This is a genomic window from Acetobacter sp. DsW_059 (assembly GCF_002153695.1).
GTDB lineage: Bacteria > Pseudomonadota > Alphaproteobacteria > Acetobacterales > Acetobacteraceae > Acetobacter > Acetobacter thailandicus.
The window spans coordinates 1-57,671 of record NZ_JOPI01000006.1; the positions used below are offsets into that span (position 1 = coordinate 1).

Annotated in this window: 48 protein-coding genes and 1 pseudogene (1 of these 49 running past the window's edge); 15 read left to right on the forward strand and 34 right to left on the reverse strand. The window is 52.3% G+C overall.

The genetic code is table 11. The features are described 5' to 3' along the window. The 4 genes and pseudogenes from HK25_RS12920 to HK25_RS01415 all read left to right on the forward strand — a co-directional run. Positions 1–233, forward strand: a pseudogene (locus tag HK25_RS12920) (endoglucanase); the annotation flags it as partial. A 192-nt stretch (positions 234–425) separates the two neighbouring features. Beyond that, entirely contained in the window at positions 426–815 is a 390-nt protein-coding gene (locus HK25_RS01405; RefSeq protein ID WP_086635065.1) for a hypothetical protein, read from the forward strand. 65 nt (positions 816–880) lie between these two features. Beyond that, positions 881–2,839: a copper resistance system multicopper oxidase gene (locus tag HK25_RS01410; protein WP_086635066.1), complete on the forward strand. Its 1,959-nt coding sequence runs from the start codon at positions 881–883 to the stop codon at positions 2,837–2,839. Beyond that, a complete protein-coding gene (locus HK25_RS01415; protein ID WP_086635067.1) occupies positions 2,839–3,654 on the forward strand; it encodes a copper resistance protein B in 816 nt (271 codons plus the stop codon). Before HK25_RS01410 ends, HK25_RS01415 begins: the two co-directional genes overlap by 1 nt. A 22-nt stretch (positions 3,655–3,676) precedes the next feature. Here the strand turns inward: HK25_RS01415 and HK25_RS01420 are convergent, their stop codons facing one another. Next, on the reverse strand, positions 3,677–4,024 hold the full coding sequence (locus tag HK25_RS01420; RefSeq protein ID WP_086635106.1) for a metal-sensitive transcriptional regulator: 348 nt from the start codon (positions 4,022–4,024) through the stop codon (positions 3,677–3,679). A gap of 144 nt (positions 4,025–4,168) precedes the next feature. Between HK25_RS01420 and HK25_RS01425 the strand changes: the two genes are divergently transcribed. Continuing rightward, positions 4,169–6,556, forward strand: coding sequence for a heavy metal translocating P-type ATPase (locus tag HK25_RS01425; protein WP_086635068.1), 2,388 nt, complete (start codon positions 4,169–4,171; stop codon positions 6,554–6,556). Here the strand turns inward: HK25_RS01425 and HK25_RS01430 are convergent. After that, complete coding sequence (locus HK25_RS01430; protein ID WP_086635069.1) at positions 6,544–8,034, reverse strand: glycosyltransferase family 39 protein; 1,491 nt, start codon at positions 8,032–8,034, stop codon at positions 6,544–6,546. The two genes, HK25_RS01425 and HK25_RS01430, sit on opposite strands and share 13 nt — an antisense overlap. A 38-nt stretch (positions 8,035–8,072) precedes the next feature. Then, the gene (locus HK25_RS01435) at positions 8,073–8,861 is read right to left on the reverse strand and encodes a polyprenol monophosphomannose synthase (RefSeq protein WP_086554526.1); all 789 of its coding nucleotides are present in this window, start codon (positions 8,859–8,861) and stop codon (positions 8,073–8,075) included. 171 nt (positions 8,862–9,032) lie between these two features. On the opposite strand from HK25_RS01435, the gene HK25_RS01440 reads away from it, so the two are divergent. Further along, positions 9,033–9,974, forward strand: coding sequence for a DMT family transporter (locus tag HK25_RS01440; protein ID WP_086635070.1), 942 nt, complete (start codon positions 9,033–9,035; stop codon positions 9,972–9,974). Between the two features lie 38 nt (positions 9,975–10,012). Here HK25_RS01440 and HK25_RS01445 read toward each other — a convergent pair whose 3' ends face one another. From HK25_RS01445 to HK25_RS01460, 4 genes are all read right to left on the reverse strand, one after another. Continuing rightward, positions 10,013–12,457: a DUF3772 domain-containing protein gene (locus HK25_RS01445; RefSeq protein WP_086635071.1), complete on the reverse strand. Its 2,445-nt coding sequence runs from the start codon at positions 12,455–12,457 to the stop codon at positions 10,013–10,015. A 26-nt stretch (positions 12,458–12,483) separates the two neighbouring features. Beyond that, positions 12,484–13,227, reverse strand: coding sequence for an arginyltransferase (locus HK25_RS01450; RefSeq protein ID WP_086635072.1), 744 nt, complete (start codon positions 13,225–13,227; stop codon positions 12,484–12,486). Between the two features lie 141 nt (positions 13,228–13,368). Further along, positions 13,369–14,373 (reverse strand): porphobilinogen synthase, encoded by a 1,005-nt coding sequence (hemB, locus tag HK25_RS01455; RefSeq protein WP_086635073.1) that lies wholly within the window; start codon positions 14,371–14,373, stop codon positions 13,369–13,371. An 80-nt stretch (positions 14,374–14,453) separates the two neighbouring features. After that, on the reverse strand, positions 14,454–15,914 hold the full coding sequence (locus HK25_RS01460) for an amino acid permease (RefSeq protein WP_086554636.1): 1,461 nt from the start codon (positions 15,912–15,914) through the stop codon (positions 14,454–14,456). 187 nt (positions 15,915–16,101) lie between these two features. Between HK25_RS01460 and glyA the strand changes: the two genes are divergently transcribed. Continuing rightward, on the forward strand, positions 16,102–17,388 hold the full coding sequence (gene glyA / locus HK25_RS01465; RefSeq protein WP_086554531.1) for a serine hydroxymethyltransferase: 1,287 nt from the start codon (positions 16,102–16,104) through the stop codon (positions 17,386–17,388). A gap of 80 nt (positions 17,389–17,468) precedes the next feature. Here the strand turns inward: glyA and HK25_RS01470 are convergent, their stop codons facing one another. Then, complete coding sequence (locus tag HK25_RS01470; protein WP_086635074.1) at positions 17,469–18,509, reverse strand: succinylglutamate desuccinylase/aspartoacylase family protein; 1,041 nt, start codon at positions 18,507–18,509, stop codon at positions 17,469–17,471. 178 nt (positions 18,510–18,687) lie between these two features. Then, positions 18,688–19,854 (reverse strand): DEAD/DEAH box helicase, encoded by a 1,167-nt coding sequence (locus tag HK25_RS01475; RefSeq protein ID WP_086635075.1) that lies wholly within the window; start codon positions 19,852–19,854, stop codon positions 18,688–18,690. 147 nt (positions 19,855–20,001) lie between these two features. Between HK25_RS01475 and HK25_RS01480 the strand changes: the two genes are divergently transcribed. Continuing rightward, the gene (locus HK25_RS01480; RefSeq protein WP_086635107.1) at positions 20,002–20,928 is read left to right on the forward strand and encodes a mitochondrial fission ELM1 family protein; all 927 of its coding nucleotides are present in this window, start codon (positions 20,002–20,004) and stop codon (positions 20,926–20,928) included. Positions 20,929–20,936: 8 nt separating this feature from the next. On the opposite strand, the gene HK25_RS01485 is transcribed toward HK25_RS01480, so the two are convergent. Both HK25_RS01485 and serB read right to left on the reverse strand, forming a co-directional pair. Beyond that, complete coding sequence (locus tag HK25_RS01485) at positions 20,937–21,131, reverse strand: hypothetical protein (RefSeq protein ID WP_086635076.1); 195 nt, start codon at positions 21,129–21,131, stop codon at positions 20,937–20,939. 13 nt (positions 21,132–21,144) lie between these two features. Then, positions 21,145–22,032 (reverse strand): phosphoserine phosphatase SerB, encoded by an 888-nt coding sequence (gene serB / locus HK25_RS01490; protein ID WP_086635077.1) that lies wholly within the window; start codon positions 22,030–22,032, stop codon positions 21,145–21,147. Between the two features lie 28 nt (positions 22,033–22,060). On the opposite strand from serB, the gene miaA reads away from it, so the two are divergent. The 5 genes from miaA (at position 22,061) to sodC (ending at position 27,259) form a co-directional block, all read left to right on the forward strand. Next, positions 22,061–23,080: a tRNA (adenosine(37)-N6)-dimethylallyltransferase MiaA gene (gene miaA, locus HK25_RS01495; protein ID WP_086635078.1), complete on the forward strand. Its 1,020-nt coding sequence runs from the start codon at positions 22,061–22,063 to the stop codon at positions 23,078–23,080. Between the two features lie 39 nt (positions 23,081–23,119). Further along, positions 23,120–24,931 carry a biosynthetic-type acetolactate synthase large subunit gene (gene ilvB / locus HK25_RS01500; RefSeq protein ID WP_086635079.1) on the forward strand — a complete coding sequence of 604 codons (1,812 nt, stop codon included), beginning with the start codon at positions 23,120–23,122 and terminating at the stop codon, positions 24,929–24,931. 70 nt (positions 24,932–25,001) lie between these two features. Further along, entirely contained in the window at positions 25,002–25,511 is a 510-nt protein-coding gene (ilvN, locus tag HK25_RS01505; RefSeq protein WP_086635080.1) for an acetolactate synthase small subunit, read from the forward strand. 70 nt (positions 25,512–25,581) lie between these two features. Next, positions 25,582–26,601 (forward strand): ketol-acid reductoisomerase, encoded by a 1,020-nt coding sequence (gene ilvC / locus HK25_RS01510; RefSeq protein ID WP_086554638.1) that lies wholly within the window; start codon positions 25,582–25,584, stop codon positions 26,599–26,601. 121 nt (positions 26,602–26,722) lie between these two features. Next, complete coding sequence (sodC, locus tag HK25_RS01515) at positions 26,723–27,259, forward strand: superoxide dismutase[Cu-Zn] (protein WP_086635081.1); 537 nt, start codon at positions 26,723–26,725, stop codon at positions 27,257–27,259. Between the two features lie 6 nt (positions 27,260–27,265). On the opposite strand, the gene HK25_RS01520 is transcribed toward sodC, so the two are convergent. From HK25_RS01520 to HK25_RS01540, 5 genes are all read right to left on the reverse strand, one after another. Next, entirely contained in the window at positions 27,266–28,549 is a 1,284-nt protein-coding gene (locus HK25_RS01520) for a lipoprotein pyruvate-formate lyase (RefSeq protein ID WP_086635082.1), read from the reverse strand. Positions 28,550–28,669: 120 nt separating this feature from the next. After that, entirely contained in the window at positions 28,670–30,007 is a 1,338-nt protein-coding gene (gene gltX, locus HK25_RS01525; RefSeq protein ID WP_086635083.1) for a glutamate--tRNA ligase, read from the reverse strand. A gap of 57 nt (positions 30,008–30,064) precedes the next feature. Continuing rightward, on the reverse strand, positions 30,065–30,484 hold the full coding sequence (locus HK25_RS01530; protein WP_086554542.1) for a hypothetical protein: 420 nt from the start codon (positions 30,482–30,484) through the stop codon (positions 30,065–30,067). Continuing rightward, positions 30,481–31,659 (reverse strand): nicotinate phosphoribosyltransferase, encoded by a 1,179-nt coding sequence (locus tag HK25_RS01535; RefSeq protein ID WP_086554639.1) that lies wholly within the window; start codon positions 31,657–31,659, stop codon positions 30,481–30,483. Before HK25_RS01535 ends, HK25_RS01530 begins: the two co-directional genes overlap by 4 nt. 127 nt (positions 31,660–31,786) lie before the next feature. Then, positions 31,787–33,172 (reverse strand): class II 3-deoxy-7-phosphoheptulonate synthase, encoded by a 1,386-nt coding sequence (locus HK25_RS01540; protein WP_086554543.1) that lies wholly within the window; start codon positions 33,170–33,172, stop codon positions 31,787–31,789. 308 nt (positions 33,173–33,480) lie between these two features. Here HK25_RS01540 and HK25_RS01545 point away from each other — a divergent pair, with 308 nt between their 5' ends. Continuing rightward, complete coding sequence (locus tag HK25_RS01545; RefSeq protein WP_086554544.1) at positions 33,481–33,879, forward strand: hypothetical protein; 399 nt, start codon at positions 33,481–33,483, stop codon at positions 33,877–33,879. 8 nt (positions 33,880–33,887) lie between these two features. Here the strand turns inward: HK25_RS01545 and HK25_RS01550 are convergent, their stop codons facing one another. Then, on the reverse strand, positions 33,888–34,511 hold the full coding sequence (locus HK25_RS01550; RefSeq protein ID WP_086635084.1) for a YigZ family protein: 624 nt from the start codon (positions 34,509–34,511) through the stop codon (positions 33,888–33,890). Positions 34,512–34,642: 131 nt separating this feature from the next. Here HK25_RS01550 and HK25_RS01555 point away from each other — a divergent pair, with 131 nt between their 5' ends. Beyond that, positions 34,643–35,020, forward strand: a complete 378-nt coding sequence (locus HK25_RS01555) for a hypothetical protein (protein ID WP_143295950.1) — start codon at positions 34,643–34,645, stop codon at positions 35,018–35,020. A 27-nt stretch (positions 35,021–35,047) separates the two neighbouring features. On the opposite strand, the gene ligA is transcribed toward HK25_RS01555, so the two are convergent. The 17 genes from ligA to HK25_RS01640 form a co-directional block, all read right to left on the reverse strand. Beyond that, positions 35,048–37,162 carry an NAD-dependent DNA ligase LigA gene (ligA, locus tag HK25_RS01560; RefSeq protein WP_233127576.1) on the reverse strand — a complete coding sequence of 705 codons (2,115 nt, stop codon included), beginning with the start codon at positions 37,160–37,162 and terminating at the stop codon, positions 35,048–35,050. After that, positions 37,146–38,879 carry a DNA repair protein RecN gene (gene recN / locus HK25_RS01565; protein WP_086635086.1) on the reverse strand — a complete coding sequence of 578 codons (1,734 nt, stop codon included), beginning with the start codon at positions 38,877–38,879 and terminating at the stop codon, positions 37,146–37,148. Before recN ends, ligA begins: the two co-directional genes overlap by 17 nt. Before the next feature lie 153 nt (positions 38,880–39,032). Then, entirely contained in the window at positions 39,033–39,983 is a 951-nt protein-coding gene (locus HK25_RS01570) for an outer membrane protein assembly factor BamD (RefSeq protein ID WP_086554549.1), read from the reverse strand. Positions 39,984–40,080: 97 nt separating this feature from the next. Beyond that, positions 40,081–41,052, reverse strand: a complete 972-nt coding sequence (gene lpxC / locus HK25_RS01575) for a UDP-3-O-acyl-N-acetylglucosamine deacetylase (protein ID WP_086635087.1) — start codon at positions 41,050–41,052, stop codon at positions 40,081–40,083. A gap of 154 nt (positions 41,053–41,206) precedes the next feature. Further along, entirely contained in the window at positions 41,207–42,844 is a 1,638-nt protein-coding gene (gene ftsZ / locus HK25_RS01580; RefSeq protein ID WP_086635088.1) for a cell division protein FtsZ, read from the reverse strand. Positions 42,845–42,948: 104 nt separating this feature from the next. Further along, positions 42,949–44,355, reverse strand: coding sequence for a cell division protein FtsA (ftsA, locus tag HK25_RS01585; RefSeq protein WP_086554552.1), 1,407 nt, complete (start codon positions 44,353–44,355; stop codon positions 42,949–42,951). Further along, positions 44,352–45,215 carry a cell division protein FtsQ/DivIB gene (locus HK25_RS01590; RefSeq protein ID WP_086554553.1) on the reverse strand — a complete coding sequence of 288 codons (864 nt, stop codon included), beginning with the start codon at positions 45,213–45,215 and terminating at the stop codon, positions 44,352–44,354. Before HK25_RS01590 ends, ftsA begins: the two co-directional genes overlap by 4 nt. Next, a complete protein-coding gene (locus tag HK25_RS01595) occupies positions 45,215–46,153 on the reverse strand; it encodes a D-alanine--D-alanine ligase (protein ID WP_086635089.1) in 939 nt (312 codons plus the stop codon). Before HK25_RS01595 ends, HK25_RS01590 begins: the two co-directional genes overlap by 1 nt. Beyond that, positions 46,150–47,088, reverse strand: a complete 939-nt coding sequence (gene murB / locus HK25_RS01600; RefSeq protein WP_086635090.1) for a UDP-N-acetylmuramate dehydrogenase — start codon at positions 47,086–47,088, stop codon at positions 46,150–46,152. Before murB ends, HK25_RS01595 begins: the two co-directional genes overlap by 4 nt. Further along, positions 47,085–48,512, reverse strand: a complete 1,428-nt coding sequence (gene murC / locus HK25_RS01605; protein WP_086554556.1) for a UDP-N-acetylmuramate--L-alanine ligase — start codon at positions 48,510–48,512, stop codon at positions 47,085–47,087. The genes murB and murC overlap by 4 nt, the downstream gene beginning before the upstream one ends. Before the next feature lie 2 nt (positions 48,513–48,514). After that, complete coding sequence (murG, locus tag HK25_RS01610) at positions 48,515–49,663, reverse strand: undecaprenyldiphospho-muramoylpentapeptide beta-N-acetylglucosaminyltransferase (protein WP_086635091.1); 1,149 nt, start codon at positions 49,661–49,663, stop codon at positions 48,515–48,517. Next, the gene (locus tag HK25_RS01615) at positions 49,660–50,826 is read right to left on the reverse strand and encodes an FtsW/RodA/SpoVE family cell cycle protein (protein WP_086635092.1); all 1,167 of its coding nucleotides are present in this window, start codon (positions 50,824–50,826) and stop codon (positions 49,660–49,662) included. Before HK25_RS01615 ends, murG begins: the two co-directional genes overlap by 4 nt. Continuing rightward, on the reverse strand, positions 50,826–52,256 hold the full coding sequence (gene murD / locus HK25_RS01620) for a UDP-N-acetylmuramoyl-L-alanine--D-glutamate ligase (RefSeq protein WP_086635093.1): 1,431 nt from the start codon (positions 52,254–52,256) through the stop codon (positions 50,826–50,828). The genes HK25_RS01615 and murD overlap by 1 nt, the downstream gene beginning before the upstream one ends. Then, complete coding sequence (mraY, locus tag HK25_RS01625) at positions 52,253–53,347, reverse strand: phospho-N-acetylmuramoyl-pentapeptide-transferase (protein WP_086635094.1); 1,095 nt, start codon at positions 53,345–53,347, stop codon at positions 52,253–52,255. The genes murD and mraY overlap by 4 nt, the downstream gene beginning before the upstream one ends. Next, positions 53,347–54,735, reverse strand: a complete 1,389-nt coding sequence (gene murF, locus HK25_RS01630) for a UDP-N-acetylmuramoyl-tripeptide--D-alanyl-D-alanine ligase (protein ID WP_086635095.1) — start codon at positions 54,733–54,735, stop codon at positions 53,347–53,349. Before murF ends, mraY begins: the two co-directional genes overlap by 1 nt. Continuing rightward, on the reverse strand, positions 54,732–56,222 hold the full coding sequence (locus HK25_RS01635) for a UDP-N-acetylmuramoyl-L-alanyl-D-glutamate--2,6-diaminopimelate ligase (RefSeq protein WP_086635096.1): 1,491 nt from the start codon (positions 56,220–56,222) through the stop codon (positions 54,732–54,734). Before HK25_RS01635 ends, murF begins: the two co-directional genes overlap by 4 nt. Beyond that, positions 56,219–57,671, reverse strand: the 3' portion of a protein-coding gene (locus HK25_RS01640) for a penicillin-binding protein 2 (RefSeq protein WP_086635097.1). 614 nt of this gene lie beyond the right edge of the window; the window shows 1,453 of its 2,067 coding nt (coding positions 615–2,067); its start codon lies off the right edge, out of view; it ends in the stop codon at positions 56,219–56,221. The genes HK25_RS01635 and HK25_RS01640 overlap by 4 nt, the downstream gene beginning before the upstream one ends.

Below are 57,671 nucleotides of genomic sequence, written 5' to 3' on the forward strand. Positions count from 1 at the left end.
AGCACGGCACTGAGAAAGGCTGGGATGCCACCAGCAAAGGGGCCGATAAAGCGTGGGATAAGACAAAGTCTGTTTCTGAGAAGGGCTGGGACGCGACGAAACACGGCACCGAGAAAGGCTGGAACGCTACCAAAAATGGTACAGTTGATGCCGCTCACAAAGTTGGAGAGTGGGGTGATGATGCCGGTAAAGGTATTAAAAACACCTTTTCAGGTGGCAGCACTAAACAGTAAAATCTGAGAGGTATTGTTCTGCTCAGCGGGTTAGCTCTGAATAATATGATCCGCTGAGAGAGCTGAGTTTTTTTGTACCTATTCGTATTTTTTGCCTGAAAGAGATTTCAGAAAAATCTGGATTTATATGCCCCCATGGGGTATATAAAGGGCATGATATTGCGTAACCATACCCGGCAGAGGCATTCGGTCATGATCAGGCATTGCGCCAGATTTCTGACTGGTTTGTTCATTTGTCTGTTTGTGCAGGCAGGGCTGTGGTTCTCTGTTGTGCCTGCACAGGCTAAGATGCCGGTTATGGTGCAGCATCACTGTTCATCACATATGGTTATGCCTCAGACAGTGCCTGTCGATGCTCCCCGGCATAAGGGTGGTGAGCAGCCGACGTTGCCCGGGCAGGATAAATGCTGCTCGGTTGCCACAGGGGTTTGTGCCGTGCCTTTACCTGCTGTGGCGGGTCTGCACGACGATACAAAGCCATTAACCCGAATGGTTTTTGTCCATTTTTCTCAGACCATATTTACAGGCACCAGGTGTGCCCCCTTACTCAGACCACCAAGAGCACAGAGTTTTCTGATCTGAAAACACGCCTGCTTTCCTGAAAAGGAGGCAGGAACTCTGAGCTCTATTGTGGATAATGAGTAAAAATGAAGTTCTCATCTCGTATGCGGGATGGCCTGACGCGTCGCAGCTTTGTGACAGGTCTTGGGGCCGGTGGGTTTGCTGCGGCATTCCCCCGGTCTGCCTGGGCCATTTCTCCGGTGGCCGGCATAATTCCGGCTCAGTCTTCTGCGCAGTGGCATCTTAATATCAGCCAGAAACACATTGAAATTGACCGTAAGGCTCTGAAGGCCCCTTGTGTCGATGGGAGCCTGCCCGGGCCAACCTTGCGCTGGCGGCAGGGGGATACGGTTGAAATTAAGGTAACGAATCATCTTAAGCATGAGCATACTTCAATCCACTGGCATGGTCTGCGCCTGCCTTATACTATGGATGGTGTGCCCGGACTGAGCTTTATGGGTATTAAACCAGGTGAGAGTTTTACCTATCGCTTTCCTCTCATGCAAAGCGGCACATACTGGTACCATAGTCACTCAGGCATGCAGGAGGCTCAGGGGCTTTACGGTGCAATTGTTATTGACCCGGCAGAACCTGACCCGAATGCCTGTGAACGGGATTATGTGATTTTTCTGTCTGAGTGGACGGATGTGTCCCCCGACGACATGATCAGTAATCTCAAAATGCAGGATGATTATTATACCTTCCGGCAGCGCACAGCGGCGTCTTTCCCTCAGCAGGCGCGTGAGGCTGGCAGTGCTGTGGCAGCCCTGAAGAACCGCCTGATGTGGTCGCGTATGCGTATGGCTGCGACAGATATCTCAGATGTCTCGGGCATTATTTATACATATCTGCTTAATGGCCACTCCCCGGATATGAACTGGAATGGTGTGTTTCGTCCTGGTGAACGCGTCAGGCTGCGCTTTATTAATGGCTCATCAATGACGTTTTTTGATGTGCGTATACCAGGGCTTGAAATGCTGGTTGTGCAGGCTGACGGGAATGATATTGAACCTGTTCCGGTCGATGAATTTCGCATTGGTGTGGCTGAGACTTATGACGTGATTGTTCAGCCCGGGGATGAGAAAGCCTACAGCATTTTTGTACAAAGCGAGGACCGCACAGGTTATGCCCGGGGCACGCTGGCCCCTCATGCTGGCATGGAGGCTCCGGTTCCCCCTATGGACCCGCGCCCGGTCAGAACTATGGTTGATATGGGTATGGGCGATATGAAGCCAGGGATGAGCATGAAGGACATGAAGATGCCTGCTCAGTCCGGTACAACAGCAGGTGAGAAATCTGCCGCCCCGGTGTCGATGCCTCACCATACAGATGTGGCGCCTGCTAACACGGCAGCCCCAAAAAAAGCGGCATCCATGGATATGAAAAATATGGACATGTCAGATGATGATATGGCCGGCATGGATATGTCTGATGACGATATGCCCGGGATGGATATGGGGGCGAAGACCCCGGTAAAGAGCGTGCCGCCAGCGCATATGCCGGCTGCGCCGCCACCGCCGCTGGAAATTGATGACCCAGGCCCGCCGCCGCTGAATGTTGAAAACCAGAATGTGGCACAGATGCCCATTGACCGGCTTGGCAGCCCGGGTGACGGGCTTGAGCATAACGGGCGCAGGGTGCTGAACTACAAACAGCTCAGAGCAACACGGCCGGGCACTGATCTGCGCCCTCCTTCACGTGAGATTATTCTGCATTTAACCGGTAATATGGAGCGCTATATCTGGGGGTTTAATGGCCGTAAATACTCAGAATCGGGGCCCATCCGCCTGAAAAGAAATGAGCGTGTGCGGTTTACCCTGATTAACGACACGATGATGGAGCACCCCATTCACCTGCACGGTATGTGGAGTGAGCTTGAAAATGGGCAGGGAGACTACCGGCCTTATAAGCATACTATTATTTCACAGCCAGGCTCGCGGCTCAGCTACCTTGTGACGGCCGATGCGCCAGGTGCATGGGCGTATCATTGCCATCTGATGCTGCATATGGAGCTGGGGATGTTTCGTGTGGTGGTGGTTGAGTGATGAAAGGGATTATTTTTCCGGTTTTGTCAGTCGTGCTGGCGTGTAGCGCAGCAGGGCAGGCACGGGCTGATAACTCACAGTCGCAGGATGCCACTTCTCCTGTTGTGACCATACAGCATCTGGCAGCTGATGCACCTTCTGCCACACCTTTTGTTCCTGTAGGGCATATGAACCCGGTTATGGACCAGGGTACGTATTTTCACGGTATACTGAATGAAATGGAGGGGCGTTATAGTGCGTCAGGCACAGATTTTCGCTGGGATGGTGAGTCCTGGTATGGGTCTGACTATAATAAGCTGTGGCTGAAAAGCGAAGGCACACTTGAACGCGGTCGTCTGCAGGATGGTCAGCAGGAGCTTTTATATAGTCGTTCTGTCTCGACCTATTTTGATGTTCAGGCGGGTGTCCGGCTTGATCTTGATGACGGGCCAATGCGTACCTGGGGGGCTTTTGGTGTCCAGGGGCTGGCACTGTACCAGTTTGAAGTACAGGCAACGGCTTATGTGAGTGATGAAGGGCGTTTTGCAGCTAAGGTTGAAGGCTCTTACGATTTTTTGCTGACAAACCGCCTTATTCTTCAGCCTCAGGCAGAGTTTAATTTTTATACAAAGTCAGACGCTGCGCGTCAGTCCGGAGCGGGTTTGTCAGATGTAGATGCAGGTTTACGCCTGCGTTATGAAATCTGGCGTAAGTTTGCGCCCTATATTGCAGTAACCTATTCTGGTTATCTGACACAGGCGCGTCGTATTGTGCATGACCAGGGTGGCAAAACGGGTACAACGCGTTTTACCCTGGGTATACGGAGCTGGTTTTAAAGGCAGTGAAGAAAACGGGCTTTTAGCGAATCATTTTGCGCATGAGCCCCAGAAGTTCATTAATTTCAGCTTCACCGCCGTTATTTTGTATCGCATTTCTGACACAGCCAGAGGCATGGTTGCTTAAAATTTCGATCGCAACACCATCAAGTGCAGATTTGATGGCTGAAATCTGTGTCAGAATATCTACACAATAGCGGTTAGTTTCGACCATTGTGCGTACGCCGCCTGTTTGTCCTTCTATGCGGCGCAGACGATTTATAAGAGCTTTTTTTTCAGGTTGTTCCACGCGTTTGCCGTCGGTTTCCGGCTCGCTATGGCAGGGTTTTCTGGCTGTGTTGTGAGGAGAGTTTACAGCGGATAAGCTCACGATTGCTCCATTGTTTTTCTGAGTATTTTTATCAGAGAGTATAAAGAGAGAGTAAGCTGATGAAAACAGAAAGAGTATTTTCTTGAAAATATACCCTAAGGGGGTATATGATCTCAAGTTAGAAAATGTCTGTCAGAGGTGAAAATGTCCGAAAATATCAGCTTCCCCGTTGATGGCATGACCTGTGCATCCTGCGCAGCACGTCTGGAAAAAGTGCTTAACAGGCAGCCTGGCGTGCAGGCTACAGTGAATTTTGCCACTGAACAGGCGCAGGTTCAGCTTGATAACCCGGCAGAAGACCTTGAGCATGTTTTTGCTGCTGTCAGACAGGCAGGCTTTCAGGTTGAGCAAAGCGCGCTTGACCTTGATATCAGTGGCATGACCTGTGCTTCATGTGCGACGCGACTTGAAAAAGTGCTTAACAGGCAGCCCGGCGTGCAGGCGGCGGTTAATCTCGCCACTGAGCAGGCACATATTTTGTATGTGCCAGGTGTTTCTGACCCTCAGTCACTGATTGCTCAGGTCGAAAAAGCTGGTTTTGGCGGGCAGGTGCATTCTGCTGAAATGATGCAGGACCAGAGCACAAAGCGCAGGCAGCACTGGCTGGCTGAGCGCAACAGTTTTTTACTGACTCTGGTTTTATCTTTGCCATTTTTTATTGAAATGGTCTGGATGTTTTTTGAGCACAGAGACTTCATGCCTGCATGGGTACAGCTTTTGCTGGCAACACCTGTGCAGTTTTACTGTGCCCGCCATATGTATCAGGGAGCATGGAAGTCCCTGCGCAGTGGCTCTGCCAATATGGATGTCCTGGTTGTTATGGGCACAGGAATCGCATATTTTTTCAGTGTAGTGGTGATGGTAACAGGGGCACATCAGCCAGTATATTTTGAAGCCAGTGTTGCAATTATTACGCTTATTTCTCTTGGTAAACTGCTTGAGACACGCGCTAAGAACAAAACAACCTCAGGCATTGAAAGTCTTTTAAAACTTCAGCCGCAGACTGCACATGTGGAAACAGCTGACGGCGTGACAGATCAGCCTGTTGCCAGTGTAAAAAAAGACGATGTTTTTGTTGTCCGCCCGGGTGAGTCTGTGCCTGTTGATGGCCTTGTGCTTGAGGGGCAGTCGGATGTGAATGAGGCGATGCTGACAGGCGAGAGTGTGCCGGTTTTTAAGCAGCCCGACAGCCAGGTTTTTGGCGGCACAATGAACGCTAACGGTGCGCTGCGTGTCAGGGCAACGGGCGTGGGGAATGAGACAGTCCTGTCCCAGATTGTGAAAATGGTTGAGCAGGCACAGGGGTCAAAAGCACATGTGCAGCGACTGGCCGATAAAGTGGCCGGTGTGTTTGTGCCTGTTGTTATTGGCCTTGCCTGTCTGACTTTTTTTGCCGGATGGGCCATTATGGGCCATTTTACCTGGAGCGTTGTCTCCGCCGTGTCTGTTCTGGTTATTGCCTGCCCCTGTTCCCTGGGGCTTGCGACCCCTACGGCGATTATGGTCGGCACAGGGCTGGGCGCGCGGGCGGGTATTTTGTTTCGTAATGCAGATGCTCTTGAGCTTTCACAAAAACTGACAACGCTTGTTGTTGATAAAACCGGGACGCTGACCGAAGGTAAGCCTGTTGTAAGTGATGTGCTGCCTGCCGCAGGGTATGAGACTGAGAGCCTGCTTGCAGTGGCCTGTGCGCTTGAGCAGAATTCTGAACATCCCCTCGCACGGGCGGTAATGACATACGGGCAGCAGGTGCAGAGCAAGCCTGTCGAAATGACAGGGTTTGAGGCAGTTCCTGGCATGGGTGTCCAGGCTGTGAGCGGAGGCGATAAGATATCGCTGGGTGCGCCGCGCTTTATGTCGCAGCAGGCTATAGCCTGTGATGATGCTTTGATTGAGCAGCTTGAGCAGGAAGGTAAGACAGTGATTGTCGTGGCCAGGTCTGGCGCAGTGATGGGGTATATCGCGCTGTCAGATCGTGTACGTGCTGAGGCGCGTGCGGTCGTGCAGACACTCAGAAAAGCAGGCATTAAAATTGTTATGCTGACCGGTGATAACCAGCGGGCGGCGGCGGCAGTGGCTTCAGCACTGGGGATTGAAAGTTATGAGGCCGGCGTGCTGCCGGCAGATAAAGCACGTCATGTTGAGCAATATCGCGGAGAGGGCCAGGTCGTCGGCATGGTAGGTGATGGTGTGAATGATGCACCGGCACTGGCAGCAGCTGATGTGGGTTTTGCTATTGGTGCCGGTTCAGGCATCGCACTTGAAACAGCTGATGTTGTGCTGATGAACAGTGACCTGAACAGCGTGCCCGATGCTATTTCTTTGTCACGGGCAACATTACGTAAAATCAGACAAAATCTCTTTTTTGCATTTTTCTATAATATTCTTGGCTTGCCACTTGCGGCCTTTGGTTTGCTTAACCCTGTTCTGGCAGGTGCAGCGATGGCAATGAGCTCGGTCTCGGTTGTATCAAACTCATTGCTGCTTAACCGCTGGCGCCCACGTCCTCACTCTTCAGGTCAGGGGGAGTGAGCCGGGTTGAGTAGTGTATTACGGGTGTAAATAACGGTGGTATGATGACGAAAGTGATGCTGATAGGTCGGGGTATAGTCTTTGCTGAGTGTCTCATACAGGCGCGCACGAACACTCTGATTTTCTTCAGCGTCAGCAGGTTCTGTTGAGACAATATGCGCAGGTCTTTGTGCCAGGACAGAAGATATTTCTTTAAGGGGGTTCATGCCGGTTGCGTTTTTTTCGATCTCAGAACTGAAATGAGAGGGGAAAGGGTGCGTTGTTAGTTTGCAATAAGCCGGTGTGTCATACAGTATTGCCGGGCCATCATAGATAAAGATACAGCCTGGCGGAGAAGAAAGAGCAGCCTGCATTTCTTCAAAAGCAATAATATTAGCGTGTTGTTGAAAATGTCGGAAAAGGGCTCTTTGCCCAATAACAGTGCCACAGCATGCGACAGCAATTATCAGAAACTGTCCCGTTTTTTTACGCCATAAAGGAGCCGCCTGGATAGAGAGAGGTAAAAGAGCAGGCAGCGTGTAGTGATTATACCAGGACCCAAGACTAAACAGGCTGAGAAGGGCAAAAACTGACCATATATTAAAGAAAATAATATGTTCTTTTTGCTCACCCTGAAAATGTATGGAAAGAGGTTTTCTGATGAGCCAGCATAGCATCAGAGGTATGAGTATTGCGATAATGACAATAGTAATGCTTTCGATCTGACTATGGCTCATATGACCACGTAAAAAAATCGATTTAATGTTAGCAAACCACCAGGCATGCCCGTATCCTTTTGCACGATAAAAAAGGAATGAGAGGCAGGTTGGCAGAAGGGCACAGCTGATCCAGACAGAGGCATCGGCCAGCAGGTGCCTTGGAGAATTTTTTGCACGCAAGCCTGTCCATAACAGATACAGGCCGGCAAATATGCCTTCGACAATAACAGTATATTTTATTTGTATGGCCAGCCCCAGAAAGAGCATAACCACTATGCCCATGTTGCGGCGAAACTGGTCATTTTTCTTAATGGCGGGCAGAAAACATATAATGCAGCTCATGGCTGCAGCTGTTAAAAGATTATAAAAAACAGGAGACTGTCCACCTTCTCCTCCGGCGAGAATAAGCCAGATTTCATAAAGTAGTGCAGCAAGAACGGCTCCTCCTGCCGGCGCGATAGTTCGGGCCATACGCCATACAAGTATGGCCGTTCCCCACACGCTGAGCAGTGCGCCGATCTGATATGCCAGAATGCGCCATGTTCCAAAAAGATGAAAAAAAGCATAGAGCAGGAACAGACCAACAGGTTTTCTGTCCCATATATCCACAAATGGCAGATCCCCCTGAAGAATACGGCCCCCTGTAAAGAGGTAAAACTCCTCGTCAATATTAATCATGGGGGCGCCAAGTGCCTGCCAGCGCAGACAAACAGCAGTTATCAGAAGAAAACTATATATTATAAGGCGTAAGCGTTTTTCAGATACGTCACTTATGTGCATTGCTTTCTTCCGGTATCATAAAGAGGACATTGCCTGTGTTATGCTTTTTTTCGCCAGAACAGGAAAAGAGCGCTGCTTATCAGTATGGTGAGCAAGGGGAACTTCAGGCATTTTATGCGTGGTTTTTTGAGAAGGTTCTCTGCCAGCATAACAAGAAACAGGATCATGACCTTAGGTGAAAGCTTGCTTTCGCCGTGCAGGCGGTCACGGAAAACCATAGGCACTTCTTTTAATTTTACCGGCTCAGATGATACGAGCAAAAGCTCAAGTAAAATTTTAAAGCCCTTACCTGAAAGCTCTGGTGCCCGTGCCTCAAACCATTCACGCTTCATAGCAAAGAAACCGCTCATAGGGTCAGTGACCGGCGCTGAGGTAAGGCACTGAGCAAGCTTTATACCTGACTGAGACAGAAGATGGCGCCATGCGCTGGAGAGCCCGTCGCAGCTTCCACCCTCGATATGTCTGCTGGCAACTGCCATATCGTGCTGGTCATCAAGTATGGCTCTGATCATGGCGGGCAGGCATGTTTCATCATGCTGCATATCGCCATCCATCACAGCAATAACGGAGGCTGATGAGGATAAAGCTCCCTCTATGACAGCTGATGAGAGGCCCTTACGTCCGATACGCAGAATACCTCTGACATGCGAATTTTCAGCAGCCAGCTTACGCACTTCATGAATGGTGCCGTCGGGAGAGTTATCATCAACAAACACGACCTCCCAGCTGTAGTCGCCAAGGGCACTATGTAACGCTTTGACAAGAGGGCGTATATTAGCACATTCATTGTAGCATGGGACGATAATGCTGATGTCAGTATGCGTCATATATCTTTCATGTCCATTTGTGCGTAAAGTTTACGGGGCTCTGTTGCCGGGATTTTATGTCGTTTTTTTGTTAAAAATAAAAAGTTTTTCTTTATATCACAGGATATAAAAATTTATTTTATGAGAAAAAATGTTTGCCTGTAAAAAAATAAGAAAGGTTAACTTTCTATAATGGTCTCTGATGCAGAAAAGCAGCATATACCACGTGGGGTGTTGTGCGGTGCCGGTGCCGGCGCTTTATGGGGGCTGGTGTTTCTGGCTCCTGCACTGGTGAACGATTTTTCGCCGGTACAGCTCGCAGCAGGGCGTTATCTTGCTTATGGTTTTATGGCGGCAGTATTGCTTGCACCTCGCTGGACCAGAGCGCTGAGTATGCCTGCTCGTAAAGACTGGATTGCTTTGATATGGCTCTCACTGCTGGGTAATATTGTTTATTATATTCTGCTCTCCCGCGCTGTGCAGGCGGGCGGTATCGCTCTGACATCACTTATCATCGGGTTTTTGCCCGTAGCTGTGACACTGATTGGCACCCGCGATGCTCATGCACCATCGGTGCGCTCTCTGGTGCCGTCTTTATGTCTTTGTGTTGCAGGTACTTTTTGCATTGGTTACCAGGCTTTTTTGTCTGATTCCGCTTCACCTCATACGCTACAGGGGGTGATCTGTGCTGTGGGTGCTCTGGTTTCATGGACAGCCTACGCGGTAGGGAACACACGCTGCTTGTCGCGCCTGCACCATATTTCTGTACAGGACTGGAACTTGCTGACAGGTATCGTGACGGGAGCGCTGTCTCTGGTGTTGCTGCCTGTTGTGCTGTTTGTCACTACGGCCCATCACAGTGGGGCGCGCTGGCTATATTTTTTGGGTGTTTCATCTGCTGTTGCTTTGCTGGCGTCAATCTGTGGTAACGCATTATGGAACAAAATGAGCCGTCTCGTGCCTCTGACACTTGTCGGGCAGATGATATTGTTTGAGACGTTATTTGCCCTGATTTATGGTTTTGTATGGGAGCAGCGCTGGCCCAGGCTGATGGAGGTTGTTGCTTTTGTACTGGTAACAGCAAGTGTTGTTTTATGCCTGACAGCTCATAAAAAGAAGCCAGCTTCGTCCTGACATAAAGAACCCGGGAGAGTATCCCGGGTTCTTTTGTGTTATTTATCAGGAAAAGGTGCAAGGCTGTTCGGGATACTGATCGGGATATTATTTTCCTGAAAAGCCTGCCAGATATCAAACAAAGCTTCACTGCGGATCGTTGTCGTGCTCGACACATCGTTAGCGCGTGCTGTGCCTGTAAGCAGGGCTGATCCGTCAGCAATATTGGTGATCGTTGCTGTTGGCGGGTAAGTCGGGTCAACATTTTTACTGGCTGCCAGAGCTTCGATCATGACCTGCATTGCTCTTTCAAGGTCAGAGGCAAAAGGCAGCTGTAGCACTGTGGTAAACACACCTGGTTTTTCAGAACGCGTGGCATTACGCACAGCCGTTGTAATGAACTGTGAGTTTGGAACAATCAGAGTTGATTTATCTGACAGGGCAATATTGGTTGAACGTACACTGATGCGGGTAATAACACCGCGGGAGCCTGCAATTTCAACGACATCACCAATTGAGACAGGACGCTCTGCCATCAGAATAATACCTGATACAAAGTTCTGCACGATAGACTGAAGACCAAAACCGATACCAACTGAGAGCGCGCTGACGACCCATGTCATGCTCTTCATGGTGACGCCGAGTGTGGAGGCAGCGGTCAGTCCGATAAGGATCCATGAGGAGTATGTGATGATACTCAGTATAGATGACTGTGCACCAATATCGAGGCTGGTTTTAGGGAAGTAACGCTCACGAAACCAGGTGGTAAGAATTTTGATGGCATAAGAGCCCAGAATAAACAGGAGAATGCAGAGAATAATTGCATCGAGCGAGATATGAAAACCACCTTCACCACTGGTTGAGGTGTCGGCTCCGTTAAAGATATAGGCAATACGGCTGATGATCTGTGAGGGGTCAAAAGTGGCTCCTGCTGTGGCAACGGCAAAGCCCATAATGACAAGAAAAACACATATAATGCCGGGAATAACAACGCAGGCCTGATCAACCAGACGAGCAGGCAGGCCCAGTTGTACAAGACGTGAGCCAACGGGTGCAGAGGAAGGGAAAATAGTATCGCCCAGTGCGATGACCAGCATAGCAAACAGTACGAGTGCAGTTGTTGTGACAGCCATGCCTGAAATCCATGTGATAATGGAGTAGGCAAGGGGAATATAGCCTAAAAAGACAGCAATCCAGCAGACGATGGAGACCGAACTTGCGAGAGTCTGTAACAGCGGAGCAAGTGAGCTGTGTATTTCTTTTCCTTCACCGGTCGAGAGACGGAGCTGGCGGGGAACGGCAAACAGCAACGGACTGACACTCAGCACATAAAGAGCATCACAAAACTGGATCGACATGCTGCTCAGGCCACTTTTGGTATCGATAAAGCGCAGGATGCCACGGATAGCCAGCGCAACAGCAAACCAGAAAGGAAACAGGCGGAGGTTTTTCGCCAGTGTGTCAGAAAGGCTGATGATACGCCATTTTTCATCGCGGGAGAGCAGGTTAAATCCCAGTTCGGTGACAAAGCCACAAATCGGGATTTGTATGGCAATCATACCGGCCAGAACGGAGAGATCTTCCTGCAGGGCATTATTGTTAAATGAGATGCCGGCCCATGCAATATCAAAAGAAAAACGCCAGATAATAGCAGTCAGAATGCTGCAGGTGACAGTGGCCACAATAGCTCTGATACGACCGGCAGGCAGCACGCGGGAGACCAGGCTTCTGATGCCTCTGCGGCTAAAAAGCCATCCTGTGAGCAGGAGAGCAGAAAGAGCAAATGACCCCAGGGTCAGCAGGGCACGCTGCCCTTTAAGAGATGCTGACAGAACAGCACCACTCTCCTGTGCCAGGCGTGACAGACGACCCGTGTTATTGCCAGCCGCATCAACCAGCTGAGACCAGAATGTTATGCCCAGTGGTGTTGGAAAGCGCTGTGTCAGAGTAGCCTGCTGAATGGCAGAGCCATGCTGGCGCAGTTCGTCAACAAGCTGCTGTGCTTCCAGCTGATACAGGCGCAGTCTGGTCATACGTTCAGAAATATCGCGCTGCTTGGCAGAAAGGGCTTTACGCTGCGCTGTCACTGAAGGAGATTCACTTGTATCTCCTTTTTCCGGTGCTTTGCCCAGAATGTTTAGAAAATTCTGATAAATCGTATTGTATGGTTTGATTTTTGCCAGCAGCCCATCAGCCTGTGTTGCAATAGCTGAGGCTCGTTTTAGTAACGCAGCATATGCAACCGTGCTTTCAGTTTTTGTATAATTCTTAGTGCTGCTTTCATAAACAGAATGCAGCTCAGCCCCCATCGCATCAAGAGTAGAGTCAGGAGCGATAACAGAAATACCTGAGATAAGAGGGGTAGTCGGATTTGTACTTTCTGACTGATTTTGCTGTGTGTCTTCTGCTGCTGCCCATGCTGTGGGAAGCGTAGTGAGTGAGCATATTCCTATAAATAAAGCAGTAAAAAGAGCACAAAGAGCACGTGTCGGTATAAAAGCCATCAGGTTTCCTGTAGCAAAATGGACGGTCAGAAAGTTTTTTTTGCGTCTGCAGGCAGGGGGAGAGGACGCCATGACCCGGACTGAAGTATTTCTGCAGGGCGGTAGTTCGTTTTATAGGCCATTTTCTCTGATTTTTCTATCCAGTATCCTAAATAGAGATAAGGCAGATTCAGAGTGCGGGTGTGTTCAGTTAAAGTCAGAATAGCAAAGCTGCCCAGAGAACGTTGTGTCTGTTCAGGGTCGTAAAAATTATAAACGGCTGAAATTCCGTCTTCAAGCACATCAATCAGACTAACCGCAACGAGGGTCCGGTCAGCTGTACGAAACTCGAGGACAGCGGTCGCAACAGGTGTATCCTCTATCATACCCTGGTAGTCTGTCTCTGTCATCTGAGCCATGTCACTGTCAGCATGGCGTGAGTGCTGATAACGACGAAACAGGGCGTATTGCTCAGCGGTCGCAACAGGAGCGGCCACGCTGACCACAAGGTCAGCATTACGACGCAGGGTGCGTCTTTGTGTCCGGTCAGGGGTAAACTGCGACACAGGCAGACGAATGGGAATGCAGGCAGAGCAGTTTTCGCACATTGGCATATAAGCGAAAGTATGACTGCGCCGAAACCCCGCACGGGACAGGCGACTATGCAGGGCGTTTGCCTGAGGTGTTGCCAGGTCAGCAACTATTTTACGCTCGGTTTTGCCTGGCAGATAGGGGCAGGGCGTAGCCTGAGCAGAATAGAAAAACTGCGAATGACGCAGCGGTGAAACCATAAGGGGTCTGTCCGTTCAGCTTACAGGTAAGAAAATCCAGAGATATTTATTTTGGTGGTGTTCACCGGGATATAATAACACATATCAGATTTTTTCTGTGGTCAGACAGACTCATCTGGCCACAGAAAAAATAAGAGTATCTTACTGTCCGTAGGTCTGACGAATACGTTCAGCAGCTTCAACAGCAAAGTAAGTGAGTATACCATTAGCTCCGGCACGACGGAAGGCAAGCAGGCTTTCCATGACGGCGCGCTCATGGTCGAGCCAGCCATTACGAATGGCAGCCATAAGCATCGCGTATTCACCAGAGACCTGGTAAACGTAAGTAGGAACAGAAAAAGTCTCTTTTACGCGCTGCACGATGTCGAGGTACGGCATGCCAGGTTTAACCATGACCATGTCAGCACCTTCAGCAATATCCATCTCGACTTCGCGCATGGCTTCATCGCTGTTGGCAGGGTCCATCTGATAGGTTTTTTTATCGCCCTTCAGTTTGTTTCCTGACCCCAGAGCATCACGAAACGGACCATAGAATACACTGGCATATTTAGCCGCGTAAGACATGATGCGTGTGTTCACCATGCCATTTTCGTCAAGGGCTGTACGCATCGTGCTGATACGGCCATCCATCATGTCTGACGGAGCGATAATATCAATGCCGGCTGCTGCCTGATTAACGGTTTGCCTGGTCAGAATAGCGACAGAGTCGTCGTTGTGAACATAACCATCGCGAATAACCCCGTCATGGCCGTGGCTGGTATAGGGGTCAAGTGCGACGTCACCAATCAGCCCGAGATGAGGAAATTCTTTTTTGAGTAAGCGTGCAGCCCGACACATCAGGTTGTCAGGGTTGAGAGCCTCAGTGCCTTCAGCATCCTTAACTTCTGCAGGTGTGACAGGAAAGAGGGCAAGAGCGGGAATGCCCAGTTTGGCGGCATGCTCGACATGACCTGCAAGGCGATCAAGGGTAACACGGTGCACGCCTGGCATAGAGGCCACTTCGGTTACGGTATTCGTGCCTTCGGTAAAGAAAATCGGCCAGATAAGGTTATTAATGCCCAGCGAAGTTTCAGCAACCAGTCGACGGGTAAAATCGTCAACCCGGTTACGACGTGGGCGGGCCAGAGGAAAGCGCCCTGCCTTCATGGGGAAAATCTCCTGAAATGAGTTGATGCCTGGTCTGTTACAGCTAAGCGTGACAAACCAGGCAGGGGCTGATGTAAAGTCTACCTGTTTCGTGCAAGTTTACTATTGCGGTGACCGTAACCCATGTAGACGATCAGACCAATTGACAGCCAGAGAACAAGGCGAACCCAGGTCATTTTGTCGAGGGCTATCATCAGGCTGCCACAGCATAAAACGCCAAGGGCAGGGATAATGTCTCCCCCCGGCAGCCGGAAAGCACGCGGGGCATCGGGTGACTTACGCCTCAGAACCATAACGCCGATGCAGGCAATAACAAATGCCAGCAACGTACCTATCGAGGTCATGTGCCCAAGTTCAGAGATCGGCAGGAAGGCACTGAGCAGGCTGGTGATGACCATGAAAAAGATGTTCGAAAGCCATGGTGTCTGAAACTTACTGTGTGTTTTGCTGAACATCGGAGGGAGTAACCCATCGCGTGACATTGCAAAAAAGACGCGGCTTTGCCCGAGAAGCAGCCCGAGAAGCACCGAGGTGAACCCGCAGATAATACCAATTTTAATAGCCAGCTGCAGCCAGTGATAAGGGGTCTGGTTAATTGCTGCCGCAACCGGTGCGGCATCGCCAAGCATCTGTTTGTAGTTAAGCAGGCCTGTCATCACAACTGAGAAGGCAACATAAACAAAGGCACATATGACCAGGCTGCCAAGAATGCCAATAGGCATATCACGAGCAGGGTTTTTTGTTTCCTGTGCTGTGGTTGAAACAACATCGAATCCGACATAGGCAAAAAAGATAGTGCCTGCCGCACGCATAATACCAGACCAGCCAAAGTGGCCAAACGTGCCTGTATTTTCAGGAATGAAAGGATGATAGTTTGCGGGATGAATAAACGCTATTCCAAAGCCAATAAAAGAGGCGATGATAAGGAGTTTTATTATAACAATAACGGCGTTAACTTTAGCGGACTGTGAAATGCCGCGTATAAGCAGTAGTGATACAATACATATAATAAAGGCTGCAGGCAGGTTGATCAGGCCTCTGACAATTGTGCCATCTGGCATCCCGATCCTTTCAAGGGGGGATGCTGTAAGTCTTCGGGGAAGTTCCAGCCCCCATGAGTCAAGCAGAGACGTCACATAACGAGACCAGCTTACTGCCACGGTCGCTGCGCCGACCGAATATTCAAGCACCAGATCCCAGCCGATAATCCAGGCTACCAGTTCACCCATTGTAACATATGCATAGGTATAGGCACTGCCGGCAATGGGAATCATACTTGCCAGTTCGCTGTAGCACAGCCCGGCAAACCCACAGGCAATGGCTGCAATAAGAAAAGAGATGGCTACAGCCGGCCCCGCGTTTTCTGAAGCAGCAATACCAGTCAGAGAAAACAGCCCGGCTCCGATGGTCGTACCAATGCCAAGAGCAATCAGATTTCCTGGCCCAAGAACCCGCTTTAGTCCATTTTTGCGTTCCAGTTTTTCAAGCGGCATACAGCGTGCGAATAACGAGCCGGGTGAAGATGGTGGCCTGTGCTCCATCAGTTTTTCTCCTGTCACAACCAGCACGTATAAAAGGGAGAAAGGGCGTGGTGGTGTGGTCCTGATAAAATAACAAATTGGCTATGTCAGTAAGATATGTTTTTAACGTAATGAAATTATCTACTGTGTCTACCGCTTATAGTGCTATAGCGTGGGCAACTACAAAAGATTTAAAAAGGAGCCTTCAATGAGCCGGACAGATCTGGATCGTTTTTTTCGTGATACTGTAGAGGAGGTCGATCCTGCTGTTGCTGCCGCTCTGGCAGGGGAACTCAAACGTCAGCAGGATGGTATTGAGCTGATTGCCAGTGAAAACATGGTTTCACAGGCTGTTTTACAGGCTCAGGGCAGCGTGCTGACCAACAAATATGCAGAAGGATACCCTGGCCGCCGTTATTATGGTGGTTGTGTTGAGGTTGATAAGGTTGAAAGCCTTGCAATTGAACGGGTTAAAAAGCTGTTTAATGCCGGGTTTGCCAATGTGCAGCCGCATTCAGGTGCTAATGCGAACCAGGCCGCATTTATGGCGCTGGCAAAACCTGGTGATACCGTTCTGGGTATGAGCCTGGCAGCAGGCGGGCATCTGACCCATGGTGCGGCCCCGAACTATTCAGGCAAATGGTTCAATGCGGTGCAGTACGGTGTGCGTCGTCAGGATGGTCTGCTTGATTATGATGAGATGGAACGTCTGGCCCGTGAAACAAAGCCCACTCTAATCGTTGCCGGTGGTTCAGCTTATCCGCGTATTATCGATTTTGCCCGCTTCCGTAAAATTGCGGATGAAGTCGGTGCCGCTCTTATGGTTGATATGGCCCATTTTGCCGGCCTGGTTGCAGCAGGTCTGTACCCCAACCCGCTGGATTATGCCGATGTGGTAACATCCACCACGCATAAAACACTTCGTGGTCCTCGCGGCGGTCTTATCCTGACTAATGATGAGGCTTTAGCGAAGAAAATTAACTCAGCTGTTTTCCCTGGTCTTCAGGGTGGTCCGCTCATGCATGTTATTGCTGCAAAAGCTGTCGCTTTTGGAGAAGCACTGCAGCCTGAGTTTAAAGAATATCAGAAAGCTGTGCAGACTAACGCCAATGTGCTGGCAGAATCTCTCGTAAAGCGTGGCTTTGATATTGTGACCGGCGGCACAGATTCGCACCTGCTTCTGGTTGATCTGCGTCCGAAAAAAGTGACCGGTAAAGCTGCTGAGCAGGCTCTTGAGCGTGCTGGTATCACCGCTAACAAAAATGCCATTCCGTTTGACCCTGAAAAACCGGCTATTACGTCAGGTGTGCGTCTGGGCAGCCCGGCGGCAACAGCACGTGGTTTCCGTGAGGCTGAGTTTGACGAAATCGGTGCAATGATTGACGAAGTGCTGACAGCTCTGGCCCGCTCCGGTGGAGAAGGCGATCATGAGGTTGAACAGGCTGTGCATGAGCGAGTTAAAGCTCTTTGCGCACGTTTTCCTATCTATAGCTGAGTGTTAAACTGACTGCCAGATTTCTGGCCGTCAGGTCTCGGTGACCTTACAGCGTCGTGTTAAAGCGGCGCTGTAAGTGTTTAACAGGCTCTGGCAAGCCTGAGCGCAATGTGGTTTTTGACCGGTCGCAGGTTAGGAATAACCAGAAGGCAGTTATCGTAAGGCGTACGAATTTCTTCTCCTCCATCAAGAGCCAGAAGAGTTCCCTGTCTGCGAATAAGGTCACAGTTGCGAAATGGTTTTATAAAAATGAATTTATCTGTGCGTGCATGCACAGCATGTGTCACGGCTGCGACAGGTGCTTTGATATTTGCTGCGACAGGTGTCGCTCTTTGATCTGAAGAGATGATTCCGCATATTTGCGGAAAAAGAGCTGCAGCCCGACATGCCAGCTCCTGACTTGCGGTGCTCCAGTGTTGTCCTGTTTCAAAAAGGCAGGCTGTTGCCTGTGTATTATCAGATAAAAAATGAGGGTGATCAATCAGGCGCAGACCGCTCTGACAGGGAGCATCCTGTATAACCCACGGCGGGCTGGTCAGAGCTGAGGCAACGGCACGTGAATGGTTTATATTTTTTTGTTTCTGGCCTGTGAGTAAAAGAGGCGGGCCGTCCCAGAACATCGAGTGCAGGTCGAGCACTCTGTCTGCTTCTGTAATAAGCGGGGCCACAGCTCGGATACGGTTTATTTCGTAAGACTGATGGCCTGAGCGAAGAAGGTCAGGGCACCAGAGCCGGTTCATATCCTCATCCACAAAGCGGCTGCGTGTGGGGTGTTGGGGGTCAAACTGCTCAAAAGCTTTTAAGTTGAGAAAAATCAGGCTGAGTTTTCCGCTTTCAGGGCGTATTTTTTGAGACAGCAGCGCATTGAGAGCATAAGCCCCGGCATATTCATTGCCATGCATAAGAGCCGTAATGACAACATGGGGCCCGCGTGCGGGGCCTTCAAAGTGATGCACACCTTCGATTCCACAATTGCCTTTAATCCAGGGGGTAATGTCAGGAGGGGGGATTGTCTGAGTGAAGACGGGCAGGGAATACTGAGATGGAGCCAGCACAGCAGAAATCGTCCGGAAGCGTACCGGAGCATGCTCGGTGTTGTGTCTGCGGGAGGCACAGCTCATAGTGTGTATCCTGTCTGACTACAGATAAAAATTAGCTGCTGACAAGAAATATGCCTGCATAGTGCAGTTACTATGAAAGTAAGGGGGCTGGTATGCAATCCCTCCCCGGACTGATTTACCGTCCGGGAAGTTAAAAAAGTATAAAAAAAGAATTTTTAATAAAATTACAATAAAACAGTTAGTTAGCTGGTGGTGGCAAGGCCTGCTCTTCGGTCAGGATACGAAATTTTATTTCGGCACCTTTTTCAATATCACGGAGTTTTTTGCGGTCTGTCAGGCTGCATAAGGTCAGAGCAGTGCCTGTTTTACCGGCCCTGCCTGTGCGGCCAATACGGTGGAGATAGACTTCGGGCTGTTCAGGCGGGGCAAAATTAATAACGGTTTTAACGTCAGGCACGTCCAGCCCGCGTGCAGCAATATCTGTTGCAACCAGTATGGGTGTGCGCCCTGAGGTGAAGCTGGCTACAGTTGCATTACGCTGAGCCTGTGTCAGGTCACCATGCAGAGGTGCCGCAGGCAGTTTGTTCTTTTTCAGAAAGCTCGCAATCTGATCAGCCTCAGCTTTTGTCTGGGTAAAGACAATCGTTTTACTTTTTCTGTCGCGGTTAAAAAACGTCTTAAGAAAAGCAGTCCGCAGTCCGGGGTCAATAAAATAAGCGCCCTGACGAATGGGGCCTCTTTTCTCAGGGTGTTTTTCAATTTCAACCTTAACCGGTTTGTGCAGTAACTTGTGCAAAACGGGTGTCAGTGTATCAGGCAATGTTGCCGAGAAAAATAAAGTCTGACGTATTTCAGGCAGGCTCTCGATAACAGTTGCACTTTCTTCAAAAAATTCAGGGGCAAACAGCCTGTCCCCTTCATCCATTACAACACGGGTGCAGGTTGCCGGGTCCAGGTCACCCATATGAATAAAATCAAGCAGGCGGCCCGGCGTTGCGATAATAACGCGCGGCCCCTTATGATCGAGACTTTCAGCCTGAGGTTCGCGGTCAGCTCCACCATATAATGTGATAACAGCCGGGGCACCGCTCTTAAAACGGTTCGCTCTGGGGTCCAGCCCCAGGCAGCGTCTGAAAACACCGGCAGTTTGCAGGGCAAGCTCCCGGGTCGGTACAATCACCAGCACATCGTTGTGACGGCGTGTGCTGAGCAAATGGTGTAACAGTGGCAGCGCATAGGCCGCCGTTTTACCTGTGCCGGTGGGGGCAATGGCCAGCACATCTTTATCATTAAGCACGGCAGGAATGGTCTGTTCCTGCACGGGGGTCGGTTGTGTCATACCCGCCTGGGTAGCGTGAGTGCAAAGAGCGGGCAGAAGGCCCATTGTCTCGAAACTGTTAGACATGCTGGTTTTGTCTGCCTTGAGCGAAGAATGTCTTGTCTATATGCCCAAACATGGCAGAATTTTAAACCCCGCACAGAGTATGATGTTTAGCCAGAGGAGAAAATCGTGTCAGTTTCAGCACTGATTATAGGGGAAGACTTCGCGGGGATGCGCTCTCAGGCGTGTGGTCTGGCTGTGCGTGCAGAGTGGCAGAGCGCGTTTCATCCTGTCCGCCCCTCACGTTTATCTCGCTTGCTGCTGCGTGGCCCTGAGATGCTGAGCCGCAGGTGTCTTGCTGATCTGAACGGTGTCGATCTGGTCAAAGAAGCGCAGAAGACAGCACAGATGCTTATTAGTATTGGTGGCAAAGGCGGGGCTGCAGGGGCTGCGCTGAGCGCTGTGGCAGGCTTGCCTGTTGTGCAGATTCAGCATCCGCGACAGGCTTTGTCACGTTTTAATCTTATTCTGGCCTGTGTACATGATGAAATAAACGGGCCGAACGTGTTGCTTGGCCGCACGGCACTTCATGGGTTAACGCCTGAGGTGCTGGAGCAGGTACGTGCTGAGTGGATGCCCCGTTTTGCTCATTTACCACGCCCCCTGACAGCGGCTCTGGTGGGCGGGTCTAACGGACGTTTCAGCTTTGGTGTGCGTGAGGCCGCAAGTCTTGGGGATGCTCTTGCCGTCACGACTGCGGATTCCCGGGGTAGTCTTATGGTAACACCCTCGCGGCGCACAGACCCCGCAGCACTGGCCGTGCTGACTGAGCGGGTTCACGCTGTGGGAGGAGAGGTCTGGAATGGTGAAGGTGATAACCCTTATAAAGGGCTGATTGCCTGTGCCGACCAGATTGTCGTAACGACAGACAGCGTTTCTATGGTGTCAGAAGCTGTAGCGGGCACAGCGCCTGTGTCGGTCTTTCCGTTACCAGGCAGATCACGGCGTATTTTTCGTTTTGTGGATGAGCTGGTTAAAGCCAGGCGTGTCAGGCTGCTGGAGAGCAGGGCGCAGCGTTTACCTGAAATATGGGCAGTCCAGCCTCTTGATGACACAACGGAGCTGGTTGGTGAAATGCACCGTCGGCTGGCTCTGTGATGACAGATTTATGCCCAGATGGTCCCCAGCAGCACAATAGTACCGACAATCAGTGCTGCCATATGGCGCATGACGTGCTCGGGTGAATCGGGGGGGAGTAAGACATAGTAACGATAGCAGTATAACATCAGCGCACAGCCGGTTGTGCCCGTAATGATACGGGTTACAGGAAGTCGTGAGAGTTTGCTGGTGTTAAACTGCATCGTTTGTCACGCTTTATGGGCCGGGGAAAACCGAGGCGGGATAGCCCTGGGCAAAAAGTGCTGTACGCAGCGAGGTGTGGTTAATCTGCGCTGTAATTTTTTCACGCACAACAGGTTTGGCAAAAAAGGCCAGGCCAAGCCCCGCGGCCTGCAGCATAGGCAGGTCATTGGCGCCGTCACCAATAGCCAGAGCCTGCTCGGGGGCAAGGTGGTGGCGCTGTGATAATGTGTTGAGCAGGTGCAGCTTGGTGTCAGGGCCAAGAACAGGCTGGCCGGTTTCACCTGTCAGAAAACCGTTATCGCTTAGCAGCGTATTGGCATGATGTTCCTGAAAATTACACAGGGCAGCAACACGTTCAGTAAAAAAAGTGAACCCGCCTGAAACCAGAGCCGTATAGGCGCCGTGTGCCCGCATTGTCTGCACAAGGGCTTTTGCGCCATCGTTGAGGCGCACATCCTGCCAGGCTTTTTCAAGCAATGAGGCCGGAAAACCTTTGAGCAGAGCCACACGCTCACGCAGAGCAGTGGCAAAGTCCAGCTCGCCATTCATGGAGCGTGTAGTGATAGCGGCAATCTTATCGCCAATACCAGCATGTGTTGCCAGGTCATCAAGCGTTTCACCGGCGACAATGGTGCTGTCCATGTCTGAAACCAGCAGGTGTTTGCGTCGCGCTGCCGGATGTGTCAGGACCGCATCAACTGGTTTGTCACCCAGAGCGGCCTGTAAAAGCGGCAGCCGTTCTGCGGCATCAGCAGGGCAGATAATGTCGGCTGCTTCGCCAGGTGAGAGAACAGAAGGAGAGTGCGTGCTGTGCATGCACTCCTGCGCCGTAGCGATAATGTCATCGCTCAGCGTCGTTGCATCGCGTTGTGCAACAAGGGTCAGAACAAGGGTTTTCATTTGCCCGTAATGTGACAGGAATGCTCGTATGAGGCAAGCAGATGTATGGAACTTTGATGTGAGCGCACCGCATCGGCTGCCAGCCGTGATTGTGGCCGGGCCAACCTGCTCTGGCAAGTCGGATATGGCGCTTATGCTGGCAAAAGCTCTGCACGGTACAATCATTAATGCAGATTCGATGCAGGTTTATAAAGAACTGAGAGTTCTGACCGCACGGCCGGCTGAGGCAGATGAGGCGTCTGTCCCTCATCGTTTATACGGGGTTTTACCGGCAGCTGAAAAAGGGAGCGTGGCCTGGTGGCGTGAGCGCGCGCTTGAGTGCATGAACGAGGCTTGGCAGGCAGGGCAGTTGCCCATTCTGTGTGGTGGCACCGGGATGTATATGAATGCTCTGGTTAAAGGGCTTGCTGAAATTCCGCCCTCTGACCCGCTTGTGCGTGAGCAAACCCGTGAGTTTGTCAGTGAGTACGGAGCTGCTGCCCTGCATGACCGTCTGATGGAGGCAGACCCCGAAATGGCTGCGCGTTTGCAGCCGGCAGATTCGCAACGTGTCAGCCGCGCGTGGGAGGTGCTGCGCAGCACCGGCCGCAGTCTGGCCTGGTGGCAGCAGCAGCCCGGCCTGCCGCCTGCCGCCTGTCGTTTTGTCGCATTACGTCTTTTACCGCCGCGTGATGAGTTAAGAGCCCGCATTGCACAGCGTTTTAATAAAATGATGGCGCAGGGCGCGCTGGCAGAGGTGCGGGCGCTCCTTTCGCAAAACCTTGACCCCGCTTTGCCGGCTATGCGTGCCCATGGCGTGCCGGAACTGAGAGCCTGTCTGCAGGGTGAAATCAGTGAGGAGGAGGCGATGCGCCTGGCTGTGCTGGCAACCGGGCGTTATACGCGCCGTCAGGCGACGTGGTTTGCCCATCATGCTCTGGCTGAGGATGAGCGAACATATGATTTTAATGCGTGCACACCGCCATTTGAGAAATTTTCGGAAAGAAAAAGAGAGGAAATCATTTCTTTTATTATTAACGGGATTGACGCTCCCCCTTCAGTTCTCTAAAGATGCGCTCAGACCGATTTGAAAAGACGGAATAATATTATGTCGAACACAGCCTCAGCCCACCCGGCTACAAAGAACACCGCATCTCTCCCCGGAGCGGAAGTTCTTATGCGCGCTCTTCAGGAGCAGGGTGTGGAGGTGATTTTCGGCTATCCTGGCGGGGCAGTGCTCCCTATTTATGATGCATTGTTTCGTCAGAATGCTATTCGTCATGTTCTTGTTCGCCATGAGCAGGCTGCTGTGCATGCGGCCGAGGCTTATGCACGCTCAACAGGTAAAGTCGGGGTTGTTCTGGTCACAAGCGGGCCGGGTGCGACAAATGCTGTCACCGGGCTGCTCGATGCACTGATGGATTCTATCCCGCTGGTGTGTCTGTCCGGGCAGGTGCCTTCACCACTGATTGGCTACGATGCATTTCAGGAGGCAGACACCACAGGTATTACCCGCCCGGTTACCAAATATAATTATCTGGTACGTGACCCCGAGACCCTGGCTGAAACCCTGCATGAAGCATTTGCAATAGCCCGCTCAGGTCGTCCTGGTCCGGTTCTTGTTGATTTGCCAAAAAATATCATGGTTGGTGACGCCCCTTATGTCGGTGCCGGAGCTGTAACGCCGCGCACTGGTAAAGTGCGTATGGACCCCGAGCGTGCAGCGGTGGCTGCCGCTGTGGCTGCAATGAAAAAAGCACGCCGCCCGCTGTTTTATACTGGTGGTGGTATTATTAATGCTGGTCCGCAGGCGTCTGAAACGCTGCGCAAACTGGCTCGCCTTACACGGTTTCCTGTTACGTCAACTCTTATGGGGCTGGGAGCATTTCCCGGAACTGACAGCCAGTTCCTGGGGATGCTGGGCATGCACGGCACATATGAGGCGAATCTGGCAACGCATGGGTGTGATGTTCTGATAGCGCTGGGCAGCCGCTTTGATGACCGTGTTACAGGCCGCCTGGATGCATTCTCTCCCGATTCATTTAAAATTCATGTCGATATTGATCCGTCTCAGATCAATAAAATTGTGCATGTTGATCTGCCCATTATTGGTGATGTCGGCCGCACCATGGCGCTGATGATCGAAGAATGGGAAGCGCAGTCTGCCTATGAACATAATGATGATCTTGATGCCTGGTGGCAGCAGATCGAAGCCTGGCGTGGCCTCGACTGTCTGCGTTTTTCACAGGACCAGGCTCCTGATGCGGTGATTAAGCCTCAGCAGGCTATTCGTCGGATTTATGAACTGGCCCGTGAGACGGGACGCGAGACCTATGTCAGCACTGAAGTCGGGCAGCATCAGATGTGGGCTGCACAGTATTTTCAGTTTGACGCCCCTAACCGCTGGCTGACATCAGGTGGCCTGGGCACGATGGGGTATGGTCTGCCTGCGGCTGTTGGTGCGCAGATAGCCCACCCAGACGCTCTGGTGCTCGATATTGCCGGTGAGGCTTCAACCCTTATGAATGTGCAGGAACTGGGGACGATTGCCCAGTATCGCCTGCCGGTTAAGCTGTTCATTATTAACAACCATTATATGGGTATGGTGCGGCAGTGGCAGGAGCTTCTGCATGGTTCGCGTTATTCAGAAAGTTACAGCGACGCGCTGCCTGACTTTATCAGACTGGCTGAAAGTTTTCATGCAAAGGGGATGCGGGCAACCCGTCTTGATGAGCTTGATAACGTAATTCGCGAAGCACTGGCGCATCCTGGCCCTGTTGTTGTTGATCTGTGCGTGGCAGAGGGTGAAAACTGCTTCCCGATGATTCCTTCGGGTGCCGCTCATAATGAGATGATTCTGGGGCCTGAGCAGGAGGAGCGTGGCGTGCAGGTCACCCGTGAAGGCCGGGCTCTTGTCTGAGCACGAATCTTGTGGCCTGCTGATGCCGCATCAGATGTTTTCCTAAGCTATAACTTCAGGAAGTTTAAATATGCAGAAGGAAATTCCCGGTCCTGCAGTTATCTCTCTGCTGGTAGATAACGAAAGTGGGGCTCTGGCCCGTATTATCGGTTTGTTTTCAGGGCGTGGATATAACATCCGGAGCCTGACAGTTGCACCGGTTGACGAAGAAGGTCTCGTGTCACGTGTGAATGTCGTCACAACAGGCACACCGGCTGATATTCGTCAGATTGAAGCACAGATTGAACGTCAGGTGCCTGTGTCGCGTGTGGTGAACCTCACAGCTGAGGGGCCGCATGTCGCACGTGAAATGGCACTGATTAAGGTTGTGTCACATGGTGAGTCCCGCACAGAAGCCCTGCGTATAGCTCAGGCTTTTCGTGCGCGCGCTGTTGATACAACTGCATCCTCCTTCGTGTTTGAACTCACAGGTTCAACCGATAAACTCGACAGCTTTATTGAGCTTATGCGTCCGCTTGGGCTGGCTGAAGTGTCTCGCACAGGGGTTGCGGCTATTCGTCGCGGGCCACAGACAATTTAGCAACACTGACGCATCAACTTAACAATGCAGACCATCGGGGTCTGTCAGAACAGGAAAAAAGAGAATGGCACTGCGCGTTTATTATGATCGTGATGCAGACGTTAACCTGATTAAATCTAAAAAAGTTGCGGTCATTGGTTATGGCAGTCAGGGCCATGCTCATGCAAACAACCTGAAAGACAGCGGTGTAAAAGACCTGGTTATCGGTCTGCGTGAAGGTTCATCAGCCGTTAAAAAAGCACAGGATGCTGGTTTTACGGTTATGACACCAGACAAAGCCGCTGCATGGGCTGATGTTGTTATGGTGCTGACACCTGACGAAGGGCAGGGCGCTCTTTATAAAGAGTCTCTGGAAAAGAACCTGAAACAGGGTGCGGCTCTGGTTTTTGCTCACGGTCTGGCAATTCACTTCCGTATCATTGAAGCCCGTCCTGACCTTGATGTGTTCCTGATCGCACCAAAAGGTCCTGGCCACACAGTACGCTCTGAATATCAGCGTGGTGGTGGTGTACCCTGTCTTGTTGCGATTGCTCAGGACAAATCAGGTGCAGCGCTTGAAATCGCTCTGTCTTATGCTTCTGCCATTGGTGGTGGTCGTGCCGGCACGATTGAAACAAGCTTTAAAGAAGAAGTTGAAACCGATCTGTTCGGTGAGCAGGCAGTTCTGTGTGGTGGCCTGGTTGAGCTGATCCGTGCTGGTTTTGAAACACTGGTTGAAGGTGGCTATGCCCCTGAAATGGCCTATTTTGAGTGTCTGCATGAAATGAAGCTGATCGTAGATCTGATCTATGAAGGCGGCATTGCCAACATGAACTACTCTATTTCTAATACAGCTGAATATGGTGAGTATGTCTCTGGTCCGCGTGTGATCACGGCTGAAAGCAAAAAAGCTATGAAAGAAATTCTGACAGATATTCAGAACGGTACTTTCGTGCGTAACTTCATTCTCGAAAACCAGTCTGGTAATGTTGGCTTTAAAGCCACACGCGCAATTAACGACGCACACCAGATTGAAGCCGTTGGCGAAAAACTGCGTGGTATGATGCCATGGATTGCAAAGTCACGTATGGTTGACAAAACCAGAAACTAAACTGTTTTTTGCAGTTTCCTGAGTTGCATGAAACCCTGCCGGGCTGCCCTGGCAGGGTTTTTTCTTGGCTTATGTTCTATGATGATATTCAATAGGTTATCAGACAATAAAGGACAGGAAGATGGTGGCATTACGTATCAAAAAGGCTTGTGCGCTTATAGCAGGTCTTGCTGTTTTTCCCGCTGTGGCGCACGCCGAAAGTGCCGCTCATGGTCAGTTTATTGATGCACAGGGTAGTGAGCGTGGCACTGTTGAGGTGCGCCCGGCCCCTCATGGTGTGTTGATTCATCTTGAGGTGAGTGGCCTTACCCCTGGCTGGCATGCTGTGCATTTTCATGAAAAAGGCAGTTGCACACCTGATAAATTCACCTCGGCTGGAGGACATGTGCACGCAACAACGCCGGTAGTACATGGTTTTATGAATGAAAAAGCTAATGACGCCGGTGATTTGCCAAATATTTATGTCGGGCACGATGGTTCAGCCCGGGCAGAGTTTTATTCCCCTCTGGTGTCTTTGAAAACGGCTGAGGGTGGTCGTTCTGTTTTACTTGATAAAGACGGAGCGTCAGTGGTTATCCACGCTAATCCTGATGACTACCAGTCACAGCCCATTGGTGGGGCAGGCGGCCGTGTGGCCTGTGCTGTTTTGAAGGAGTAGTATTGCTCAGGGCAGAGACGGAGTCGTTTCGCCCAGGTAAAGGCTGGCGGCTGATGGCCGCCATTCACCGGTATTTTCGTCGCGCCCCTGAAGCAGAAAATGTGGCGAGTTTGTTTTGAGTTCAGCTACAGCTTTTTTCAGAAAAACCTGCATAGATGGTGTTTGTTTGCGGTTAATCAGACAGCATAACGGTGTGTCAGGAAAGGCTTTAAGGAGTGCAGCAGATCCATCTTCTCCTGCAATGATCATCAGAGGATTTTTTTTACGCTTTTCCACAAAATGGGAGCGGATCAGAGTGACCTTCCCGTCATCGTAAGGGAAGGGGTATCCTGGGGCAGCTGAAGGCTGAAGCACACTTTTTTTACTGCTGAGGCGTGCACCCAGAATTAATGCACGTGGCAGATTATAGCCATATTCTGTAGAAGTCGCGAAGGCTGCTGTGCTTTCCTCAAATGATGATGTGCATATGACCGGGTCTATACCGTATTCCTGTATAATCTGAAAAAAATCAGCCATCTCGGGTGTCAGGCGCAGCCCCTGCGACAGGGTTACACTGACAGCTCCGGCTTTGCCCGGGCGACTTTGCGGGCAATTCCATGTTTCGGTACCAATTGATTGCCCAAGCTCACGTTCATAAGCTGCGCGACTTACGGCAAGTATGCTGGCATGTGTCTGGCCTGCTGCCAGAGAGACAAGCCATCGCTGTGCACTTTCTTCACCCTGGGTTGCTATCAGTGCCTGGTGAAAAAAGGCCATACGTGCACGAAAGGCCTGAAGAGCAGGGTTTTGCACCAGCTCATTGCGGGGAAGCGGGTGTGGGCGGTGGCTGTACTGTGCTAAAAGAGTTTGATAATCTTCGAGTAAATCTTCTGAAAGAGCCTGCAAAGAGAGAGGTTTCTTGTCGGTCGTGAGAAGTGGTGCCGGCAGTGCCTCACCTGATATATGACCAGAAAAAAGTGTGCGAAAACTATAAGCGGGGAGCAGGAACGAGAAGTGCTCCAGCATGTAGTAAAACAGGGTAAGCTGCACATTTCCAACAATGGCAGTGTTATCCCAGTCAACAACGATGTAAGGACGGGCTCCGACCCGGTCAAAAGCACTTTGTTGCTGATGCTGCTCTAAAAATTTCTGAATGATTGTGCGGGTCCGCGGTGCCCATTTGAGAGTTTCAAGCTCAGCGGGCTGAATGATGTCAGGGTTGAAATCCTGCGCATGGCTCCGCACGGGCCAGAGAAGGGCTGCTCCGGCGGCAGACAGTAAAGAACGTCGGCTGAGAGAGTATTTCGTCATCAGATCAGAATGTTATCCTGCAGCGCACTATGTTTTTCAGAACTATAAGCACGCTGTGCAGAATTGTCAGGCACACTTTACTGTATTGCACATATGCGTGTGCCTGATATCTGGACTTTTTTAGTTTTCTGCCCCGGCGAGAAGACGGGCAAGAGCACGTTTGCGCCCCATAAGAGGCAGCAGGTCTTTGAGTTCAGGGCCGTGTTCTTCGCCGGTCAGGGCAAGACGCAGCGGAAGAAAAAGAGCTTTACCTGAAAGGCCGGTTTTTTCTTTCAGCGTGGCGGTCCATGTTTTCCAGGTGCTCACGTCCCATGGCTCATCGGGAAGAAATGTTGCTGCCTGGTGCAGGAAGGCAGTCTGCTCCGGCTCCTGAACCGGTGGAATAATGTCTTCATATACAACATTAAACCAGTGTCTGGCTTCAGACAGCAGTTCAATATTACCGCGGATCGCCAGCCAGAATTCTTCACTACTGCCTGCGGGCAGATGCTCTCTGACGGTTTCATATGGCTGCTGACCGAGGAATTTGTGGTTCAGGCTCAGCAGCTGCTGGATGTTAAAGCGTGCAGCTGATCTGGAGACGTGTGAAATATTATAAACGCGTGCCTGCTCTTCAAACGGTAGCAGAACCGGGTCATCAGAGCTGCCCAGGCGTGCCAGGTAAGCGACCAGCGCTTCGGGCTCCATTCCGTCAGTTCGCAGGGTACGCAGAGACATAGCGTCAAAGCGTTTTGACAGTTTGCCGCCATTTTCATCAAGCAGCAGGGGCAGATGTGCAAAATTAAAGTGGTCAGGCTTTGCCCCGAGTGCCTCTGCAATGTCGATCTGCACCCCGGTGTTGGTGACGTGATCTTCACCGCGGATAATGTGTGTGATGCCCGTCTCCATGTCATCAACAACAGAGGCGAGGGTGTAAAGCACCGTGCCATCAGTCCGCACTAAGACAGGGTCAGAGAGCGAAGGCAGTTTGACCTGACATTCTCCCATGACCTGGTCCTGCCAGCGCACAACGCGTTCAGAAAGCTGAAAACGCCAGTAAGGCACTTTGCCATTGGCTTCAGCCTGGGCGCGCTGCTGTGCTGTCAGTTTCAGCATAGCCCGGTCATAGATGGGGGGACGACGCTGGCGGATCTGTATTTCGCGTTTTGCAGCGAGCTCGTATTCGCTTTCAAAACAGGGGTAAAGGCGCCCGGTGGCTTTCAGTTTTGCAATGGCCCGGGCATAGCGGTCGAGGCGTTCTGTCTGTCTGAAAGTTTCATCCCAGGTAATGCCAAGCCAGCTAAGGTCAGTGCGAATAGCTTCAGCATGGCTTTCTTTCGAACGCTCAGTGTCAGTATCATCAATACGGAGCTGAAACTTACCCCCGTGATGGCGGGCAAACAGGGCGTTGGCAATGGCAAGACGGGCGTTGCCGACATGCAGCATACCGGTAGGGCTGGGAGCAAAACGAAGTTTCATAAAGTCTCTGTATGATAAAGTGATGGTGCCTGGTCAGACAGGCCGTACGACCAGCGTTTAATGATGTGTGGTAGCAGAATCCTCATCATCTGTATCAGCATAGGCGGAGAAATCCTCCTCCTCTTCATCAACCAGACGGCGGGGATCAAGCATACGCCAGTCGCGTTCCATAAACGAAGCCGGTGTTGCGGTGAAGTCATCAAGCTCGTTGGCTGACAGCCATGCGTCATCACCTGCGTCGACAACAATAGCATCTTCACCAAAGCAGAGCCATGCGTCGAGCACTTCTCTGGCTGACGCACCTGCTGTCCGGCAGCGTTCAATACTGTCACGCACATAGCAGCGGGCAAAAGCATTGGCATGCGCCAGGTCATGGAACCCGCCGACTTCTTCACTGATACCTTCCTCAGCACCGCCGGCCAGGTCAAGAATGCGAACGCGCCATGTTTTATCTTCTGTAGCGGAGTTTTCGGTCATGAGCCGGGTCCTTTCTGCAAAGTGCGTAGGGAGGGGAGGAGGAATTCGCGCCCGATTTTGACACGTTCCTGACCGTTATAAGAGACGATATCAGCAGTTGCATATGTTTCATTCCACTGATCAGGAATGAACGAGCCGGTGCCAACCACATCAACCGGTGCGTGAGCATCTGTCATACAGGCACATTTTATCACGTTAAAGCCTGATGATGCGATAATTTTAACGTTTGGAAAGCCAGCATTATCCAGAGCGTCACGCATATGCCAGATGGCCGCGGCAGAAACACCGGTGCCAATCAGGTAGCGCAGTTCAGTATCAGAGCGGTAACGGCGCAGTGCTTCAGGGGCATGCCGGTTGACCACAGCGTAGGACTCCTGTGGGTTCAGCCCTTCCATAAAGCGGCCGCCATGCGTATCAAGTCTGACGCCTAATTTACCCTGCTCAGCCAGTTCAGGAAAGCTTTTGCATACGCTCAGAGCATCTGTAACTTCGCGGCCAAAATAATCGACCAGAACTGTCAGGTCTGTCTCAGGATAAATTTCATGAAACATTTCAGCTGCGCGTACGGTTGAGCCAGCGTAGCCAATCAGGGCGTGTGGCATGGTGCCAAAGCCATGTGTGGTGTTAAAAAAGGCAGCTACGGCATGGTTAGCAGTGCCAACAAAACCAGTCGCTCCGTCCTTCTGTGCAGCCCGGCTGCCAACCGAGGCACCATATGCCATAAGTTCCTGCATTTCATAACCTGCACAGTGGCGGGCATCCATGGCGAGGAATTTTGTGTTGGGTAAAGAGAGCGCCATCTGGTAGGCATTATGTGCCGCAACGCAGGTACTGCCCAGTTTTTGTAAAAGCAGGGTTTCAAGGTCTGCCAGGTGCAGAAATGAGCCGGTGATGTACATGATAGGCTCACCCGCACCGATCCATTCGCCCTCAGGGTGTATCAGTTCAACGGTATAAGGCGCGTTACGGGCCTTCATAACATTTTTCAGCCATTCCAGAGCAATGCCCGGAGCTGAAATAACAGGACGACGAATAAAAAAGACGTAGGTTACCTGGCAGTCGCCAAAATGCCCGACGATTTCTTTTGTACGATTAAAATAGGAATCTGTGCGTGCTGTAATACCGGCGTCAGATGGTGCCTGAGATGCAGCAGCTGTGGCTACTCCGGGTGTCATCTGAGGATCTGTAAAAGACTGTTTCATTTTTTATTACGTCTCCACTTTAACCTGAGCTGACAATTTGCAGAAAGCCCCATACACTATAGTGCAGGAGCTTTCTGTTTTATCAATATCAGAACGAGTTTTAGTTCTGACGTTTGTCTGTCAGTTCTTCTGCCATCAGGAAGGCAAGTTCGAGAGACTGCTCAGCATTGAGGCGCGGGTCACAGAAGGTTTCATAACGATCGCCCAGATCAGATTCTGTCAGGCATTGCGCGCCTCCCACGCATTCCGTGACGTTCTGGCCAGTCATTTCAATATGAACACCACCGGCATGTACACCTTCAGCGGCGCATACATCAAAGAACCCTTTAACCTCACGCATAATGGCATCAAAAGAGCGTGTTTTAACATTTTGCGTTGTTGAGGTTGTGTTGCCGTGCATGGGGTCTGTCAGCCAGGTAACCGTACGACCGGTCTTTTTCACAGCCCGCATAAGAGGGGGAAGATATTCGGCAATTTTATCTGCACCCATGCGTGAGATAAGAGTGATACGGCCGGCTTCGTCTTCAGGGTTGAGGAGCTCAAGCAGCTTTTCAAGATCTTCTGCTTTGGTGGTCGGACCAACCTTGATGCCAAGCGGGTTACGCACACCACGTAAAAACTCAACATGCGCTCCATCAGGCTGACGGGTACGGTCGCCAATCCAGATGAAATGGGCTGAGCAGTCATACCATTCATCAGAGGTGGAATCGATGCGTGTCATTGCCTGCTCATAAGGCAGCAGCAGCGCTTCGTGAGAGGTATAAAACTCGGTCTCGTCAATCTGAGGGGCTGAACCTGCATCAATACCACAGGCTTCCATGAAGGAGAGGGTTTCGCTGATTTTTTCTGCGGTGGCGCGGTAACGACCGGCCAGTGGAGAGCGCTCAACAAAACCGAGGTTCCAGCGGTGCACTTCATGCAGGTTAGCGTAACCACCGCGTGAGAAGGCGCGCAGCAGGTTCTGAATGCCAGCCGACTGGAAGTAGCCGGTCTCCATACGTACCGGGTCAGGAATACGGGCTTCTGCTGTAAATTCAGGGCCGTTAATGGTGTCGCCACGGTAAGAGGGCAGGGTTACACCATTTTGTGTTTCGGTGTCAGAAGAGCGAGGCTTGGCAAACTGCCCTGCCATGCGCCCAAGCTTAACAACCGGTACTTTTGCACCAAAAGTCAGAACAACGGACATCTGCAGCAATACACGGAAGGTGTCGCGTACGATGTCAGCTTTGAATTCGCTGAAGCTTTCGGCACAGGGGCCGCCCTGAAGGACAAAGGCTTTCCCCTGGGATGCCAGAGCAAGCTGACGGCGCAGACGCCTTACCTCACCGGCAAAGACCAGAGGCGGGTAAGAGCTCAGGCGGTCTTCAACAGCTTTCAGTGCAGCAGCATCAGGATAAGAAGGCATTTGTCTGACAGGAAAAGAGCGCCAGCTATCCGGCATCCAGGGCGCAGATATAGGGGTAGGCTGGACACGCGAGGCAGTCATGGACTTTATCCTGTCAGTTCTTGATGGTTCAGTATTTTAAAACATAGTGCGTAAAGTCCGGCAGAGCATCAGAGATCACTGCACGGGGTAGCCTTTATGTCTAAAACAGAAGAGATAGGCAAACCTGAATTTTTCATAAAATATGTAATGATTATCAAAAAGCTGATAACGGAGGCAGACGCGGGGCTGCCCGTTGCTGGCAGATTAGCTTTTTTTTGTAGTTAGTGCGATACTATGCGCATCAGTTGTCTGGCTTCTGACAGCCTCAGAATGGCAGGCACAAACTTATTTTATAAAGGTAAAGGCTGATGGTACTGCTGCGTAAACAGACTTACCTGGTTCTGATGGCTATGGGCCTCGGCGTTGTGGCGGCTCCTCACGGAGCAGCTTTTGCAGACCCTATGGTTCCTGATGGTAACATTTCCTTTGGTTCAGCCGGTATGGGTAATACCGGGGTGGGAAGCCAGAGTCGCACGTCTGAAAAGAAAGTGGTTCATGGCCACAGGAGCCTGCCTCCTGGCTATCAGGACGCACCGTCAATGGAGTTTAATCACGGTGCCGACCCTGATCATCTTGCTAAGGTACACCGCGATTCAGTGACAGGATCTGATCTGTCAAAATATGGTACGGCTTACCAGAACAGCGGGCCTTATGGTGATGGCGCTATGGGGGATTCGACTGGTAACGGATGGGTTACCCACCGATAATAACGACGTTACACGCTGTTTGTCTGGTGCTCTAAGTCGTCAGTCAGCAGTCTGACAGAGATCTGCCCGCTACTCAGATCAGCAAGATGATCTGAGAGAGCCTCGCGCTGTGCCTCAGGGAGGGTGAGGGTCATTTGTGCTCCCTGTGCGTCAAAGCTGGTCTCCGGTGCGTCTTCGGTAAAGCTCTGAAGGCGTGCCTGTACCAGAGAGAGCAGTGAAAAGGGTGTGTGAAACGTCAGGGTGACACGTTCAATTATTGGTTCTTTGGGGGCCTCACGCAGGCATTCAGCTGCGGCACCGCTATATGCTCTGATAAGCCCGCCAGCCCCAAGTTTAATGCCGCCAAACCAGCGGGTTACAACAACGGCAACAAAATCAAGCTGCTGTGCTGTAATAACCTGCAAAATAGGGCGCCCTGCCGTGCCTGACGGCTCTCCGTCATCGTGGCACCGGCAGTGAGGTCCGACCTGCCAGGCCCAGCAATGATGGGTTGCCTCAGGTGCAGATTGTGCGATCGTACGAATAAAATTTTCAGCATCATCGCTCGTTTTGACCGGGGCTGCCCGTGCCAGGAACCGGCTTTTGCGAATTTCCTGCTCTCGTTCAAAGGGGCCTGTCAGTGTCTGCATCATAGATGGCAGAGTAACAGGGCAGGCGCAGGGCAGACAAGAGAGGAGTGCTGAAGGTCCATTATTGCCTAAAGTGAGCAGAAATGGCAGAAACCTGAGGTGTAAGTCTTTGTATGCAGAAAGGGTATTAGATTATGGCATATCGGTTCTGCCGGAGAGTTCTTGTTCTGACAGCAGCTCTGGTCGTTGCTGGTTCTGCGGTGCCGCACCATTTTGCCCGGGCTGATGATGACGGTGGTGATGAAGAGGATGTGCACAAAGCCCCTTCTATGCACTCACTGGCTGCAAAACCACCTTTGCCGCGTGCACATAAAGATTTCAGCAAGTTCCGTTATACACCGCCAGGTGATAAGATTGTTGAGCAGGCAGCTGCAAACCGCCTTTTGTTCTGGACAAAAGACGGCAAACCCGATGGTTATGCTCAGCGGCGTGGCAATAGCATTATTTACTATGATGCTCAGGGCAAGGCGGTACGGGTGCAGCGCCTGACTGAAGCTGAACTGGCAGATTAAGCGCAGCTCAGCCTACTAAATTATATTTCAGGCGAGTGTCTCGCCTGAAGGCAGCTGCCCTTTATTGTTACAAAATTCGATCCATTCTGCTTCATTCAGCGTGGTGATACCCAGCTCAGTCGCTTTTTTAGCTTTTGAGCCTGCTTTTTCACCCAGAACGACCAGGTCGGTCTTTTTAGAAACAGAATCAGAAACCTTTGCTCCCAGGCGTTCTGCCATAGCGCGTGCTTCCTGACGGCTCAGCGTCGTCAGTGTGCCGGTAAAGACAATGCTTTTGCCTGACAGCCAGCCTTCCGCTGCCTGCTCTTCTTCTTCAATGGTCAGAAAGCTTTTCAGTTCGCTGAGCGTCTGTCTGTTATGCTCTTCTTTGATAAAAGCAACGAGGTCATCTGCGATAACGCTGCCGATACCGCTGATAGAGCCGAGTTCAAGCCGTTCATCAGAGCCTGTCAGGGTTGCTTTCTGCAACTGACTGACCCAGTTTTCATAGGTGCCATAATTGCGGGCAAGCAGGCGGGCTGTGCCTTCGCCAACGCGGCGAATACCCAGAGCGAAAATAAAACGGGAGAGGCTTATTGTTCGTCTGGCTTCAATAGCCTGGAGCAGTTTCTGCACGGACTGCTCCCCCCAGCCATCACGTTTCATAATGACGTCAGCATGTTCTGACAGGCGGAAAATGTCAGCGGGAGTCTGAATGAGCTTATCGTCGTAAAATTCACGAATACTGCGCTCTCCCAAACCTTCAATGTCAAAAGCCTGGCGTGATACAAAATGAATCAGGCGCTCAACGATCTGTGCGGGGCAGGTTAACCCGCCTGAGCAGCGGCGTACAGCTTCACCTTCGGGGCGTATGGCAGTGGCCCCACAGGCAGGACAGTGAGCCGGAAACACGAAAGGTGCTGCGCGGGGTGGCGCATCAGGTTCCGGGGGGAGGACGGAAACGATTTGTGGAATAACATCCCCGGCACGCTGCAGCGTAACTTTGTCGCCGGGGCGCACGTCTTTGCGGGCTATTTCATCTTCATTATGCAGTGTCGCACGTGACACCAGCACGCCACCCACATTGACAGGCTCAAGATGTGCAACCGGCGTGAGAGCCCCTGTGCGTCCGATCTGAATTTCAATGGCGTTGAGAGTTGTAATGGCCTGCTCTGCCGGAAATTTCCACGCAATAGCCCAGCGGGGTGCGCGCCCGGCAAACCCAAGACGCTCCTGCAGGGAAAGGTCGTTTATTTTATAAACAATACCGTCGATATCGTAACTCAGGCCGGCACGCTCGCGGGCAACCTCATCAAAAAAAGATTCGGCCTCACTGATATCATTTAGTTTTCGTGAAAGAGGATTAACCGTAAACCCCCAGGCTTTCAGCTGCTCAAGATAGCTCCAGTGGTCAGCCGGCAGAGGGTCAGAGGTAAAGCCCATAGCGTAAGCAAACAGTGCCAGTGGCCTGCGTGCTGTGACGGCAGGGTCAAGCTGGCGGAGCGAGCCTGCGGCAGCATTGCGGGGGTTGGCAAAAGGCTTACGGTTTTCAGCCAGCTGCGCAGCGTTGAGTGCCAGGAAATCCTCTTTGGCGAGAAAAATCTCTCCGCGTATTTCAATAAGGTCAGGTACCGGGCCGGGCAGTGTTTTGGGCAGATTGCTTATTGTGAGCAGATTGCCGGTAACATCCTCACCTTCTCTGCCATCGCCGCGGGTTGTGCCTTTTACAAACTGACCTTTTTCATAAGTAAGGCTGATCGACAGCCCATCAATTTTAGGTTCAGCAACAAAAGTGAGCTGTTTGCTTTCTGCCGGGCTTAGACCCAGGAAGCGGGTTGCTTTGGCAACAAAACTTTCAAACTCTTCCTGATCAAATACGTTATCGAGTGAAAGCATAGGCACAAGATGACGTGATTTTTTAAACAGTGAATCGGGTGCTGCACCAACGGCACCGGCGGCACTGTTTTCAGGTTCAGCTTCGGGAAAAGCGGCCAGAAGAGAGTCGTACGTCCGCCGAAGCGCATCATATTCTGCATCGCTGATCTCGGGGGCATCATCCTGATAATAGGCAGCGTTATGGCGACCAATCTGGTCAGCCAGGCGTTTGAGTTCGTCTCTGGCTTCTGCAGCAGTAAAAGAGCTTTTGTCAGGGTGCGGGGTCATCTTTATGTCCAAGTAGGCTGGCAGCAGCAGCACGGGCGGCATCAGTTACGGTATCGCCAGCCAGCATACGTGCAATTTCTTCCTGTCTTTCTTCAGGCTGAAGAGGGGCTGCATGGGTTTCGGTCATGTTATTACGCACGCGCTTGCCAATGCGCAAATGGGCATCGGCACAGGCAGCAACCTGCGGGCTGTGTGTCACGGCCAGTACCTGTACAGAACGTGCGGCCAGTCTGTGCAGGCGTTCACCAATAGCTGCAGCCGTAGCACCGCCAACCCCGGCATCTATTTCATCAAATACAATAGTGCCGATAGAGGATTGCTCAGCCAGAACCAGTTTGAGGGCCAGCATAAGGCGCGATAATTCACCCCCTGAAGCCACTCTGGCCAGGGGGCCGGGTGGCTGGCCCGGGTTGGCGGCAATCAGGAACGAAATGCTCTCCATACCCTGTGCGTTCCATTGTTCAGGGGGGAGGGGTTCAAGGCTGACAAAAAAGCGGGCACGCTCAAGTTTAAGGGGTTTAAGCTCGCTGGTAACGGCTTTTTCGAGTTTGCGGGCTGCTTTTTCGCGGGCTTCTGACAGTTTCTCAGCATTGCTCTGAAATGTTTTTAAAGCCTCTTTAACTGCCTGCTCAAGTTCGTGCAGCTGAGAGGTGCCGTTATCAAGAGCCTGCAGGCGGTTTGTCAGTTCATTAAGCAGCGAGGGGAGTTCTTCAACAGCAACATCATGCTTGCGGGCGGCGGCCCGCAGGGCGAACAGGCGTTCTTCTGCTTCCTCCAGCAGGCGGGGGTCAGCTTCAGAATCCGCAGCCAGGCGTGAGAGCAGCATTTCTGCTTCAGCAAGAGCTGTTTCAGCCTGCTCAAGTGCTGTCAGTGCATCGTGTGTACGGGTTTCAAGAGCGCCGGTCGGAGTTGTATCTGCATCTGACGGAGCGGGAAGAAGGCGCTGTAATGTGCGGCTTGCAGCCCGCAGAGCAGCAGCCGGGCCGTTATTTTTCCGGTCTCGCGGTGTCAGTTCTGAAAGTGCAGCCGCAACAGCTTCACCCCGACGTTCTGCCTGTTGCAGGCTATGACGTAGTTGTGCCAGCTGTTCTTCTTCGCCTTGCTGTGGAGCGAGTGCTGAGAGTTCAGATACGGTGTGCCGCAGCCATTCTTCTTCCTTAGCAGCCTCATGCAGCATTTTGCGGGCTGTACGGAGTTTATCGCTGAGCTGGCGCCAGGCTGTATAGGTGCTGCTGACCTGAGCGATAAGAGAGGCAGGCACACCATAGGCGTCAAGAAGGGTGCGGTGTGTGGTTGAGTCAGTCAGCCCGATTTGCTCGTGTTGCCCCTGAATTTCAACCAGGGTTGCAGCAACATGGCGCATGAGCGTGATGCCGACCACCTGGTCGTTGATCCATGCGCGTGAGCGCCCCTCGCGCGACAGGCTGCGTCGCAGAATAAGGGGTTCATCAGTTTCAGCAGTAATGTGATGTTCGCGCAGAAGGTGATAGACCGGATGGTCTTCAGTGAGCTGAAAGCTGGCTGTTACCTGTGCTTCCTCAGCTCCGGCTCTGACCAGTCCTGCGTTTGCACGCGCCCCCGTAGCCAGCCCGAGACTGTCGAGCAATATTGACTTGCCGGCACCGGTTTCACCGGTCATGGCGGTAAAGCCGCGATGAACAGAAAGATCCAGTGCTTCGATCAGAACAATATCTCTGATGGAAAGATGTGTCAGCATAAGACCCTGCCTGAATATCTGTCCGGTAAGACGTGCGAGAAAAATACGCGTTACGTGTCAGCTAAGATTTTATATGAAATAAATCAGAACATAACAAGAACGCGTAGTCTTTTTTATGACAGGTCCCGTCGTTAGAAAAAGGATCTTTCTGCTTTAGTGCTGTGGAGCCGGTGCTGACTGAGCCTGTGGTTGTGTCATTGCATGCGGGGCCGGAGCATGACCCGCATCGGTTGGCGAACTCGTTTTTTTATCAGGTGCAACAGGCTGGCTTGCCTGTGCTGTTACAGCTTTGCCAGGTGCAGGAAAGTTACCACTGAGCAGTTTATAGCGTTTCAGGTCATCATAAGCAAAACGATACCATTTGCTGCCAGGGTAGTTATAGCCGAGAACGATACCCGATTTACGGGCCTGATCTGTTAACCCAAGGTCGAGGTAGACCTCAACCATACGCTCCAGGGCTTCGGGTACGTGGTTGGTAGTCTGAAAGTCCTGAACAACGTGCTGATAGCGGTTGATGGCCGCCTCATAGTTGCGCTCGCGCTGATAAAAGCGGCCAATAAGCATTTCTTTGCCGGCCAGGTGGTCGCGGCAAAGGTCGACTTTCAGTTCGGCATCCTGTGCGTATTTTGACTGAGGAAAACGGGTAATTACTTCACCAAGAGCTTCCATTGCCTCAACAGTACCCTGCTGGTCGCGTTGTACGTCAGCAATCTGCTCATAAAAGCACAGCGCGCGCAGATAATAGGCATATGCTTCATCTGAACTGGTGGGATGAAGGCTGATAAACCTGTTTAGCTGCTGAACGGCTTCAGGATATTGCCCCTTAAGATAATAGGCATAACCTTCCATAAGCTGAGCATTCGCAACGTAGCCAGAGTAAGGGTAGTTTTGCTGAAGTACTTCAAACTCTGCTGCGGCAAGCGTGTAACGACGGGTACGCAGGGCGTCGATCCCGTTATTATAGAGCGTTTCAGCTGAGGCCAGCTTAGGGATTTGAGGCGTCCCCTCTTTGAACAGAGAACAGCCAGACAGGCTCAGCAACACAGTTGCGGAGAGTATACGGGATATATGGCCGCGAAAATGAAGTGCTTTTATGACGCTCACAGATGTACCAGCTCTCTGAAGTGATGCAGTCTTATAGCATGTAAAACGTGTAAGAAAAGAAAAGAGAAAGAATGTTTCCTTCTCTTTTTATCCGGCATTAGTTTGTGCCAGCTGATGCGGGAACAAAGCGCCATGCTTTGCTGTCAGAAAACAGGGCTCTGAGAAGCATGTTATTAAGCCCGTGACCTGAACGGTATCCACAGAAATGCCCGCGTAAAGGGGCTCCTGCTGTATACATGTCGCCTGCGGCATCGAGAATTTTATGACGGACGAATTCATCATCACAGCGCAGGCCATCTTCGTTGAGAATCCGTTCCTCATCGACAACGATAGCATTATCAAGCGAGCCCCCGAGAGCAAGGCCGGCACTGTGCATCGCTTCTATTTCCTTAAGCAGGGTAAAGGTGCGGCAATGTGCAATGTCCTGGCGGAAGGCCTGGGGTGTCAGTTTAAATTCTAAGTTTTGTTTACCAATGGCCTGAGCAGAAAAATTAATACCCATTGAAAAGGTAAGGCCCGCATCAGATGAGGGGAGAAGCTCAGCAAAAGAGTCTCCGTGTTCAACGCGTACCGGCCGTAAAATTTCAATACACTGACGAATTTTATGCTGGCGGGTTGCTCCGGCACTTTCAATCAGAGAGATAAAGTCGCGCGAGGATCCGTCAAATACCGGCAGTTCAGGGCCATCAACTGTGACCAGCACATTGTCAATATTGCACCCGGCAAGAGCAGCCATAAGATGCTCAATGGTTGCGACACGGTTTTCTGAGTTCTCTGTCTCGCTCAGAACAGTGCTGAGGCGTGTGTTATGCACATTACTGAATAAGGCTGGTAAAGGCTTTCCTCCGATATCGCTGCGCTGGAAAACGATGCCATGACCAGCATGCGCAGGAGTGAGGGTGAGCTGAATATGTTTGCCTGTGTGCAGACCCGTGCCGGTACCTGTAACAGCTTTACCAAGAGTATGCTGATATAAGGTTGCATCTCTCGTGTTCAGTGCAGAGACGGGGGACAGGATTTCCTGCGTAACACTAAGGAGTGTGCGAGGGTCCAGGGAGAGGCTGTCCATGGGGGCGGTGTTATCCTGCAGAGTTTAAAGGCGATTATGCTTTTAAAATAAAGGTTAAAAACCGTTTCTGGCCAGTCAAGGTTTATTGCGGTCTGTTACAAAGCCCCTTCATGCTACCATTACAGGTAGCATGAACGCTGACTTTCCTGAAAAATTACCGACGCAGAAAAGTCGGTATTTCAAGTCCATTCTCATCTGAATCAGCCGGACGAATGCTGACACCCTGCTGATGGCTGGGCTGTCCCTGATGTGTGTTCTGAGGGGTGTGTGTCTGCTGTTGTGCCGGCCCCTGGTGGGCAGCCTGCTCATGCTGTGCCGGATAGTGCTGGGACTGATGCGGCTGAGGCTGAGGGTTATGCTCGTTCGTATGCTGGTCGTTCGGGTTTGTACGACGGAACGGGTTGGTCATGCGCCCGAACAGCCCGCTGCGAGGCTGAGTGTTTGTCGGTGGTACAGCGTGACGCGGCGTTTCAGTGAACAGCCCTGCACGTGGTGACGGACCAGGACGCATCAGAGGCTGCTGTGCCGCTGGTGGAGGCGCCATGCTGGCCTGCTGCTGCCCGGGCAGGCTATGTGCAGGCGGCGGTGCTGCATGGCCGGTCTGGCGTGATGGCTGCTGCTGATATGGCTGGCCTGCATTATGTTGTGCTGCTGGCTGGCTGGCTGGCTGATTAGGGTAAGGTATGGTTTCGTGTCGTGTAACCTGCTGCGGTGCCGGCTCAGGCTGGCTAACTGCTTCTTTACCCGTATTTTGTGGCGTTGCTCCTGATGGGGGGGCTGAAGAAGACTCCCCGGGTGCAGCCTGAGGCCTGTCGAGTTCAGGCATATCGATACCCGTGGCTACAACAGAGACACGAATTTTGCCGTTCATGGTCTCGTCAATAATCGAGCCCCAGATCATATTGGCATCGTCCGTAACTTCACGGCGGATACGGTTGGCGGCTTCTTCCATCTCGAACAGAGTGATATCTTCACCACCGGTGATGTTAACCAGCAGTCCCTGTGCGCCAGACATCGAAGCATCTTCAAGCAGAGGGTTGGCAATGGCGGCTTCAGCGGCTTCGATTGCACGGTTATCACCTTCAGCCTCACCCGTGCCCATCATGGCTTTGCCCATTTCAGCCATGACGCTGCGTATATCCGCAAAGTCAAGGTTGATATAGCCTGGTGCAACCATCAGGTCGGTGACACCACGCACACCCATATAGAGCACATGGTCAGCCATTCTGTACGCTTCACGCAGCGTTGTACGTTCACTGGCTACGCGAAAGAGGTTCTGGTTAGGAATAACAATCAGAGTGTCAACATATTGCTGCAGCTCACGGATGCCTTCGTCTGCTATACGGGCGCGGCGTTTACCTTCATAATCAAAAGGCTTGCTGACCACCCCAACAGTCAGAATGTTCCGCTCGCGTGCCATGCGTGCAATAACTGGAGCTGCCCCTGTACCTGTGCCTCCGCCCATACCTGTAGTGATAAAGACCATGTGAGAGCCTTCGAGATATTTTGAAATCTCATCGGCGGCCTCTTCAGCAGCCCCTCTGCCCACTTCAGGTTTGGCACCTGCACCCAGACCATGGGTCAGGTGCGGACCAAGCTGAATACGACGGTCAGCCCGGCTTTTAGCCAGACTCTGCGCATCCGTATTAGCGACAACAAACTCTACCCCCTGCAGGCTGGACGCAATCATGTTGTCGACAGCATTTGTTCCGCCCCCGCCAACACCAATGACTGTTATTCGTGGTGAAAAGTCAGAGTGGCTTTGTTCAGGAACAGTGAGGTTCAGGGTCATTAAGGCATCTCCCGGTAGAGGGGCAAAAAGCAGAGCAAGAGGCAGGCTGACATTTTACAGATGGCCACGTCAGACGGCCTTATACAGAGGGTTATCCGAGTATATCAGACTTTTTCACGAATAAAAGCGACGACTTTCTGTAAAAAACCTGAAGGTTGTGTTTCTCTGAATTCAACATCACCGAAAGGTCTTTCCGCGCTGGCTGCCCATGAGAGCAGCCCGGCTGCTGTGGCAAAGCCAGCTGAAGCAGCGGTTTTCTCTGGTAAATCAATAATATTTTTGGGCCTGCCAAGTCTGACAGAACGGTTAAATGCAGGGCCGTGACGGCCTTTTGCTGAAGGCGCGCCAAGAATTCGTTCAGCCAGGGGGCGTATGCCGTCAAGTAAAGATCCGCCGCCAGTCAGCACAATACGGCCGCTTGCGGCACTGCCAAGGCCGGCTCCATCAAGCTTTTCACGCACTAATTCGAGAGTTTCTTCCATACGGGGGCGAATGATTCTGCCAAGATGCGAGCGGGAAATCTGCTCAAAATGCGGCACATCATTTCCCAGCAGCTCAACTGTCAGCAGGTCATCTTCCACGTCGGATGCCAGGTCTGCGCTGCCATAAACAGTTTTCAGACGCTCAGCATTTTCAAGTGATGTGCTCAGTCCGCGCGCAATGTCACGGGTAACGTGCTGTCCACCAACGCCAATCTGTGTTGTGTGCAGAAGCTGGCCTTCACCAAAAACGGCAAGAGATGTGGTGCCACCTCCCATATCAATGACCGTCGTACCAAGTTCGCGTTCATCAGCATTAAGAACGGACAGACCTGACGCCATGGGAGAAGAAACAAGGGCGTCGAGCTTAAGCTCTGAACGGTTGAGAACAGTCTGAAGGTTCAGAAGGGCTGTAGATGCGGCATCAATAATATTCAGTCTGACTTTCAGAGTGTCGCAGAGGTGACCGCGGGGGTCGACGACATTTTCTGTATCATCGACAGTAAAGTCGATAGGAAGCGTATGCACGACCTCACGCCCTTCAAGCGTGGCCTGCATGCGCCCTTCATTGATAATGCGCCTGATATCAGCTTCAGAAACAATACGCCCGCCTATAGGCCAGCGTACGTTATACAAACGGCTTGCCGGGTGCCCGCAGGAGAGATTGACCACAACTCCGTCAACTGAGCGGTCAGCCATTCTTTCAGCCTGACCAACTGTTGCACGTATGGCAGCCTCAGCTTTGTGCAGGTCTGTGATTGCACCATTGCGAATACCATCAGCCCGACGCCAGCCACAGCCCACAACGCGAAGGATACCATTACTTTCGCCACGTCCGATAAGGCAGGTTATTTTCGTTGAGCCAATATCGAGAACAGCAAAATAACCGCTGCGCCAGGGCTTCTGACGTTTACTGTTATCGGAGGAGGGAGGCAGCAAAGATGAGGAATGATGGTTCACAGGCAGACCAGAAGAAGAACGTTTTGGACGCAGTGACCAGCCCGAAGATGCAGAAGGAGAAAGACTGGTCATGGTGTGTGTTCCGGTGGAGGCGAAGAAGATGTGCCCGAGAGTCCGGGCTCTGACTGTTGTTTTGTTACGGTCAGCCGGTCAGGCAGACGCATATCAACAGAGACAATAGACCGGTCCAGCAGATGTGTCGATTTCTGAATAGAGGCCAGTCTGTGAATAGCGGGCTCTTCCTCACCTTCAGGGAGAAGAACAGTAATATTGTTGTGCAGAACGAGGTTCCAGCGTCGTTCATTGACCCTGACAGCCGCAGCGACATGACTGCGTATTTCAGGCTCCTTTGATAAAACATCAATCAGGGAGGCAGCAGCTTCACTGGCACCCACACCCACAACCAGGGGCAGCTTCGTGAAAGCTTCAGCATCTTTACCGGTCATGCCCTGATCAGGCACAGGGTTACCCTGCCTGTCGATGAGAATGAAGTGCCTGTTATGCTGCCAGACCGCGAAGGGAGGACGTTCTGTAATATGAACAACAATGTCACCAGCCAGGTGACGTTCTACGATAACGTGGTCGACAAAAGGCAGCTTATTAAGGCGGTCACGGGCACCACTGACACTAAATGCGAGAATTGGGTCGCCAACATGAACCCCCAGAGCTTCTGAAATAGCTTCAGGGCTGGTGAGCTGGGCACCATCTGTTTTAATTGAGACAATGTGCAGCGGTGCTTTGCTGGCAATGTGCTGTAACCAGGAGGAGAGGTGAGATTTGGTCTGAGGAGAACTCAGATATAAAAAGCCTCCGCCCGCCAGAATGCCCACAAGAAACAGACCGGCAACGGGGCGCAGCGTTTTTTTCTGTCTGCGCATAAACAGTTGCAGACGTGATGGTCTGTCTGCCGGAGGGGGGGGAGGCATACGCATTATTTGTTAAGGGCCTGCTCTGTCAGCCAGCTGCACAGCTCAGGGTAGCTTATTCCACACCATGCGGCCTGCTCTGGCAGCAGAGAGGTCGCGGTCATGCCAGGCTGAGTGTTGACCTCAAGCAAGACCAGGCGCGCAGGGCCAGAGCCGGTATCGTCAAGGCGAAAGTCAGCGCGTGAGGCACCTGAACAGCCCAGAGCCTGATGTGCTTTGACGGATGCTTCAAGAGCCTGCTGCGCTGTTGTTTCGTCAAGCTGAGCCGGCAGCACATGTGTTGAGCCGCCCGTCTTATATTTTGCATCATAGTCGTAGAAATCATGCCCCTGACCGGGGGTTGGTGTGATGTCAGTAATGGTCAGTGCACGGTCACCCATGACACCGACCGTAATTTCACGGCCAGGAATAAACTCTTCTGCCAGGGCATACGGGCCGTAGCCCCAGTTTGCAGCGATTTCTTTACGCTGATCTGAGCCTTCACGGATGATATAGACACCTACAGATGAGCCTTCATTCAGTGGTTTAATCACGTAGGGGGCAGGGAGAGGATCAGCTTTTGCGAGTTCTTCAATGCTGACGACTTTACCTTTTGCAACGGGCAGGCCAGCCGCCAGAAAAACAGCGCGTGCGGCAGCTTTATCCATAGCAACAGCTGAGGCGCGGACATCAGAATGGGTGTAGGGAATTTTCATCCATTCAAGAATGCCCTGAATACAGCCATCTTCGCCATATCGCCCGTGGAGGGCATTAAAGACGACATCCGGTTTTTGTTCTTTAAGGTTGCTCACCAGTGCGGCGAGGTCAGAGGAGGCATCAAGCTCGCTGACGATATAACCGGCAGTGCGCAGGGCTTCGGCAACATTTTTACCGGAAACAAGACTGACTTCGCGCTCTGAAGACATACCTCCCATCAGAACGGTGACGCGCCTGGCTGTTGTCATTCAGAGACTCCTGCTTTGCCGATACGTTTAATTTCCCAGTGAAGGGTAACGCCTGAATGGTCTGCAACGCGCTGGCGGACATGATTGCCAAGAGATTCCAGATCTGACGCGCTTGCTGTACCTGTGTTAATTAAAAAATTGCAATGTTTTTCGCTGACCTGTGCTCCGCCCATCTGCAAACCGCGACAGCCGGCCTGGTCAATGAGCTGCCATGCTTTCAGCAGTGATTCTTCAGCATCAGGATTGCGGAATGTCGAGCCACCCGTTCTGGCTCTGACGGGCTGAGAGTCTTCACGGGCTGCACGAATGGCTGAGATAGACGCTGCAATATCAGCCGGGCTGGCCGGCGTGCCGCGCAGACGCAGGCGTGTAACGACAGCCCCCTCTGGCAGCCCGGAGCGACGATATCCAAAATTGAGTGCCCCGGCATCAAGCCTGATAACAGAGCCATCGCGCGTGACAATTTCTGCCCAGTCAAGGATGGTTGCAATGTCAGACCCATAGGCTCCGGCATTCATGCGTACGGCACCACCTGCTGAACCGGGAATGCCAGCCAGAAATTCAAGTCCGGCCAGTCCGGCCTGAGCGGCATGTTCAGCGATTGTGGCATCAAGACAGGCTGCCCCGACAATCAGACCATCTTTCTCGGTCACGATGTCAGAAAAACCACGGCTCAGGCGCAGCACAACCCCTTCTATTCCTCCATCACGCACAATGACGTTAGAGCAGGCACCAAGGGTCGTGACAGGCAGCTCCGGTGACAGGTTTTGCATAACCGCAGCAAGGTCATCCGTATCCGCAGGCTGAAAGAGCCATTCAGCGGCACCGCCAGTACGAAACCATGTGCGTGGCCCAAGCAGAGCCTGTTCAGTTACGCGCCCCCGCGCTGAGCTAAAAGCTTTTTGCACAAGGCTGATCATGCTTGGGGCTGTCATGATGACTGCCCGGCCTGAGCCTGCAGCGCAGCAAGCTGCTCTGGCAGGGCCTGGGCCCATGTTGTGATCGTCCCCGCACCAAGGCAGACAACCAGGTCGCCAGGCTTTGCAATATCGTGCACCATGGCAGCAAGCTCATCAGGGCTGTTAAGACCAGAAACAGAGCGGTGACCACGTTCACGCAGACCCTCGATCAGAGCATTGCGGTCAATGCCATCAATCGGTGCTTCACCCGCAGCATATACATCGGAGACAATAACGGTGTCTGCATCGTTCATACAGGTGCAGAAATCTGAGAAGAGCATTTGCAGGCGTGAGTAACGATGAGGCTGCATTACAGCAATGACGTTACGCGCCCCGGCCTGGCGGGCGGCTTTTAAAACCGCAGCAATTTCTACCGGGTGATGACCGTAATCATCAATTACGGTAATGCCGCCGGTTTCACCTGTGCGGGTAAAGCGGCGTTTCACACCACGGAAAGAGGCAAGGCCTGAGCGAATGACATCGTCAGAAATCTGCATTTCAGTGGCAACGGCAATGGCCGCCAGTGCATTCTGAACATTATGGGCACCCAGCATTGGCAGGCGGAAGGGGCCTGCTCTGCGTGTTTCACGAGAGACCCGGTCTGTCAGTACGACGTCAAATGTTGCGCCGGTTTTGTCTGTCTCTAATTTTTCTGCTCTGACATCAGCCTGAGGAGAGAAACCATAAGTGACAATACGATGGTCTGACAGGCGCGGGATCATCTGCTGCACAGCCGGATGGTCGATGCATAAAACAGCAAAGCCATAAAAAGGCACGTTAGAGACAAACTGGTCGTAGGCCGCTTCCATAGCCTCGGCTGAACCCCAGTGGTCCAGATGTTCGGGGTCCATGTTTGTCACGACAGAAATGACAGCCGGGAGACGGAGGAAAGATCCATCACTTTCGTCAGCCTCGGCAACCATCCAGTCACCTTTGCCCATACGGGCATTGGTGCCATAGGCCTCAATAATGCCACCGTTAATGACGGTAGGGTCCAGGTGTGCGGCTTCGAGTACAGCGGCAACCAGGCTGGTGGTTGTGGTTTTTCCGTGTGTCCCCCCGATCGCAACAGACCAGCGCAGGCGCATGAGTTCAGCCAGCATTTCGGCGCGCCGCACAACAGGCACAAGGCGGCTGCGTGCAGCAACAACCTCAGGGTTGTCACGGCTTACTGCAGTTGAAATAACAACGACCTGCGCCTCGCCCAGGTTTTCTGCTGCATGCCCGACAGTGACAGGAATACCGGCAGCCCGCAGGCGTTTAACATTGGCATTTTCGCTGATGTCAGACCCCTGAACAGAGTAACCCAGCATACTGAGCACCTCAGCAATGCCTGACATGCCAATACCACCAATGCCGACAAAGTGGATGGTGCCGATCGAGAGGGGCAGAGCTCTCATATTCAGACTGTTTTCTGAGGGCTGTGAGGAGGCTGGTTTACTGAAGATGGGGAAAGATGAAAGCATTCTTCTACACTGTCAGCCAGGTGTCTGGCGGCATCGGGACGGGCAAGCCTGGCAGCTGCGGCTGCAGCGCGCTCAAGCTCATCGGGTGAGGTAAGTAAATCTGTGAGGCGTGATGCCAGAGCAACAGGCGTAAAGTCGGGCTGGCGCATGATCCAGCCTGCTCCGGCAGAGGTGATGGCCTTGGCATTTTCAGTCTGCTCATCGCTGGCTGCTATGGGCAGTGGAACGAGAATGGAAGGGCGCCCGGCAACAGTCAGCTCTGCAATGGATGACCCTCCGGCGCGGCCAATAACCAGATGCGCTGACCTGAGAAGATCGGGCACATCGCTGAGGAAGGACTCAACACGGGCATTCAGGCCAAGCTCTGCATATGTTTTGCGCACGACCTCGATATCGGCTTTGCGGGCTTGTTGTGTTACGCGCAGGCGCTTACGCAGCTCGGGGGAAAGGCGTGCCAGTGCAGCCGGCAATACTTCAGAAAAAACAGTAGCCCCGAGCGAACCTCCCCATACCAGCAGGCTGATAGTTTCGCCAGGTGGAGTAAATGGCTCGCCTGCCAGTGCGGTGATGGCCGGACGTACCGGCATGCCCGTCAGCACGGTATGGGTGCCAACTGGCAGGCGGGCTACGGTCGGGAAGGATGTCGCAATGACATCAGCAAAGCGGGAGAGAACAGCATTAGCCTGCCCAAGAATGGCGTTACCTTCGTGGATGATCAGCGGAGGGTGTGTCTTACCCATAAGCCGCGCACCCAGCAGGGGAGCAACGGAGGGGTAGCCACCAAAGCCGACAACAGCATCAGGCCTGATGGTTTGCAGCAGTGAGCGGGCTTTCCATGCACTTTTGAGAAGTGTCAGGCAGGCTTTCAGCGCGCGCAGAGGGTTACGCCCCACCACGCCTGAGGCAGGCAGGGTAAACTGCTGACCTTTGGAGAAGACACCCTCACTGATAGCGCCCGTGCGCTCATCGGTCATAAGTACAAGGGTATGCCCGCGGGCACTCAGCTCATCTGCCAGAGCCTGCGCGGGGAAAAAATGTCCGCCCGTTCCGCCGGCTGCGATCACAATGGTGCGTGATGTGCTCATGGTGTGCGTCCCTGTGTTCGGGGGGTTAAAAGGGGTGAACCAAAATTTGCGCGATCCCCTGGCTGATGGCGGGTCAGAGCGAGGACCATACCCAGAGCCAGAGCAATCGACATTGCTGAAGAGCCACCGTAAGAAATAAAGGGTAGTGTCATGCCTTTGGTCGGGATCAGATGCAGGGTTGAAGCCATATTTACAAAAGCCTGAAACCCAAAACCAGAAATAAGTCCCGTTACAGCAATAACGACGAAAGCATTATCTTCACGAATAAGGCGCAGCAGCGTGCGGATGATAATAACACTAAAGACAAGAATGATAAGCATGCAAACAATCATGCCATATTCCTCGCCTGCAACGGCAAAAACAAAGTCAGCATGAGCATCTGGCAGCAGGTCTTTAACCCGCCCTTCACCTGGACCGCGCCCGGCCAGGCCGCCATTGCCAAAAGCACGCAGTGCAGTGTCAATCTGATAATGGTCGCCTACATCAGGGTGCAGAAAGCGCTCAACACGTGAGCGCACATGGTGAAACAGAAAAAAGGCTGAAATGCCAGCAGCAATAATAAGAGCAACACCAACGCCGACCAGGGCCAGGCTCAGACCATCGACAAAAAGCTGGATCAGAAATACCAGCGTTACGACGGTCAGCATGCCAATGTCAGGCTGCGATTTAAGCAGCATGAGGATAATGCCATACAGAACAAAAGCGATCAGCATCCCTGGCAGATAGCGTGACAGGCGCCGCTGTGTCAGAAGCCAGCCGGTAACCACAGCAAAACAGGGTTTCAGAAACTCAGAAGGCTGGAGAGACATAAGTGGCAGTGCAATCCAGCGGCGAGCCCCTTTAATTTCAATGCCATGCACCAGTGTCAGCAGGGTTGCCCCGAGCATCAGCGCCCCGCAGACCATAGCCAGTCTGAGAACAGTTCTGCGCGACAGCATTGAAACGCCGGTCATAATCGTACCGGCAACGGTGAGAAACATCACCTGCTTTAAAATAAACATATTGCGCGATGCGCCGATACGTACTGCAACAGCAGGGCTTGCAGCCAGCATAAGAATATAGCCAAACCCGATCAGAATGAAGGCACAGATGAGCGTTGTGCGGTCAACACTGCGCCACCATCGCCCAAAGGGGGAATCATCACTGCGGGAAAAGCCTGGCATCAGATACTTTCTCCTGGCTGAGAAACAGACGGGTTCGTCAGAGCCTGTGCCAGCTGCTGAAAATATAACCCACGTGCTTCAAAACCTGAAAACTGGTCAAAGCTTGCACAGGCAGGGGAGAGCAGCACAACAGGTGTCTGTGAGCTCTTTGCCTCAGCAAAAGCCGCAGGCACAGCCTTGTCAAGCGTGCCGGCAACCGTAAAGGGGACCTGATGCGCACGGAGTGTTTCTGCCAGCTTTTCAGCATCGCGTCCGATCAGGAAAGCATGTCTGATACGCGGGAAATATGATGAAAGTGAGTCAATACCACCTTCTTTTGCTATGCCACCGGCAATCCAGATCAGCTTTTCATAACAGTCGAGCGCCCGCGCTGTTGCATCAGCATTCGTGGCTTTGCTGTCATCGATAAACGTTACCCCCTGATGCTGTACGACAATTTTTTGCCGGTGCGGTAATCCAGCAAAAGAGGAAAGGCACTGACGGATAACGTCAGGATTAACGCCCAGAAACTCTGCCATAGCCCATGCTGCCGCTGCATTTTGTGCGTTGTGACTACCTGGCAGGGCAGGACCCGCAGAGGCGAGCTTTTCCGTTTTGCGGCGGAGTATTTTTCCGTCTGCGAAAATATCAGCCTGTGGTTCATCAGGGTTGCCCGAGATGGTTATGCAGTTACAGTTTTTTGTCCGTAACTCATCAATGACAGCGCGGCAAAAATTATCTTCAATGCCGACAACAGCAAGGTCGTTTTGTGTCTGACCTTTAAAGATCTGCTTTTTGGCCTCGGTATATCCGCTCATGCCATCATGACGATCAAGATGGTCAGGTGTCAGGTTAAGCAGGCAGGCGACATCAAAATGCATGCTCTCAAGGCGCTCAAGCATGTAGGATGACATCTCAAGCACATATACACCGTTGTCCGGCAAAAGTGGCAGGCTGAGTGCCGCGGGGCCGAGATTGCCTCCCGCCGCAACAGGCATGCCAGCCTGTTCAAGGATATAAGCGAGGAGGGTTGTGGTCGTGCTTTTGCCATTTGTGCCGGTAATGCCGGCAAAGCGTGCCTTGCTGCCAGCTTTACGCACAGCCTGAAACAGCAGTTCAGCATCTGAAAGAACAGGTATACCTGCTGCACGGGCGCGGGCTGCTGCCGGGTGCGGAGCCGGCAGGATGTGGGGAATACCCGGAGACAGCACCAGAGCAGAAAAGCCATCGAAGGTTTCAGGTGGTGCAAGAGTAAGGCGGTTTTGTATGTCAGCAGGTTGCCGGGCAATAAGAGCAAGCAGGCCATTACGTGCCTGTTCGCTGTCGTCCCATGCCTGAACGCTCGCACCCATTTGCGCCAGGGCTATGGCTGCGGGGCTGCCGTTGCGCCCCAGACCCAGCACGGCATAGCGATGATCTGTAAAAAGAGTGTCAGGAAAAATATGTGTCATCGTAGTTTCAGCGTGGCCAGGCCGCACAGCCCCAGAACGATAGAGACAATCCAGAAACGGATCACGATTTTCGGTTCAGCCCAGCCTTTTTTCTCAAAATGATGGTGTATGGGCGCCATCAGAAAAATACGACGTCCTGTACGTTTATACCAGAAAACCTGTATCACAACGGAGCAGGTTTCAATGACAAACAGCCCGCCAACAATGCACAGTACCAGCTCATGTTTAATGGCAACTGCCAGGGCCCCCAGCGCCCCGCCAAGAGAGAGAGAGCCGGTGTCGCCCATGAATACCGAAGCCGGTGGTGCGTTAAACCACAAAAACCCTAAGCCGGCACCAATCAGGGCTGCACAGAAAACGGCCAGTTCACCGGCACCTGGTACGGCATGCACCTGTAGATAATCAGCAAAAACATGATTCCCGACAACGTAAGACAGCAGACCAAAGACCAGAGCGGCAATAACAACAGGCACAATAGCCAGGCCATCAAGGCCATCAGTGAAGTTCACAGCATTACCAAATCCGGTAATGGTGATCATGGCAAAAAGCGGAAAAGCAAAGCCGAGTGGCAGCAACAGGTCTTTAGCAAACGGAAAGGCCACTTTATTGGCGAGGTCAGGTGGCATCATGTGTTGCAGCCACCATCCGCAGAGCAGAGAGATCAGAAACTCGCTGCCAAGTCGCGCGCGCTTCGACACACCATCCGTATTGCGTTTTGAAAGCTTCAGATAATCATCGGCAAAGCCAACGCCGCCAAAGCCAAGAGTAGTCAGCATTACAGCCCATAAAAGCCCGTTAGACAGGTCACCCCATAATAATATGGAAACCAGCATTGAGATCAGAATAAGCACACCACCCATTGTTGGGGTGCCGGCTTTTTCAACCAGGTGGCGCTCTGGTCCGAGCGCTCTGATGGGCTGTCCGCCACGCTGGATACGTCTGAGCATGGCAATCAGAGGTTTGCCCAGAAACAGCGACACGACCAGTGCTGTCAGGCAGGCGCAGCCGGCACGAAAAGAGATGTAGCGCAGGAGGTTGATAAGCGGAACATGGCCATCATGCAGGCTAAGAGAGGAGAGAAAGGAGAGCATCAGGCGGGTTCCACATGAGACAGAGCAGTGAGAGCTTCGATAACGACACGCATGCGACTGCCAAGGCTGCCTTTAACCAGAAGCACATCCCCCCGCCGCAGGGCAGCGCAGGCAAGAGGGGCCAGGGCAGCAGAGTTTTCAGCCCATGCGCCCTGTTTCGCATGAGGCAGAGAATCATAGAGGGATTTCATGTGTGGTCCGCAGCAAAAAATAAGATCAGCACACTGAGCAGCAACAGGAGCCAGTGCGGCGTGTTCGGTCGTTGAAAAATCACCCAGCTCGCGAATATCGCCCAGTATGGCAATATGACGGCTGGCAGGAATCAGTCTGAGTGTCTCAAGCGTTGCTTTAACAGAAGCTGCTGAGGCATTATAGCTCTCGTCAAGCAGTGTTATGGCGCCGCCTGCAATGTGAGTAAAAGCGCCGCGTCCTTTCCCCGGGGAGAAACAGGCCATGGCAGCTGCGGCACGCGGCAGGTCACCTTTCAGGGCGGCTACGACGCCCAGTGCTGCCAGAGCATTGCGCACCAGGTGCTGACCCGGTGCGTTTAACCGCACAGAGACTGTACCGTGTGGTGTGCTCGCCTGAAAAGAAGAGCCTTCAGCCATCATATGCAGGTCAGATGCTCTGACGGTACTATCGGGCTTCTGACCACAGGACCATAATGTGCCGTGAACCGCAGCGGCTGCCTGTGTAAAAAAGCTTTGGCCGTGTGCATCGTCAGGTATCACAGCAATGCCATTTGTGGGCAGAGCAGAAATGAGCGCAGATTTTTCCTCAGCAATAGCATCAAGGCTGCCCATGTAGCCGATGTGAGCTGATGCGATGGTGGTGATAACTGCAATATCTGGGCGAACCATATGAGCCAGCGGCGAAATTTCGCCAGGGTGGTTCATGCCGATTTCACTGATGCAGAATGCTGCTTCACGGGGCAGGCGTGCCAGCGTGAGGGGGACGCCCCAGTGATTGTTATATGATGCTTCAGCCGCATGCACCTGCCCAAGTGCGCCCAGGGCGACGCGCAGCATTTCTTTGGTGGTCGTTTTACCAACACTGCCGGTGACGGCAATCGTTTTGCCGGCAAAGCGGGCGCGGGCTGCCATAGCCAGAGCCTGAAGCCCGCTCAGGGTATCAGACACAACAAGCAGGCGTGGGTCATCAGACGATATCGCATCATGCACCATGACCGCAGCCGCACCTTTTTCAAGCGCTGTGCTGATATGGGCATGTCCGTCACTGTTCTCGCCTTTCAGGGCAATGAACAAATCACCAGGAGCAAGGGTGCGGGTATCGATAGAAATACCGGTGATAAGAGCTGAGCATGGGCCGGTAAAATGTCCACCGGTTGCGGCTGTCAGTTCCTCAGCGGTCCAGAGTGGTCCGGTCATATAACACCTGCCAGTTCGCGCAGGACGGAGGCATCATCAAAAGGATGTATTTCAGTGCCAATAATCTGTCCCTGCTCGTGGCCTTTACCGGCAATGACAAGAATATCCTGAGGGGCTAACAGTGACAGCCCTTTAGCTATAGCATCTCTGCGGTTGCCAATGGTGAGGGCATCAGGGGCGCCGCTTTTGACTTCAGCACGGATGGAGGCGGCGTCTTCAGTTCTGGGGTTGTCATCTGTGATGATGACAATATCAGCACCTTTTGCCGCTTCCCGGGCCATAAGCGGGCGTTTGCCGCGGTCACGGTCTCCGCCTGCACCAAATACGACAATCAGACGACCCTGTGTGTGCGGGCGTAAAGAGGCCAGAAGGCTGGCAAGGGCATCAGGTGTGTGTGCATAATCAACATAGGCAGCAGCCCCGTCAGGCAGCATCAGCACCCGTTCCATCCGGCCTTTTACACCTTCAAGTCCGGGGAGGAGGGCGATAACATCCTGCAGGGATATGTCATTTTGTGCGGCGAGGGCTGCAGCCAGCAGGATATTGTCAACCTGATACCGGCCAGGCAGAGAAAGCGTCAGAGTATGACGGCTGCCATCTGCATCAATCACGATTTCCTGCCCTGTGGGGAGAGGGGTTTGTGAGATCAGGCGGATATAATCGCCCTCAGAGCCAACTGTGCGCAGGGTAAGTTTGCGCGCTTTTGCTGTTTCACGCAGTGCGGCAAGGGTTTGCGGGTCCATATCAGCATTGGCCGCTGCGACAGCGCCCTCTGGCAAGAGTTCAGAAAATAATCTGAGTTTTGCCGTGCGATAGGCCTCTGGCGTACCGTGGTAGTCAAGATGGTCGCGTGTCAGATTTGTAAAGCCCGCAGCAGTCAGATGCAGACCATCCAGACGGTTTTGCTGCAAACCATGAGAAGAGGCTTCAAGAGCAACATGATTAACCCCAGCCTGTGCAAGAGTAGCAAGACCGTTTGCCAGTGCGACAGGGTCAGGTGTAGTGAGCGCAGGCATTTTAAGCGGGGGCAGGTCAGTGCCGGTCAGCCCCAGTGTGCCAAGGGCAGCGGCCCGAAAACCATGCAGAGCCCAGAGCTGGCGTAAAAAACCAACAGTGCTCGTTTTGCCATTTGTACCGGTTACCGCCACCAGCGGTGCCGGTTGCCGGCCTGCAAGGGCAGCAGCCATAAGAGCCAGAGCCTTACGTGGATTTTCCGCACGCAAAAGGGGGCGTTGTGGCACGTCGGATGGCCAGGGAGTGTCATCATCAGGCATAAGAACCGCAGCGGCCCCCTGAGTGACGGCACTGGCGATAAAAGCGCGCCCATCAGTTTTTGTACCCGGCAAGGCAACAAATAAAGTACCCGGCGTAACAGCACGGCTGTCAGCCGTGACGGCGCTGATTGTGACGGTGTGAAAAAGACTGTGCTCATGAGAAGACACAGGCACATGTGCTGCGTGACACAGGGCGGGGAGAGAAAGGCTCATTCGTCCATGACCTCAGCAGATTGTTTTTTTTGTTGGGCTCTCAGGCGTTTTTCAGCCATTTGCATGGCTTTGCGTGCGGCTTCGGCTTTACGGGGGTCTCCGGGGTCGTTGCCTGGTCCCAGAGGGCGCACACCACGGGGAGGTGTCGGGTGCATGGGTAAAGCCATGCCTGCATCAATTTCTGCGGCATGGGCCGTGTCAGGAAAGATTTGTAGCATCGGACCAATACGCGTGATAATTTTTGACACAGTCGGGGCGGCGTTCCAGCCTGCGGTTGTCCAGCCATGTGTCTCTGGTGTTGGTTTGGGGCTGTCGAGCATGACATACACGGCATAGCGTGGTGCATTCATTGGGAAAATGCTGGTGAAGGCTGAAATATTTGTATGTTTCAGATAGCCACCGTGTGGTCCGATTTTTTCAGCTGTACCCGTTTTACCGCCAACAAAATACCCTGGAGATTCAGCCGTTTTACCCGTGCCTTTTGTAACATCAAGGCGTAGCAGCCTGCGAAGGAGAGCTGATATCTGTTCAGAGATAACCCGCTTACCCTGGGGTGTCGGCTGGGGGTCATCACCGTCTTTGTTGTCTGCTGTGCTGTCAGCCTGCTGTGCCTGAGCATGGGTAAGAGCCTGCTGGAAGGCCGCGCTTTGCAGGTCTCTCAGGTTTGCATCAGCAGCGGGAGCTTCGTTTCTGGCTTTAACAACAGATTCAGCGGCTTCACCGGCTTCCAGTAATGTTGGTTTAATCAGTATCCCACCATTAACGGTTGCTGCTGTACCGCGCACAATGGCCAGGGGAGATTCTGCAATGCCGTGACCAAATCCGACTGTCATCGTTGTTGAAAGGCTCCAGCGATGAGGCACGAGTGGGCGGGCGGCTTCAGGCAGTTCAATTGGTACGGGAGCAAAAAATCCCATATCTTTCATCCAGGCGGCCTGTTTTACAGCACCAACGTCAAGCGCGATATGTGCCGCTGCCGGGTTGGATGAGTAAGCCATCACTTCGGGCAGGCTTAGCCATTCCGTGAAATGATCACTTTTCATGTCAGAGATTTTGAATCGTCCGACATGAATGGGCACAGAAGAAAAACGGTCCCAGATATGAATGGTGCCGGTTTGCAGCCCCATAGCAGCAGTCTGAAGTTTAAAAGTAGAACCAGGCTCATATAGCCCGGTTACTGCCCTGTTAAAATGCTCATCATTTTTTGCGTGCACAAAATCATTGGCATCAAAATCAGGCAGACTGACCATGGCGATGATTTCGCCGGTATGGACATCCATCACGATGGCACAGGCACCAATAGCCTGGAATGTTGCCATAGCAGCAGCAAGCTCGTCCCGGACGACTGACTGCACGCGCACGTCAAGAGAAAGACGCAGGGGAGTGCGGTCAGACATCAGGCGTGTGTTAAAATAACGCTCTACCCCGGCAATACCATGATCATCAATA

What these genes read in the sequence shown, in the direction of transcription:
- HK25_RS01405 (WP_086635065.1), top strand. Translation starts at nt 426, where the DNA reads ATGATCAGGCATTGCGCCAGATTTCTGACTGGTTTGTTCATTTGTCTG.
- HK25_RS01410 (WP_086635066.1), top strand. Translation starts at nt 881, where the DNA reads ATGAAGTTCTCATCTCGTATGCGGGATGGCCTGACGCGTCGCAGCTTT.
- HK25_RS01415 (WP_086635067.1), top strand. Translation starts at nt 2,839, where the DNA reads ATGAAAGGGATTATTTTTCCGGTTTTGTCAGTCGTGCTGGCGTGTAGC.
- HK25_RS01425 (WP_086635068.1), top strand. Translation starts at nt 4,169, where the DNA reads ATGTCCGAAAATATCAGCTTCCCCGTTGATGGCATGACCTGTGCATCC.
- HK25_RS01430 (WP_086635069.1), bottom strand. Translation starts at nt 8,034, where the DNA reads ATGCACATAAGTGACGTATCTGAAAAACGCTTACGCCTTATAATATAT.
- HK25_RS01435 (WP_086554526.1), bottom strand. Translation starts at nt 8,861, where the DNA reads ATGACGCATACTGACATCAGCATTATCGTCCCATGCTACAATGAATGT.
- HK25_RS01440 (WP_086635070.1), top strand. Translation starts at nt 9,033, where the DNA reads ATGGTCTCTGATGCAGAAAAGCAGCATATACCACGTGGGGTGTTGTGC.
- HK25_RS01445 (WP_086635071.1), bottom strand. Translation starts at nt 12,457, where the DNA reads ATGGCTTTTATACCGACACGTGCTCTTTGTGCTCTTTTTACTGCTTTA.
- HK25_RS01450 (WP_086635072.1), bottom strand. Translation starts at nt 13,227, where the DNA reads ATGGTTTCACCGCTGCGTCATTCGCAGTTTTTCTATTCTGCTCAGGCT.
- hemB (WP_086635073.1), bottom strand. Translation starts at nt 14,373, where the DNA reads ATGAAGGCAGGGCGCTTTCCTCTGGCCCGCCCACGTCGTAACCGGGTT.
- HK25_RS01460 (WP_086554636.1), bottom strand. Translation starts at nt 15,914, where the DNA reads ATGGAGCACAGGCCACCATCTTCACCCGGCTCGTTATTCGCACGCTGT.
- glyA (WP_086554531.1), top strand. Translation starts at nt 16,102, where the DNA reads ATGAGCCGGACAGATCTGGATCGTTTTTTTCGTGATACTGTAGAGGAG.
- HK25_RS01470 (WP_086635074.1), bottom strand. Translation starts at nt 18,509, where the DNA reads ATGAGCTGTGCCTCCCGCAGACACAACACCGAGCATGCTCCGGTACGC.
- HK25_RS01475 (WP_086635075.1), bottom strand. Translation starts at nt 19,854, where the DNA reads ATGTCTAACAGTTTCGAGACAATGGGCCTTCTGCCCGCTCTTTGCACT.
- HK25_RS01480 (WP_086635107.1), top strand. Translation starts at nt 20,002, where the DNA reads ATGCGCTCTCAGGCGTGTGGTCTGGCTGTGCGTGCAGAGTGGCAGAGC.
- HK25_RS01485 (WP_086635076.1), bottom strand. Translation starts at nt 21,131, where the DNA reads ATGCAGTTTAACACCAGCAAACTCTCACGACTTCCTGTAACCCGTATC.
- serB (WP_086635077.1), bottom strand. Translation starts at nt 22,032, where the DNA reads ATGAAAACCCTTGTTCTGACCCTTGTTGCACAACGCGATGCAACGACG.
- miaA (WP_086635078.1), top strand. Translation starts at nt 22,061, where the DNA reads ATGAGGCAAGCAGATGTATGGAACTTTGATGTGAGCGCACCGCATCGG.
- ilvB (WP_086635079.1), top strand. Translation starts at nt 23,120, where the DNA reads ATGTCGAACACAGCCTCAGCCCACCCGGCTACAAAGAACACCGCATCT.
- ilvN (WP_086635080.1), top strand. Translation starts at nt 25,002, where the DNA reads ATGCAGAAGGAAATTCCCGGTCCTGCAGTTATCTCTCTGCTGGTAGAT.
- sodC (WP_086635081.1), top strand. Translation starts at nt 26,723, where the DNA reads ATGGTGGCATTACGTATCAAAAAGGCTTGTGCGCTTATAGCAGGTCTT.
- HK25_RS01520 (WP_086635082.1), bottom strand. Translation starts at nt 28,549, where the DNA reads ATGACGAAATACTCTCTCAGCCGACGTTCTTTACTGTCTGCCGCCGGA.
- gltX (WP_086635083.1), bottom strand. Translation starts at nt 30,007, where the DNA reads ATGAAACTTCGTTTTGCTCCCAGCCCTACCGGTATGCTGCATGTCGGC.
- HK25_RS01530 (WP_086554542.1), bottom strand. Translation starts at nt 30,484, where the DNA reads ATGACCGAAAACTCCGCTACAGAAGATAAAACATGGCGCGTTCGCATT.
- HK25_RS01535 (WP_086554639.1), bottom strand. Translation starts at nt 31,659, where the DNA reads ATGACACCCGGAGTAGCCACAGCTGCTGCATCTCAGGCACCATCTGAC.
- HK25_RS01540 (WP_086554543.1), bottom strand. Translation starts at nt 33,172, where the DNA reads ATGACTGCCTCGCGTGTCCAGCCTACCCCTATATCTGCGCCCTGGATG.
- HK25_RS01545 (WP_086554544.1), top strand. Translation starts at nt 33,481, where the DNA reads ATGGTACTGCTGCGTAAACAGACTTACCTGGTTCTGATGGCTATGGGC.
- HK25_RS01550 (WP_086635084.1), bottom strand. Translation starts at nt 34,511, where the DNA reads ATGATGCAGACACTGACAGGCCCCTTTGAACGAGAGCAGGAAATTCGC.
- HK25_RS01555 (WP_143295950.1), top strand. Translation starts at nt 34,643, where the DNA reads ATGGCATATCGGTTCTGCCGGAGAGTTCTTGTTCTGACAGCAGCTCTG.
- ligA (WP_233127576.1), bottom strand. Translation starts at nt 37,162, where the DNA reads ATGACCCCGCACCCTGACAAAAGCTCTTTTACTGCTGCAGAAGCCAGA.
- recN (WP_086635086.1), bottom strand. Translation starts at nt 38,879, where the DNA reads ATGCTGACACATCTTTCCATCAGAGATATTGTTCTGATCGAAGCACTG.
- lpxC (WP_086635087.1), bottom strand. Translation starts at nt 41,052, where the DNA reads ATGGACAGCCTCTCCCTGGACCCTCGCACACTCCTTAGTGTTACGCAG.
- ftsZ (WP_086635088.1), bottom strand. Translation starts at nt 42,844, where the DNA reads ATGACCCTGAACCTCACTGTTCCTGAACAAAGCCACTCTGACTTTTCA.
- ftsA (WP_086554552.1), bottom strand. Translation starts at nt 44,355, where the DNA reads ATGACCAGTCTTTCTCCTTCTGCATCTTCGGGCTGGTCACTGCGTCCA.
- HK25_RS01590 (WP_086554553.1), bottom strand. Translation starts at nt 45,215, where the DNA reads ATGCGTATGCCTCCCCCCCCTCCGGCAGACAGACCATCACGTCTGCAA.
- HK25_RS01595 (WP_086635089.1), bottom strand. Translation starts at nt 46,153, where the DNA reads ATGACAACAGCCAGGCGCGTCACCGTTCTGATGGGAGGTATGTCTTCA.
- murB (WP_086635090.1), bottom strand. Translation starts at nt 47,088, where the DNA reads ATGACAGCCCCAAGCATGATCAGCCTTGTGCAAAAAGCTTTTAGCTCA.
- murC (WP_086554556.1), bottom strand. Translation starts at nt 48,512, where the DNA reads ATGAGAGCTCTGCCCCTCTCGATCGGCACCATCCACTTTGTCGGCATT.
- murG (WP_086635091.1), bottom strand. Translation starts at nt 49,663, where the DNA reads ATGAGCACATCACGCACCATTGTGATCGCAGCCGGCGGAACGGGCGGA.
- HK25_RS01615 (WP_086635092.1), bottom strand. Translation starts at nt 50,826, where the DNA reads ATGCCAGGCTTTTCCCGCAGTGATGATTCCCCCTTTGGGCGATGGTGG.
- murD (WP_086635093.1), bottom strand. Translation starts at nt 52,256, where the DNA reads ATGACACATATTTTTCCTGACACTCTTTTTACAGATCATCGCTATGCC.
- mraY (WP_086635094.1), bottom strand. Translation starts at nt 53,347, where the DNA reads ATGCTCTCCTTTCTCTCCTCTCTTAGCCTGCATGATGGCCATGTTCCG.
- murF (WP_086635095.1), bottom strand. Translation starts at nt 54,735, where the DNA reads ATGACCGGACCACTCTGGACCGCTGAGGAACTGACAGCCGCAACCGGT.
- HK25_RS01635 (WP_086635096.1), bottom strand. Translation starts at nt 56,222, where the DNA reads ATGAGCCTTTCTCTCCCCGCCCTGTGTCACGCAGCACATGTGCCTGTG.